This window comes from Rhizobium glycinendophyticum (genome assembly GCF_006443685.1).
Taxonomy (GTDB): domain Bacteria; phylum Pseudomonadota; class Alphaproteobacteria; order Rhizobiales; family Rhizobiaceae; genus Allorhizobium; species Allorhizobium glycinendophyticum.
Genome location: NZ_VFYP01000001.1, coordinates 2418179 through 2475849 on the forward strand (window position 1 = coordinate 2418179; position 57671 = coordinate 2475849).

52 protein-coding genes and 1 other RNA gene (1 of these 53 cut by a window edge) are annotated in these 57671 nt (G+C 61.4%); 11 read left to right on the forward strand and 42 right to left on the reverse strand.

The window, feature by feature from the left end; translation table 11 throughout:
• The 22 genes from ftsZ to FJQ55_RS11915 all read right to left on the reverse strand — a co-directional run.
• On the reverse strand, positions 1-1249 hold the 5' portion of the coding sequence (ftsZ, locus tag FJQ55_RS11810) for a cell division protein FtsZ (protein ID WP_140828138.1). The gene continues 503 nt to the left of window position 1, outside the view; only the first 1249 of its 1752 coding nucleotides appear in the window; the start codon lies at positions 1247-1249; its stop codon lies beyond the left edge, outside the window.
• A gap of 95 nt (positions 1250-1344) precedes the next feature.
• A complete protein-coding gene (gene ftsA, locus FJQ55_RS11815) occupies positions 1345-2676 on the reverse strand; it encodes a cell division protein FtsA (RefSeq protein ID WP_062278992.1) in 1332 nt (443 codons plus the stop codon).
• On the reverse strand, positions 2673-3605 hold the full coding sequence (locus tag FJQ55_RS11820) for a cell division protein FtsQ/DivIB (protein WP_281285485.1): 933 nt from the start codon (positions 3603-3605) through the stop codon (positions 2673-2675). The genes ftsA and FJQ55_RS11820 overlap by 4 nt, the downstream gene beginning before the upstream one ends.
• A complete protein-coding gene (locus tag FJQ55_RS11825; protein ID WP_140829261.1) occupies positions 3593-4519 on the reverse strand; it encodes a D-alanine--D-alanine ligase in 927 nt (308 codons plus the stop codon). Before FJQ55_RS11825 ends, FJQ55_RS11820 begins: the two co-directional genes overlap by 13 nt.
• A 206-nt stretch (positions 4520-4725) precedes the next feature.
• Complete coding sequence (locus tag FJQ55_RS11830) at positions 4726-5580, reverse strand: GGDEF domain-containing protein (protein ID WP_140828140.1); 855 nt, start codon at positions 5578-5580, stop codon at positions 4726-4728.
• Between the two features lie 79 nt (positions 5581-5659).
• Entirely contained in the window at positions 5660-6634 is a 975-nt protein-coding gene (gene murB, locus FJQ55_RS11835; protein ID WP_140828143.1) for a UDP-N-acetylmuramate dehydrogenase, read from the reverse strand.
• The gene (gene murC / locus FJQ55_RS11840; RefSeq protein WP_140828145.1) at positions 6635-8047 is read right to left on the reverse strand and encodes a UDP-N-acetylmuramate--L-alanine ligase; all 1413 of its coding nucleotides are present in this window, start codon (positions 8045-8047) and stop codon (positions 6635-6637) included. It abuts the gene before it with no gap.
• Complete coding sequence (gene murG / locus FJQ55_RS11845) at positions 8044-9165, reverse strand: undecaprenyldiphospho-muramoylpentapeptide beta-N-acetylglucosaminyltransferase (RefSeq protein ID WP_140828146.1); 1122 nt, start codon at positions 9163-9165, stop codon at positions 8044-8046. The genes murC and murG overlap by 4 nt, the downstream gene beginning before the upstream one ends.
• Before the next feature lie 3 nt (positions 9166-9168).
• Positions 9169-10323, reverse strand: coding sequence for a putative lipid II flippase FtsW (gene ftsW, locus FJQ55_RS11850; RefSeq protein WP_062279008.1), 1155 nt, complete (start codon positions 10321-10323; stop codon positions 9169-9171).
• A gap of 1 nt (position 10324) precedes the next feature.
• A complete protein-coding gene (gene murD / locus FJQ55_RS11855; protein ID WP_140828148.1) occupies positions 10325-11734 on the reverse strand; it encodes a UDP-N-acetylmuramoyl-L-alanine--D-glutamate ligase in 1410 nt (469 codons plus the stop codon).
• A 7-nt stretch (positions 11735-11741) separates the two neighbouring features.
• Positions 11742-12842: a phospho-N-acetylmuramoyl-pentapeptide-transferase gene (gene mraY / locus FJQ55_RS11860; protein ID WP_140828149.1), complete on the reverse strand. Its 1101-nt coding sequence runs from the start codon at positions 12840-12842 to the stop codon at positions 11742-11744.
• 24 nt (positions 12843-12866) lie between these two features.
• Positions 12867-14300: a UDP-N-acetylmuramoylalanyl-D-glutamyl-2,6-diaminopimelate--D-alanyl-D-alanine ligase gene (locus tag FJQ55_RS11865; protein WP_140828151.1), complete on the reverse strand. Its 1434-nt coding sequence runs from the start codon at positions 14298-14300 to the stop codon at positions 12867-12869.
• Positions 14297-15757, reverse strand: coding sequence for a UDP-N-acetylmuramoyl-L-alanyl-D-glutamate--2,6-diaminopimelate ligase (locus FJQ55_RS11870; protein WP_140828153.1), 1461 nt, complete (start codon positions 15755-15757; stop codon positions 14297-14299). Before FJQ55_RS11870 ends, FJQ55_RS11865 begins: the two co-directional genes overlap by 4 nt.
• Before the next feature lie 57 nt (positions 15758-15814).
• A complete protein-coding gene (locus FJQ55_RS11875) occupies positions 15815-17560 on the reverse strand; it encodes a peptidoglycan D,D-transpeptidase FtsI family protein (RefSeq protein ID WP_140828154.1) in 1746 nt (581 codons plus the stop codon).
• On the reverse strand, positions 17560-17955 hold the full coding sequence (gene ftsL, locus FJQ55_RS11880) for a cell division protein FtsL (protein ID WP_140828155.1): 396 nt from the start codon (positions 17953-17955) through the stop codon (positions 17560-17562). Before ftsL ends, FJQ55_RS11875 begins: the two co-directional genes overlap by 1 nt.
• 2 nt (positions 17956-17957) lie before the next feature.
• A complete protein-coding gene (gene rsmH, locus FJQ55_RS11885) occupies positions 17958-18983 on the reverse strand; it encodes a 16S rRNA (cytosine(1402)-N(4))-methyltransferase RsmH (protein ID WP_140828156.1) in 1026 nt (341 codons plus the stop codon).
• 17 nt (positions 18984-19000) lie between these two features.
• Entirely contained in the window at positions 19001-19438 is a 438-nt protein-coding gene (gene mraZ / locus FJQ55_RS11890) for a division/cell wall cluster transcriptional repressor MraZ (protein WP_140828158.1), read from the reverse strand.
• A gap of 423 nt (positions 19439-19861) precedes the next feature.
• Positions 19862-20260, reverse strand: an RNA gene (gene rnpB / locus FJQ55_RS11895) — RNase P RNA component class A.
• Between the two features lie 80 nt (positions 20261-20340).
• Positions 20341-21531, reverse strand: coding sequence for an NAD(P)/FAD-dependent oxidoreductase (locus FJQ55_RS11900; protein WP_140828159.1), 1191 nt, complete (start codon positions 21529-21531; stop codon positions 20341-20343).
• An 83-nt stretch (positions 21532-21614) separates the two neighbouring features.
• Positions 21615-22139, reverse strand: coding sequence for a lytic transglycosylase domain-containing protein (locus tag FJQ55_RS11905; protein WP_140828160.1), 525 nt, complete (start codon positions 22137-22139; stop codon positions 21615-21617).
• Positions 22140-22395: 256 nt separating this feature from the next.
• Positions 22396-23157, reverse strand: a complete 762-nt coding sequence (locus tag FJQ55_RS11910; protein WP_140828162.1) for an N-acetylmuramoyl-L-alanine amidase — start codon at positions 23155-23157, stop codon at positions 22396-22398.
• Entirely contained in the window at positions 23154-23891 is a 738-nt protein-coding gene (locus FJQ55_RS11915) for a J domain-containing protein (protein WP_140828164.1), read from the reverse strand. Before FJQ55_RS11915 ends, FJQ55_RS11910 begins: the two co-directional genes overlap by 4 nt.
• A 328-nt stretch (positions 23892-24219) precedes the next feature.
• Here FJQ55_RS11915 and FJQ55_RS11920 point away from each other — a divergent pair, with 328 nt between their 5' ends.
• The 3 genes from FJQ55_RS11920 to FJQ55_RS11930 all read left to right on the forward strand — a co-directional run bounded on the left by FJQ55_RS11920 (position 24220) and on the right by FJQ55_RS11930 (position 27216).
• Positions 24220-25434 (forward strand): pyrophosphate--fructose-6-phosphate 1-phosphotransferase, encoded by a 1215-nt coding sequence (locus tag FJQ55_RS11920; RefSeq protein WP_140828166.1) that lies wholly within the window; start codon positions 24220-24222, stop codon positions 25432-25434.
• Positions 25435-25480: 46 nt separating this feature from the next.
• Positions 25481-26116 (forward strand): LysE family translocator, encoded by a 636-nt coding sequence (locus FJQ55_RS11925; protein ID WP_140828169.1) that lies wholly within the window; start codon positions 25481-25483, stop codon positions 26114-26116.
• 122 nt (positions 26117-26238) lie between these two features.
• A complete protein-coding gene (locus FJQ55_RS11930) occupies positions 26239-27216 on the forward strand; it encodes a lytic transglycosylase domain-containing protein (protein ID WP_140828171.1) in 978 nt (325 codons plus the stop codon).
• Between the two features lie 16 nt (positions 27217-27232).
• Here FJQ55_RS11930 and FJQ55_RS11935 read toward each other — a convergent pair whose 3' ends face one another.
• Together FJQ55_RS11935 and FJQ55_RS11940 are read right to left on the reverse strand one after the other, a co-directional pair.
• Entirely contained in the window at positions 27233-28606 is a 1374-nt protein-coding gene (locus FJQ55_RS11935; protein WP_140828173.1) for a serine hydrolase domain-containing protein, read from the reverse strand.
• A gap of 101 nt (positions 28607-28707) precedes the next feature.
• On the reverse strand, positions 28708-30282 hold the full coding sequence (locus FJQ55_RS11940; RefSeq protein WP_140828174.1) for a putative bifunctional diguanylate cyclase/phosphodiesterase: 1575 nt from the start codon (positions 30280-30282) through the stop codon (positions 28708-28710).
• A gap of 139 nt (positions 30283-30421) precedes the next feature.
• On the opposite strand from FJQ55_RS11940, the gene FJQ55_RS11945 reads away from it, so the two are divergent.
• The 4 genes from FJQ55_RS11945 to FJQ55_RS11960 all read left to right on the forward strand — a co-directional run bounded on the left by FJQ55_RS11945 (position 30422) and on the right by FJQ55_RS11960 (position 34577).
• A complete protein-coding gene (locus FJQ55_RS11945) occupies positions 30422-31672 on the forward strand; it encodes a BtaA family protein (RefSeq protein WP_140828175.1) in 1251 nt (416 codons plus the stop codon).
• Positions 31669-32328 carry a class I SAM-dependent methyltransferase gene (locus tag FJQ55_RS11950; RefSeq protein WP_140828176.1) on the forward strand — a complete coding sequence of 220 codons (660 nt, stop codon included), beginning with the start codon at positions 31669-31671 and terminating at the stop codon, positions 32326-32328. Before FJQ55_RS11945 ends, FJQ55_RS11950 begins: the two co-directional genes overlap by 4 nt.
• 154 nt (positions 32329-32482) lie before the next feature.
• Positions 32483-33262 carry a glycoside hydrolase family 25 protein gene (locus FJQ55_RS11955; protein WP_140828178.1) on the forward strand — a complete coding sequence of 260 codons (780 nt, stop codon included), beginning with the start codon at positions 32483-32485 and terminating at the stop codon, positions 33260-33262.
• A 166-nt stretch (positions 33263-33428) separates the two neighbouring features.
• Positions 33429-34577 carry a lytic murein transglycosylase gene (locus tag FJQ55_RS11960; protein WP_246085141.1) on the forward strand — a complete coding sequence of 383 codons (1149 nt, stop codon included), beginning with the start codon at positions 33429-33431 and terminating at the stop codon, positions 34575-34577.
• Between the two features lie 177 nt (positions 34578-34754).
• On the opposite strand, the gene FJQ55_RS11965 is transcribed toward FJQ55_RS11960, so the two are convergent.
• The 5 genes from FJQ55_RS11965 to FJQ55_RS11985 form a co-directional block, all read right to left on the reverse strand.
• Positions 34755-35093: a hypothetical protein gene (locus FJQ55_RS11965; protein WP_140828180.1), complete on the reverse strand. Its 339-nt coding sequence runs from the start codon at positions 35091-35093 to the stop codon at positions 34755-34757.
• 29 nt (positions 35094-35122) lie between these two features.
• Complete coding sequence (gene metF, locus FJQ55_RS11970) at positions 35123-36028, reverse strand: methylenetetrahydrofolate reductase [NAD(P)H] (RefSeq protein ID WP_140828181.1); 906 nt, start codon at positions 36026-36028, stop codon at positions 35123-35125.
• Positions 36028-37035 (reverse strand): ArsR/SmtB family transcription factor, encoded by a 1008-nt coding sequence (locus FJQ55_RS11975; protein WP_140828182.1) that lies wholly within the window; start codon positions 37033-37035, stop codon positions 36028-36030. Before FJQ55_RS11975 ends, metF begins: the two co-directional genes overlap by 1 nt.
• Positions 37036-37214: 179 nt before the next feature.
• Complete coding sequence (gene ettA / locus FJQ55_RS11980; RefSeq protein ID WP_140828183.1) at positions 37215-38864, reverse strand: energy-dependent translational throttle protein EttA; 1650 nt, start codon at positions 38862-38864, stop codon at positions 37215-37217.
• 108 nt (positions 38865-38972) lie between these two features.
• A complete protein-coding gene (locus FJQ55_RS11985; protein ID WP_140828185.1) occupies positions 38973-40754 on the reverse strand; it encodes a hypothetical protein in 1782 nt (593 codons plus the stop codon).
• Positions 40755-40934: 180 nt separating this feature from the next.
• On the opposite strand from FJQ55_RS11985, the gene FJQ55_RS11990 reads away from it, so the two are divergent.
• The 3 genes from FJQ55_RS11990 to FJQ55_RS12000 all read left to right on the forward strand — a co-directional run bounded on the left by FJQ55_RS11990 (position 40935) and on the right by FJQ55_RS12000 (position 44861).
• Entirely contained in the window at positions 40935-41861 is a 927-nt protein-coding gene (locus tag FJQ55_RS11990; RefSeq protein ID WP_140828186.1) for an alpha/beta fold hydrolase, read from the forward strand.
• A gap of 151 nt (positions 41862-42012) precedes the next feature.
• Positions 42013-43212 carry a succinate--glutarate CoA-transferase gene (gene caiB / locus FJQ55_RS11995; RefSeq protein WP_140828187.1) on the forward strand — a complete coding sequence of 400 codons (1200 nt, stop codon included), beginning with the start codon at positions 42013-42015 and terminating at the stop codon, positions 43210-43212.
• Positions 43209-44861 carry a thiamine pyrophosphate-binding protein gene (locus tag FJQ55_RS12000; RefSeq protein ID WP_140828188.1) on the forward strand — a complete coding sequence of 551 codons (1653 nt, stop codon included), beginning with the start codon at positions 43209-43211 and terminating at the stop codon, positions 44859-44861. The genes caiB and FJQ55_RS12000 overlap by 4 nt, the downstream gene beginning before the upstream one ends.
• A 74-nt stretch (positions 44862-44935) precedes the next feature.
• Here FJQ55_RS12000 and FJQ55_RS12005 read toward each other — a convergent pair whose 3' ends face one another.
• From FJQ55_RS12005 to FJQ55_RS12020, 4 genes are all read right to left on the reverse strand, one after another.
• Positions 44936-45277, reverse strand: coding sequence for a RidA family protein (locus FJQ55_RS12005; RefSeq protein ID WP_140828189.1), 342 nt, complete (start codon positions 45275-45277; stop codon positions 44936-44938).
• Between the two features lie 79 nt (positions 45278-45356).
• A complete protein-coding gene (locus FJQ55_RS12010) occupies positions 45357-45695 on the reverse strand; it encodes a protein tyrosine phosphatase family protein (RefSeq protein ID WP_140828191.1) in 339 nt (112 codons plus the stop codon).
• A gap of 104 nt (positions 45696-45799) precedes the next feature.
• Positions 45800-46627, reverse strand: a complete 828-nt coding sequence (locus FJQ55_RS12015; RefSeq protein WP_140828193.1) for a DUF4432 family protein — start codon at positions 46625-46627, stop codon at positions 45800-45802.
• Positions 46624-47088, reverse strand: a complete 465-nt coding sequence (locus FJQ55_RS12020) for a MarR family winged helix-turn-helix transcriptional regulator (protein ID WP_140828195.1) — start codon at positions 47086-47088, stop codon at positions 46624-46626. The genes FJQ55_RS12015 and FJQ55_RS12020 overlap by 4 nt, the downstream gene beginning before the upstream one ends.
• 215 nt (positions 47089-47303) lie before the next feature.
• On the opposite strand from FJQ55_RS12020, the gene FJQ55_RS12025 reads away from it, so the two are divergent.
• On the forward strand, positions 47304-48644 hold the full coding sequence (locus FJQ55_RS12025; RefSeq protein WP_140829263.1) for a L,D-transpeptidase: 1341 nt from the start codon (positions 47304-47306) through the stop codon (positions 48642-48644).
• A gap of 130 nt (positions 48645-48774) precedes the next feature.
• Here the strand turns inward: FJQ55_RS12025 and FJQ55_RS12030 are convergent, their stop codons facing one another.
• The 9 genes from FJQ55_RS12030 to FJQ55_RS12070 form a co-directional block, all read right to left on the reverse strand.
• Positions 48775-49494 carry a ParA family protein gene (locus FJQ55_RS12030; protein ID WP_140828197.1) on the reverse strand — a complete coding sequence of 240 codons (720 nt, stop codon included), beginning with the start codon at positions 49492-49494 and terminating at the stop codon, positions 48775-48777.
• Positions 49495-49690: 196 nt separating this feature from the next.
• On the reverse strand, positions 49691-50083 hold the full coding sequence (locus tag FJQ55_RS12035; protein WP_246085086.1) for a hypothetical protein: 393 nt from the start codon (positions 50081-50083) through the stop codon (positions 49691-49693).
• Between the two features lie 97 nt (positions 50084-50180).
• The gene (locus tag FJQ55_RS12040; RefSeq protein ID WP_140828200.1) at positions 50181-51326 is read right to left on the reverse strand and encodes an iron-containing alcohol dehydrogenase; all 1146 of its coding nucleotides are present in this window, start codon (positions 51324-51326) and stop codon (positions 50181-50183) included.
• On the reverse strand, positions 51323-52708 hold the full coding sequence (locus FJQ55_RS12045; protein WP_140828202.1) for an aldehyde dehydrogenase family protein: 1386 nt from the start codon (positions 52706-52708) through the stop codon (positions 51323-51325). The genes FJQ55_RS12040 and FJQ55_RS12045 overlap by 4 nt, the downstream gene beginning before the upstream one ends.
• Positions 52709-52727: 19 nt before the next feature.
• Complete coding sequence (locus tag FJQ55_RS12050; protein ID WP_140828204.1) at positions 52728-53147, reverse strand: type II toxin-antitoxin system VapC family toxin; 420 nt, start codon at positions 53145-53147, stop codon at positions 52728-52730.
• Entirely contained in the window at positions 53137-53568 is a 432-nt protein-coding gene (locus FJQ55_RS12055; RefSeq protein ID WP_140828206.1) for a helix-turn-helix domain-containing protein, read from the reverse strand. The genes FJQ55_RS12050 and FJQ55_RS12055 overlap by 11 nt, the downstream gene beginning before the upstream one ends.
• A 56-nt stretch (positions 53569-53624) precedes the next feature.
• Positions 53625-54995: a glutamine synthetase family protein gene (locus tag FJQ55_RS12060; RefSeq protein WP_140828208.1), complete on the reverse strand. Its 1371-nt coding sequence runs from the start codon at positions 54993-54995 to the stop codon at positions 53625-53627.
• Positions 54996-55095: 100 nt separating this feature from the next.
• A complete protein-coding gene (locus tag FJQ55_RS12065) occupies positions 55096-56646 on the reverse strand; it encodes an amino acid permease (protein ID WP_140828210.1) in 1551 nt (516 codons plus the stop codon).
• Positions 56647-56756: 110 nt separating this feature from the next.
• Positions 56757-57536, reverse strand: coding sequence for an N-formylglutamate amidohydrolase (locus FJQ55_RS12070; protein WP_140828212.1), 780 nt, complete (start codon positions 57534-57536; stop codon positions 56757-56759).
• Positions 57537-57671: the final 135 nt, after the last annotated feature.

The following is a 57671-nucleotide window of genomic DNA, read 5'->3' on the forward strand; positions in this document are numbered from 1 at the left end:
CCGGAGCCGGGGCGGAGAAAAGCTTGCTGGCAGGGCGGAATTCCGGCTGGGCAACGGGCTGCTGCTGCTGGCTCAGAGTCGACTGGCGAGCGACGGCGATTTCGAGTTCGCGTTCCATTTCGGCTTCAGCGGAACGGATGGTGTCTGCGACCGGATCCATGGTCGGCTTGGGGGCCTGCGCCATTGCAGGCTGATATGCGGCCGGTGCCGGAGCAACGGCCGCGGAAGAACGCATAACGGGCTTCGTCAGAGGCGCGGCTTCAAACCCCTTGGAGGCGAGTGCAGCGCGGTCGATCCCGGTGGCAACCACCGAGACTCGGATGATGCCTTCGAGCGCTTCGTCGAAGGTGGCGCCGAGGATGATGTTGGCGTCCGGATCGACTTCTTCGCGAATACGGGTTGCGGCTTCATCGACTTCGAAAAGCGTGAGGTCACGACCACCGGTGATCGAGATCAGCAGGCCCTGGGCGCCCTTCATCGAGGTTTCGTCGAGCAGCGGATTGGCGATGGCAGCTTCGGCAGCCTGCATGGCGCGGCCTTCACCCGATGCTTCGCCGGTGCCCATCATCGCACGGCCCATTTCGCGCATGACGGAACGGACGTCGGCGAAATCGAGGTTGATCAGGCCTTCCTTGACCATCAGGTCGGTGATGCAGGCAACACCCGAGTAGAGAACCTGGTCTGCCATGGCGAAGGCGTCGGCGAAGGTCGTCCGGTCGTTGGCGATACGGAAGAGGTTCTGGTTCGGAATGACAATCAGAGTGTCGACCGATTTTTGCAGCTCCTCGATGCCGGATTCAGCAAGCCGCATGCGGCGCTGACCCTCGAAGTGGAACGGCTTGGTCACGACGCCGACGGTCAGGATGCCCTTATTGCGGGCCGCCTGGGCGACGACCGGAGCGGCACCGGTACCGGTACCACCACCCATGCCGGCGGTGACGAAGCACATATGGGTGCCGTTGAGATGATCGATGATTTCATCAATGCACTCTTCGGCGGCGGCACGACCGACTTCCGGCTGCGAACCGGCGCCGAGACCTTCGGTGACGTTGACGCCGAGCTGGATGATGCGCTCTGCCTTCGTCATGGTCAGCGCCTGGGCATCCGTGTTGGCGACGACGAAATCAACGCCCTGCAAGCCAGCGGTGATCATGTTGTTGACGGCATTGCCGCCACCGCCACCGACACCGAACACGGTGATGCGTGGCTTCAGCTCAGTGATATCTGGCTTCTGCAACTTGATGGTCATGGTACCCGTTCCTTCTTTTTCCGGCCGCATCGCCAAGCCGGCCATGTCATTTCAACAGATTTCCCTTGGCCGAACCTTGCGGTCGGTGGGTAAGCTCAAAAACTCTCTTTCAGCCACTGGCCCATGCGGGCAATCCGGCTGCTTCCGTTGCCGAAGGGCGAGAACAACCCGCCCTGCCCGGCATGTGTTTCCTGGTCCGCCATCTGCGGATAGATCGTCAGCCCGACCGCCGTCGAGAAGGCTGGCCCCTTGGCCGCTGCCGGCAGGCCGGACACGCCCATTGGACGACCGATACGCACGTTCCTGGCCAGAATACGGCGCGCCGCTTCCGGCATGCCGGTCAATTGGCACGCACCACCCGTCAGGACGACCCGTTTGCCGACCACCGGCGAGAAGCCCGACTTCTGGATCCGGTCGCGCAGCAGTTCGAGCGTTTCCTCGATGCGCGCGCTGATAATCCGGGTGAGCAGGGCCCGCGGAACCTGGGTCGGCTGATCGCGATCATCCTCACCAATCGGCGGGACGGACACGACCTCGCGATCGTCGGCGCCGTTGGCGACGGCCGAACCGTGAACGACCTTCAGGCGTTCTGCATCCTCGATACGGGTGGAAAGCCCGCGCGCCAGATCGGTCGTCACATGGTGACCGCCGATCCCGATGGCGTCCGTATGGATCAACTTGCCTTCTGCGAAGACAGAGATGGTGGTCATGCCGCCGCCCATGTCGATCGCAGCACAACCAAGTTCGACCTCGTCGTCGACCAGAGCGGCAAGGCCGCTGGCGTAAGGCGTGGCAACCACGCCTTCGACGGTCAGGTGAGCGCGGTTGATGCAAAGCTCCAGATTGCGAAGCGCTGCACGTTCGGCCGTGACCACATGCATGTCGACGCCGAGGACGTCGCCATACATTCCGAGTGGATCACGGATTCCTCGCTCGCCGTCAAGCGAAAAGCCCGTCGGAAGCGAATGCAGCACGGCGCGGTCATTGCCCTGGGACTTCTGCCCGGCAGCGATCAGCACCTTGCGCAGATCGCCCGATTCGACTTCCTGGCCACCGAGATCGATGGTGGCGGTATAGACGTCCGAACCGATCCGGCCGGCGGAAACATTGACGATCAGGCTCTCGACGGTAAGGCCAGCCATCCGTTCCGCCGCATCGACCGCCAGCCGAACCACGTTCTCGACCGCATCCAGATCGGCGATGACGCCAGACTTGATGCCGTAGGAGCGCTGATGTCCCAGGCCAATGACCTCGACATTGTGCGTACGACCCGGAAGAACCGAGGTTTCGCGCCGCGGTGTCAGCCGCGCGATCATGCAAACGACCTTGGTGGTGCCGATGTCGAGCACGGACACGACATGAGCGCGCTTGGAGGAAAGCGGCTTCGTGCGGGGCAGACCGAAGGAGGAGCCACCAAAGATGCTCATATCTTCTGCTCCAGCTTCTTGAGTTCCTTGGCCCGGGCTTCGACTGCCACCTGGCGGCGCTCCTGCGCCTCGGGCGTCAGACGAACCGCGATCCGGTCTGGCAGGCGCAGGTCGATTGCGACGATGTCGCGCGAAAGAACCTGCTGCTCCTGGTCGAAGCGGGTCAGAAGGGCGAGCGCATCACCGATATGGTCTTCCGGCAACTTGACGATCACGCCATTGTCCAGATGCACATCCCAGCGACGGCCAGCGACACGCACAAAGGCCTTCACGCGCGACGCGATAGCGGGCCACTTCGCAAACTCTTCCTCGACAGCAGCAGCGGCGGTTTCGGCATCGCGACCAACGAAGAGCGGCAGCGAGGCGAATTTGTTGTCCCGCAGCGGCGCAATCACACTACCTGAGCGCTCAATCAGCGACAGGTCGGAACCATGCTGCCAGATCGCATAAGCCTGACGTTCCTTCAGCATCACCTCGACAGTACCGGGATAGATCTTGCGAAGCTCGACCGACTCGACCCAGGGAAGCTCGGAAAGCGCCTTGCGGGCCGCAGCGATATCGAGCTCCAGCAGGCTCGAGGCACCATCAAGGCCGAGCAGCTGCAGGATGTCGATTTCAGACGTGTGCTGATTGCCGGAAACCCTGACGTCTTCGATGGCGAAACCGGCAGTCGAGGTTACGGACTCCATGACCTCAGGACCGTGGCCGCCAACGATCACGCCGTGCAGAGCAACCGCCGAGTAAAAGACAGCCAGAGAAGCCTTGCCAAGATGGCGCGGCAAGGGAACACGACCCGAACAGAAGCTGGCGACGAAGCGCACCGTCCGACGCAGCGGACGCGGCAGAACCACACCCTCGCCCGCGCCGGTCGGCATGGCGGAATATCCGCTCTCGCCCTCGACCACCCTCTTGCCACTCATCGAGAACACGATGCGTCCTCCACCATCCAGCTTACAAATTCACCAAAGCTATAGCCCGCATGGGCCGCCATTTCCGGCAACAGGGAGGTTGGGGTCATACCAGGCTGATTGTTGAGCTCCAGCCAGATCAGATCACCATCCTCGGACAGACGATCGTCGTAGCGGAAGTCTGAACGACTCACTCCGCGGCACCCGATCGCCCGATGCGCCTCAAGCGCCAATGATTGTATTTTTTGGTAAATTTTCGGTGAAATTTGCGCAGGAAGCACGTGCTGCGACCCACCGGCCGCATACTTCGAATCGTAGTCGTAGAAGCTGTGACCGAGCGGCACGATTTCGGTGACACCCAGCGGCTTGCCATCCATGATGCCACAGGTCAGCTCACGGCCCGCGACGTAGCGCTCAACCATGACAACGTCGCCATACCGCCATTCGCTGGACGTCAGGATCTGCGGCGGATGCGCCATATCCTCGCGAACGATGACAACACCGAAACTCGACCCTTCGCGTACCGGCTTGACCACATAAGGCGGCGCCATTGGATGCGTGTTGCCAATGTCGAAGCGATTCAGCACCATGGCATCCGCCACCGGAATTCCGGCCTGAGCAGCCACGATCTTCGCCTGCTTCTTGTCCATGGCAAGCGCCGAGGCGAGCACGCCGGAATGCGTATAGGGAATCTCGAGGTATTCCAGCACGCCCTGAATGGTGCCATCCTCACCGAACGGGCCGTGCAGCGCGTTGAACGCAACATCCGGACGGAGCCCCTCCAGGACGCGACCGATGTCACGACCGACGTCCACCTGCGTCACCCGGTATCCCTGCCCTTCGAGAGCAGCCGCACAGGCAGTTCCGGACGACAAGCTCACCGGGCGCTCGGATGAAATTCCACCCATCAAAACCGCGACATGCTTGCCACTCATAAAACGCCTCGCAAAAAAACCGTTAAACCGAGATGCAGCAACAGTGGCCGCTTCGATTCCTTCCATGTCAGTTGAACAACATTAAGGTTAATGAAGTGTTTACTTTCGTTAACTTCTCGCATGGCACCCGACAGCCGCTTCGGGATTCAAAATCTCGGCTTGCGTGGCTAAGGCGCTGAAAGATTTAGGAATTGAAGAAAACTCGATCAGGCCGACCGGCGTGTCTCGAATGTGACAAGCTCTGGCGAAACCACGGCTTCCTCGCCCGAAACGGCAACCTGCAGGGCATTGGCATGGACAAGTCGATTCCGGCCAGCAGCCTTGGCGAGATATAGGGCGCGATCCGCCATGGAAAAAATCTCGCTGAATCCGAGCTCAGCCACCCCGTCGGCGACACCTGCAGACACCGTGACCGGAAAAGCGCCGGCGGGGCCCACAAACTCCGCTGTCTCGACCGCGTGGAGCATTCCCTCTGCGACCGCCAGAGCCGCGGAAGAATCGAGGCCAGTCAATAGCACAGCGAATTCCTCCCCACCGATGCGCGAGACCTTGGCGCCGTCTGGCGCTCTGGACGTCAGCACTGCTGCAACCTGCGCGATGACATCGTCACCTGTTTTGTGACCCAGTCCGTCATTGATCGCCTTGAAGCGGTCGATGTCGAAAAGGATGAGGCTCGCCTGGCCGCGCACGCGCTCGAACTCATCAAGAAAGGCCCGCCGGTTCATCAGCCCCGAAAGCATGTCGGTCCGGCTCAGCATTTCAAAACGCTGATTCGACAGGCCAAGGTCGTAAATGGCGAGCCCGACGACACTATAGGCGAGCACGGCAACGACGAAGGAAACGGGCGGAGTGAGCACGGTCGCGATCACGAGTGCCGGCCCCAGGGCATAGGGCAAAAGACCGAATGCGACGAGCACGAGATGGGAGAGGATATTGAGGACATAGGCGAAGACGGCAATCTTCGCGGCCATGACGACGGCTTTACGCAGGACGGCCTGACGAGACGAAAACGCACCCAGCATCAGCTGCTGCATCACCCAGGCATGTACACTCGCGACCATCATAGCCCCCAAACTGAGGAGAGCTTAGTGATCGCGAGTTAAGAATTCATGCAGATACGAATACCCAAAAACAGAATTCTCAGGCCGGCACTGATCCCATGAAGGGCTTGACCTCACGGCCGGGCATGAAGATGCCCAAGCGTTTGATTTCCCATTCCAGTTTTACGCCCGAATGCTCAAGCACGCGCTGGCGAACAGTCTCGCCGAGATATTCCAGATCGTAGCCGGTCGCATGGCCGACATTGATCATGAAATTGCAATGCAGCGATGACATCTGCGCGCCGCCGATCATCAGGCCCCGGCAACCGGCCTCGTCGATCAGTTCCCAGGCGGAATGCCCCTCGGGGTTCTTGAAGGTGGAGCCGCCCGTTTTTTCCTTGACCGGCTGAACCGTCTCGCGGTGATGACGCACCGCATCCATGTCGGCGCGGATCTTCGCCCGGTCCTCCGGGTAACCCTCAAAGGTCGCATGCGTGAAAATCAGATCGGGGGAAGCGCCCGAGTGGCGATAGCTGTAACCCATGTCGGCATTCGACAGGACATGCACATTGCCCTTGCGATCCACCGCCTCGACCTCGACCAGCCGCCCCGCCGTGTCGCCGCCATTGGCACCGGCATTCATGCGAACCGCACCGCCGATCGAACCGGGAATGCCGTAGTAGAAGTGGAAGCCGCCGATGCTGTTGTCCATCGCCATGGCAGCGATGTGCTTGTCTGGGCAAATGGCGCCGGCCCGAATACGGTTCTCACCGGCCAACTCCACTTGGCCAAAGCCCTTGGCGGAGAGGCGCACCACCACCCCCGGAATGCCGCCGTCACGCACCAAAAGGTTCGAGCCGACGCCGATCACCGTCAACGGCACGTCATCCGGCAATAGCTTGAGAAAGGTGATGAGGTCTTCCGTGTCATGCGGCTGGAACATCAGTTCGGCGAGCCCGCCCGCCTGGAACCACGTGACGCGGTCCATCGGTGCATCCGGCGTCAGCCGCCCCTTCAGTTCATTGACGCCTGACCCGAGCGAGGCCAGCAGCTTTTCCCCATCCACCTGTTTCATTCAAGACTTTCCCGAAATTGCATCAAGTTCCGCCGGCAGGGCAGCCGCCCATTGGGTGATGTTGCCAGCCCCCAAGAGGACCACGAAATCACCCGGTTGTGCAATGCCCGCGACGAGAGAAGCGAGTTGATCGGGCGCGGCGAGATAACGCGCATCCCGATGCCCGCTTGATTTGATCCGAGACACCAGCGCTTCCGAATCAACCCCATCGATCGGATCTTCGCCCGCTGCATAGACTGGCGACAGGAAGATCGTGTCGGCATCGTTGAAGCAATTGGCAAAATCGTCGAACAGGCTGGCTAGCCGCGAATAGCGGTGCGGTTGATGAACGGCGATGATCCGGCCCTTGCAGGATTCCCGCGCCGCCTTCAGCACGGCCTTGATCTCGACCGGATGGTGTCCGTAGTCGTCGAACACCTGAACGCCGTTGGCTGTTCCTGTGAGGGTGAATCGACGCTTCACGCCGCCGAAACCGGCGAGGCCCTTGCGGATTGCGTCTTCTGGAATGTCGAGCCGGTTGGCGACGGCGATCGCCGCGCACGCATTGGAGATGTTGTGCCGGCCCGGCATCGGCAGCACCAGATCCTTGAAGCTGAACACGCGACCGGTGCGGCGGCGGCGAATCTCGACGTCGAAGATCGAACGCGTGCCATCGAGGCGCACGTTGGAGAAACGCACGTCCGCCTGCGGGTTCTCGCCATAGGTGATGACCTTGCGGTCCTCGATGCGGCCAACCAGTGCCTGCACTTCCGGATGGTCAAGGCACATCACCCCGAAGCCGTAGAAGGGCACGTTCTCGACGAACTGCCGGAAGGCGGCGCGCGCATTGTCAAAGGTGCCGTAATGGTCGAGATGCTCAGGGTCGATATTGGTGACGATTGCAACGTCCGCCGGCAGCTTCAGGAAGGTACCGTCCGATTCGTCGGCCTCGACCACCATCCACTCGCCCTCGCCCATGCGCGCATTGGTGCCATAGGCATTGATGATGCCACCATTGATGACTGTCGGGTCAAGCGCGCCGGCGTCGAGAAGTGCTGCCACCATCGAGGTCGTCGTCGTCTTGCCATGCGTACCACCGACGGCGATCGCATTGCGAAAGCGCATCAGCTCCGCCAGCATTTCCGCACGGCGAACGATCGGCAGCAGCTTTTCCCGCGCCGCGATCAGTTCCGGATTGCTCTTCTTGATCGCCGTCGACACGACGACCACCTCGGCCTCGCCGAGGTTCTCGGCCGTGTGCCCAACAAAGACTTCGATGCCCTTGGCCCTGAGACGCTGGACATTGGCGCTTTCCGACTGGTCCGACCCTTGAACCTTGTGACCGAGATTGTGCAGGACCTCTGCAATCCCGCTCATCCCGATCCCGCCGATCCCGATGAAGTGGACCAGACCAATGGTTTTCGGCATTTTCATAGTGTGGCTCCATTCCGCTGGGCAATGCCCTTGCCGGCGGCAATAGCCTCTACGAGGTCTGCGAGCAAGCCGGCCGCATCGGGCTTGCCCGTGCTTTTCGCTGCCGCGGCGGTGAGAGCGAGCGATTCGGGGTTCTCCATCGCCTGCTGCAACAGCCCGGCGATACGTTCCCGCGAAAGCTCCGCCTGGGCGATCACCTGCGCGCCGCCCTTCGCCGCAAGTGCTGCCGCATTGGCCGCCTGATCGTGATCCAGCGCATGGGGATAGGGCACGAGAATGCTGGGGCGACCGATCACCGCAAGTTCCGAAACGGTCGATGCGCCGGAGCGGCAGATGACCAGATGCGCTGCGGCAAGCCGTTCCGCCATGTCGGTGAAGAAGGGTGCCACATCGGCCGGAATGCCGAGTGCCGCATAAGCGTCCTTGACCTTTTGCCCATCCTCAGGCCGGGCCTGCTGCGTCACTACAAGTCGTGCCTTCAGTTCCGTTGGCAGCATGGCCACGGCCGGCGTGATTGCTTCTGAAAAGAACTGCGCGCCCTGGCTACCGCCAAAGACGACAAGCCGGAACGACTGCCCCTCGCCCGACGGCACGTAGGGAACGTTCGCCGCCGCGATGACGGCCGGGCGTACCGGATTGCCGGTAAGCCGCATCTTCGACTGGTAGGCGCCACCGGGCGCCAGAAACCCGCCGGCAATCGCATCGACGCGAGATGCGAGCAGGCGGTTCGCCCGGCCCATGACGGCGTTCTGTTCGTGAACAGCGGTCGGCACGCCGAGGCCAGCGGCTGCAAAGAGCGGCGGCACCGTCGGATAACCACCAAAGCCGATCACCGCCTTCGGCTGCAGGCGGCTGATCAGCGTCTTGGCTTCGCGATAACCGCGCCAGAGCGTCAGCACTGCGTTGGCCATGGCAAGGGGATTGCGCGAGCCGATCGTGGCGGAAGAGACCGTGTGGATTTCCTCAGCCGGAAACGTCCCCGCAAAACGTTCGGCACGCTTGTCCGTTACCAGATGAACGCCGTAGCCGCGCTGCTTCAGTTCGTGGGCCAGCGCTTCGGCAGGAAAGAGGTGACCACCGGTGCCACCGGCGGCGAGGAGAACAAGACCTTTGGACATCGCTTACTCCGCCGGAACGCCGGCCACAGACCGGAACAGGCTGCGCTCCTGAGCGCGCTTTTCCGGACGACGGCGCGTGAGGGCAAGAATGAAGCCTGCCGTCACGCAGATCGCGGTCATCGACGAACCACCATAGGAGATAAGCGGCAGCGTCATGCCCTTGGCCGGCAACAGCTGCAGATTGACGCCGATATTGATCATCGACTGGATGCCGAGCAGGAGAACGAGGCCGGCCACCGCCAGCCGATTAAAATCATTTCGCTCGCGATAGGCGTGGCTGAGGCCGCGGAGAACCAGGAAGCCGAAGATCGCAACCAGGACCATGCAGAAGACGATGCCGAACTCTTCCGCCGCAACCGAGAAGATGAAGTCGGTATGGCTGTCGGGGATGATCCGCTTGACGATGCCCTCGCCCGGCCCGAGCCCGAACCAGCCGCCATGGACGATGGCGTCATGCGCCGTGTCCACCTGAAAGGTATCGCCTTCACCGGTCAAGAACCGGTCTACGCGTCCCGCAACGTGCGGCAGTGTCACATAAGCGCCGAAAAAGCCGGTAGCACCGAGTACGCCGAGCACCACGATCCACAGCCATGGCATGCCGGCCATGAAGAACATGGCGCTCCAGACGCTGCCGATCAGAATGGTCTGGCCAAGGTCGGGCTGGGCGATCAGCAGGGCGGCGGTCATGCCGAACAGCAGGATGGCGAAAAGATTTCCCGGAATTTCTGGCTGGCGCGCATGTTCAGCAAACAGCCAGGCACAGATAACGACGAAGGCAGGCTTCATGAACTCCGACGGCTGAATGGACAGCCCAAGCAGCGACAGCCAGCGGCGCCCGCCCTTCACTTCGACGCCGACGAACAACACCAGCACCATCATGATCAGCGCCGTTGCGAGCATGACCATGGCGGTCCGCCGTACCTGGCGCGGCGACAGGAAGGACAGGCCGATCATCACGGTCAGCGCCGGCAGCATGAAGGCTGCATGCCGCTTGACGAAATGGAAGCTGTCTAGCCCCAGCCGCTCGGCAACCGCAGGAGACGCGGCGAAGGACAGCATCAGTCCGATGCCCATCAACAGGATGAACGTGAAGAGGAACAGGCGGTCGATCGTCCAGAACCAGTCCGCAACGGGACCTCTCTCTACGCGGCTCACCATGTCATTTGCCTCCTTCTGGCACGTCGATCAGCATGGCCATTCCGTCGAGCCCTGCGACCAGACGAACGAAGCTGTCGCCGCGAACCTCGAAATTCTTGAACTGGTCGAAGCTCGCGCAGGCGGGCGACAGCATGACGGCAGACGGTTCAGCGTCACGCGCCGCATCGGCCGCCGCATGGGCAACCGCACGATCGAGCGTGTCGGAGATCTCGAAAGCCACCTGTTCTCCCAGCGTTGCGGCAAAGGCCGAGGCGGCTTCGCCGATCAGATAAGCCTTGACGATACGCGGGAAGAGTGGAGCGAGGCTTGCGATCCCGCCCTCTTTCGGAAGTCCGCCCGCGATCCAGTAGATCCGGTCATAGCTGGACAGTGCAGGCGCGGCCGCCTCCGCATTGGTCGCCTTGCTGTCGTTGACGAACACGACCTGCTTGCGACGGCCAACCGGCTGCATGCGGTGCTTGAGACCGGGGAAGCTTTTCAGCCCCAACCGAACATCCTCGACTGAAACCCCGACCGCAAGGCAGGCAGCAATTGCAGCCGCCGCGTTCTGGGCATTGTGGCTGCCGCGCAAGGTCTGGATGCCGTCGAGATCTGCCAGCGGCGCAACAGCGCCCTGATCCGCCTGCAGGATGCGCGATCCCTCGGCATAGAGACCGTCGGCCAGTGGCTGGCGCTTCGAAATCCGGATGACCTTATGGCCGGACCGCTCGATGCGATCCCCGATCAGCTCACAATAGCTGTCGTCGACGCCGACTATCGCCGTCCCCGCCCCGGCCACCAGCCTTTCCTTGACGTCGGCATAATGCTGCGTCGTTCCGTGCCGGTCGAGGTGATCCGGCGTCAGGTTGAGCAGGATGCCGGCCGTCGGATTGAGGGTCGGAGCAAGATCGATCTGATAGGACGAGCACTCCACGACGAAATAGCGCTCGGCCTTCGGTGGCTCGAGCGTCAGTACCGCACGGCCGATATTGCCGCCGAGTTGCGTATCGCGTCCGCTCGCCTGCAGGATATGGGCGATCAATGCCGTGGTCGTCGATTTGCCGTTGGTGCCGGTAATCGCGATGAACGGGCAATCCGGTGCGTGCAGACGCCGCTCGCGCACGAAGATTTCGACGTCTCCGATGATCTCGACGCCTGCGGACTTAGCCAGAGCAACCGTCCAGTGCGGCTTGGGATGGGTGAGCGGCACACCAGGAGACAGGATAAAGGACGCAATCCCCGACCAGTCGATGCCGTGCAGATCGACCGTCGCGATCCCCTCGGCCGCGGCTCGGGCGACGCTGTCGGGATTGTCGTCCCAGGCGAAAACCTCGGCACCACCCGCCTGCAGGGACTTCGCCGTTGCGAGCCCGGAACCTCCGAGCCCGAAAAGCGCAACCCGCTTGCCCTTGAAACTGCTCGCCGCAATCATTCTCGCCTCACCGCAGCTTGAGGGTCGAGAGACCGAGCATGCCGAGGCCGACAGCGATGATCCAGAAGCGGATCACCACCTGGCTTTCCGTCCAACCAAGCTTTTCGAAATGATGATGGATCGGTGCCATCAGGAAAACGCGCTTGCCGGTGAGCTTGAAATAGCCGACCTGGATGATCACCGACAGGGTCTCCATGACAAAGAGACCGCCGATGATCGCCATGACGATCTCGTGCTTGGTTGCGACCGCCACGGAGCCGATCAGGCCGCCGAGCGCAAGCGATCCGGTGTCGCCCATGAAAATGGCCGCCGGCGGCGCATTGAACCAGAGGAAGCCAAGGCCAGCACCGATGACGGCACCGAGCAGCACGGCCAGTTCCCCGGTACCCGGGACGAAATGGATCTGCAGATAGTTTGCAAAGACGGCATTACCGGCCAGATAGGCGATCACGCCAAAGGATGCCGCCGCGATCATGACAGGCACGATGGCGAGCCCGTCCAGCCCGTCGGTGAGGTTGACCGCATTGCCGGCCGCGACGATGACAAAGCCGCCGAACAGCACGAAAAACAGGCCGAGATCGAGCAGGTAGTCCTTGACGAAGGGGAATGCAACCGAGGATGCGAAGGTCGAACCCTGAGGCGCCGAATGCAGCGCCGAACTCATCATGAAATAGACGGCGACGCCCGCGATGAGGAATTCGATGCCTAGACGGGCCTTGCCGGAAAACCCCTTGTCCGTCTGTTTTGTCACCTTGAGATAGTCATCGTAGAAGCCGATGGCGCCGAAGCCGAGCGTGACGAGCAGCGTTGCCACGACATAGATGTTCGACAAATCCGCCCACAGCAGCGAAGACACAACGATACCAGCGAGGATCATCAAGCCGCCCATGGTCGGCGTGCCAGCCTTCTTGAAATGCGTCTGCGGCCCGTCTGCACGGATCGGCTGGCCCTTACCCTGACGCACGCGAAGCGACGAGATCATCGCCGGTCCAAACAGGAAGACGACCGCCGCCGAGGTGAAGAGAGCGGCCCCCGTTCGGAACGTGATGTACCGGAACAGATTGAAAAACTGAAAGTGGTTCGCCAGTTCCACAAGCCAAATCAGCATGGGAGCCCTTTCCAAAAGCCCGAATTAAGAGTGGCGCTCCGTGTCGGGGAATGCCGGATACTTGTCAAGCAGAGCCGATACAATCTTGCCGAAGCCGATGCCGAGAGAAGATTTGACCATCACCACGTCGCCAGGGCGAACCTCCGTTGTGACGAAATTCGCGAGTTCCGCCGTCGTCTCAAGATAGACGACGGAAACCGTCTCCGGCAGGGCGTCCCGCAAGGCCACCATTTCCGCACCCGCGAGCCATACATGCTCTATCCCGGCGGCAAGCAACGGTCCGGCAAGCTCGGCATGCACCGACGGCGAAAACTCCCCCATTTCCAGCATGTCGCCAAGCACGGCAATCCGCCGTCCGTCATATTGCGGCTGCGACGAGGCGAGCACTGAGATGGCAGCCCGCATCGAGGCCGGATTGGCATTGTAGCTTTCGTCGATCAGCGTCAGTGAACCGCCGCCTATTGACAGCTTGTGTCGGGCGCCGCGCCCCTTGACCGCCGACAGATGCGCAAAGGCTTCGATCGCCGCCTGGAGGTCGGCACCGACGAGCGAAACAGCGGCCAGAACCGCCATCGCGTTCTCGGCCAGGTGTCGACCCGGCGCGCCGATGCTCACCTCGCGCGTTTCGCCATGGAACGAGACCCACAGCGTCGAGAGCTCCGCCGCACCGTCGAACTCGGCCAGCCGGAACTCGGCCTTGGCGTGCTGGCCGAAGCTGTGCACGTTTTCGATCCCCGCAGCCTGCGCCGCCTGCTCCAGCCGTTCGAAATAGGCGTTGTCGCGGTTGAGAATGACGTCACCGCCGTTGACCACGCCCTCGAAGATCTCCGCCTTGGCATCGGCAATTTCATCGACGCTCGAAAAATTGCCGAGATGGGCCGGTGCGATTGTGGTGATGATGGCAACATCAGGGCGGACCATCCGCGACAACGGACCTATTTCGCCGGCGTGGTTCATGCCCAATTCGAAGACGCCATACCGGGTATCCATCGGCATGCGGGCGAGGGTCAGCGGCACACCCCAGTGATTATTGAAGGAGGCGACAGAGGCATGCACCTTTCCAGACGGCTCAAGCGCCAGGCGCAGCATTTCCTTGGTCGTCGTCTTTCCCACCGAACCGGTAACGGCAATCACGGTCGCAGCCGTCCGGTCGCGCGCTGCAATGCCAAGCTTCTGCAGGCCGACCAGCACATCGTCCACGACGATCATCGGGACCGTCAGACGCCCCAGTGCCGGAAGCTTGGCCTCGCTGACGACGAGCAAAGAAGCTCCGTTTGCGATGGCAAGGCTTGCATAGTCATGGCCGTCGACCCGGTCACCCTTGATGGCGAAGAAAGCCTCGCCGGGTGCAATCGTGCGGCTGTCGATCGATATTCCAGTAACGCCGTCGGGCAGCTGGCCAAAGGGCCGGCCGCCCATGGCAACCACCATGTCGCGTGAGGTCCAGAGCAGGGTCAACGGTCGAACTCCTCCAAGGCATGTCGAACTTCGGCATGATCCGAGAAGGGCAGCGTGGTTCCTCCGACCGTCTGCCCTTCCTCATGTCCCTTGCCGGCCACAATCAGCGTATCGCCGGCCGACAGCATGGCCACCGCAGCGCGGATCGCCTGCGCACGGTCGCCGATCTCGATCCCCTTCGGCGTCGCCGCCATGATCTCGGAGCGAATCGTCGCCGGCACTTCCGAACGCGGATTGTCGTCCGTGACGATCGTAATGTCGGCGAGCCGGGAGGCGATCTCGCCCATGATCGGCCGCTTGCCCTTGTCCCGGTCGCCGCCGCAGCCGAAGACGACGATGACACGTCCGGTGGTGAACGGGCGAACCGAGTTCAAGACGTTTTCCAGCGCATCCGGCTTATGGGCATAATCGACATAGGCAAGTGCGCCACCCTTCGTCTGCCCGACCAGCTCGAGCCGCCCGGACGCACCGACCAGGGTTTCGAGCGCCTTCAACGCGACAGCGACCGGCACGCCAGTCGAAATGGCGAGCCCGGCCGACACCAGCGCATTGGCAATCTGGAAATCGCCGGCAAGCGGAATATGCACCTCGAAGATCTGGTCCCCGTGATGAACTTCGGCCACCTGCTTGTGGCGGAAATGCTCGACGCGCTTGAGGCTGAGGAATGTGCCCTTGCGGCCGACGGTACGCACGTCATGGCCGGCAGCCGTTGCTACCCTGACCGCCTCGTCCGACCAGGCATCGTCGGCATAGATGACGGCAGGTGAACCTTTCGGCAACAACGTATCAAAGAGCCGCATCTTGGCGGCCATGTAGTCCTCGACCGTCGGATGGTAATCCATGTGGTCGCGGCCGAGATTGGTAAAACCGGCTGCGGAGAGAACAACACCATCGAGACGGCTTTGGTCGAGACCGTGGCTGGAGGCTTCCATCGCCGCATGCGTCACGCCCTCGTCGGCCAGTTCACCGAGCAGCGTGTGCAGTGCCAACGGATCGGGCGTCGTCAGCGAACCGTAATCGTTGCGGCTGGGCGAAATGACCCCGGTTGTGCCGATCTGCGCCGCCGGATGGCCAGCAAAGGCCCAGATCTGGCGGGTGAAGGAGGCAACAGAGGTCTTGCCGGCTGTCCCGGTGACGGCCACCATGGTCTTCGGCTGGCGACCGACAAAACGGGCCGCAGCCAAGGCCAGGAAGCGGCGCGGGCTATCGACGACGATGACGGGAACGGCAACGGCGGTGTCGAGCGAATGCGCGGCGACAATCGCCACAGCACCCTTGGCGACAGCGTCAGCCACATAGGCGCCACCATCGGCCTTAGAGCCGGAAAGAGCAAAGAAGACGGTGCCCGGTTCGACTTTACGGCTGTCTGCGGAAAGCCCAGCCACCTCAACATCGGCGGCACCAGCCGCCGATACCTGATCCTTATAGTCCTCGCCGGCCAATGTGCCCAAAAGCATGTGCAGTCCATCCTTCCGGAGCAAAACCAGTCGAATCGCCCCGTTTGTTCATTCTGGTCAATAAGAGACGAGCAAAGCAGACCCGTCTTCCCCGAATTTGGGTTCTACACCAAGAATTGCGGCGCTTCTGCGAATGATCTCGCCAACCATCGGCGCTGCACTGTTGCCGGCGAGCGCCGCGCCATTGCCTTTGTCGGTCTTTGGCTCATCAATGAAGGTCAGGACAACGTAACGAGGATTGTCGATTGGGAACGCGGCGAGGAAGGCGTTGAAGTTCTTGTCGCCGACATATCGGCCATTCACGACCTTGTCGGCCGTCCCGGTCTTGCCGCCGACGTCGAAGCCTTCGACGCGGGCGTTCTTGCCGGAGCCCTTGATCCCGTTCCACTCAAACAGGAAGCGCATGTCGTCGCTCGTCGACGGCTTGATGACCTGCTTGGCAACGAGATCGGCTTGTTCGCGAGTGCGCGGCAGGAAGGTCGGTTCGATGAGTTTGCCACCATTGACCAGCGCCACGCCGGCAACGGCGGTCTGAAGCGGCGTGGTCGAAACGCCGTGACCGAAGGAGATCGTGATCGAATTGATCTTCTTCCATTCGCGCGGCTGCGACGGCATCGCCACTTCCGGCAACTCGGTCTGCATTTTCGTCAAGAGGCCGAGGCGGGTAAGGAACTCCTTATGAGCATCGGTTCCGACCAGATCCGCGACCTTGGCGGTGCCGATGTTCGACGAATACTGGAAGATCTCCGGCACCGTCAGGATGCGGTTCTTGCCGTGGAAGTCCTTGATGGTGAAACCGCCGATCCGGATGGGATAGCGGGCATCAAAACTGTCCTTCAGCGAAACCTTGCCGGAATCCAGACCCATTGCGATGGTGAAGGACTTGAAGGTGGATCCCATCTCGAAGGTGCCGTTCGCCATGCGGCTGAGCCAGCCCTCTTCCGAGCCGGCAGGATTGTTCGGATCGAAATCCGGCAGCGAGGCCATCGCGATGACTTCGCCGGTATGCGCATCCAGCACGACACCACCGGCGCCGATCGACTTGAACTTCGCCATCGCATCGACCAGCACGTCACGCACAATATTCTGCACGCGAATGTCGATCGACAGCTTCACCGGCTCGAGCGGCGTATCGCTGGTCATGCCGAGCGCCCGCAGGTCCGCCAGCCCCTGGTTGTCGATATACTTCTCCATGCCCGTCATGCCGCGGTTGTCGATATTGACGTAACCGACGATGTGCGAGGCGGTGGATCCACCGGGATAGAAGCGGCGCTTTTCCGGCCTAAAACCGATGCCGGGAATGCCGAGCGCCAGGATCTGGCTCTGCTGCTTCGGAGTGAGCTGGCGGCGCAGCCACTGGAAACGCGACTTCGACGAAAGCTTCTTGTAGGTGCCCTTGATGTCCAGATCAGTGAGTACCGTCGCCAGACGCTCGACTGCCTCATCAGGGTCAACGATCTTGTGCGGCTCGGCAAATAGGGAGACCGTGCGGATGTCGGTTGCCAATACCTCGCCATTGCGATCGAGAATATCGGGCCGCGACGCCATCAACCGGTCCGCCGGCAGAATGCTGGAGACGGTTTCCGGCTGAGCCTGGCCATATTGCACCAGACGTCCGCCGATAATCGCATAGACAACGCAGAAACCGGCGATCATCAGGCCGACACGATTCTTTGCCATCGCCGATTTGCGTTTTGCTGTGCCCTGGATCCGCGGACCGGCAACGACGGCCCCGCCGCGTTGCACATCAGTAGAAAAATGGGCCTGGCTCTTCAGGAGCATGATACGCGACAGAAAGCTCATCAGTCATTCACCGCTTCTGCTGGATTGACCGAACCGGTCGTAATCAGGTCCTTGACCGGATCGGACTCGGCTTTCTTGCCCTCGGCAACCTCCTTTTGCGGCACCTGATCCTTGGGCATTGGCAATTCGACCGGACGGGCAAGCTGCGTCGGCGCCGTCGGCTGCAACTGCAGCTCCGTCTCGTAGGTCTTGACCAGACGATCGAGCCGGTTCGGCTGGGTGAGCAGAGCGCGATCGGCACGCAGCAGGTCGATCGTGTCTTTCTCCAGCTTGATCTCCGCCTCAAGGCGACGCACCTCGGCCGCCTTGTTATCGGTGTCGTGCTTGATCTGGTAGGTCACGGCGGCCGCCGCCGCCATGGATCCGATCAGCAGGAAGTCGAAGGTTCGCAGCACAATCAGCCTCCGATCTTTTCGAGTGTTGCAAGGTCCGGCAGATCGAAGATCGTCATGTCGGCCCGTTCAGGTGGCGCCATGGTCCGGATACCGGCGCGAAGCTTGGCCGAGCGGGCACGCGGGTTGAGTTCGGCCTCTTCTTCGCTGGCAGCAATCATGCCCTTGCCGACCGGCTCGAACGTTGCCTGGCGCGCTTCGACCATGGGAAGGTGGCGCGAGCCTGACGCCTTGCCGGCGCGCTCGGAAAAGAACTTCTTGACGATACGATCTTCAAGAGAATGGAAGGTGACGACGACGAGCCGCCCACCCGGCTTCAAAGCCCGCTCGGCAGCAAACAGCGCCTGCGCCAACTCGCCCAGTTCGTCGTTGACGTAGATCCGAAGAGCCTGAAAGACGCGCGTGGCCGGGTGGATCTTGTCCTTGGCCTTACGCGGATTGACCGTCTCGATGAGGTTGGCGAGGTCCCGCGTCGTCTGGAAAGGCTCATTCAGACGGCGCTTTTCGATAGCGCGCGCAATGCGGCCGGAATGTTTTTCTTCGCCTAGAAAACCGAAGATGCGGATCAGGTCGGAGACCTTGGCGCGATTGACGACATCGGCAGCAGACACGCCGGACGACGACATACGCATGTCGAGCGGTCCGTTCCGCTGAAACGAGAAGCCCCGCTCGGCCTCGTCGATCTGCATGGAAGAGACGCCGATGTCGAGCACCACACCATCGAGACCGCCGTCCGGTGCAAAATCGGCCAGCGACGAAAACTCCGTGTGATGAAGGAAAAGCCGGCCACCATACTCGGCAACCATCGACTGCCCGCCAGCAATCGCATTCGGGTCACGATCGAGCGCAACCACATCCGCGCCGGCATCGAGAATGGCCCGCGTGTAACCGCCGGCCCCGAACGTGCCATCGAGAATCACCTTGCCATGACAGGGCTCGAGCGCCTTCAGCACCCCATCGAGAAGAACCGGAATGTGGCGAACCGATCCGCCATTGGCATCGGAATGTCCTTCGCCAAGATTCGCCGCCATTCCGTTTCCCCGTCTTGTTAGGTTCTCAGGCCCCGCAGCCTGACAACCTCCCTGGCCCTCGCCTGAGCATCCGAAAATGCCTGCGGTTGCCACACCTGAAAATGATCCGACCGGCCGACGAAACAGACCTCCGAGGAAATCCCCGTGAAATCCCGGATAAAATCCGTCACCGCCAGCCGCCCCTCGGCATCGAGTCGCATAAAGACGCCGCCACCGTGAATGAGCAGCGACATCTCGTTCGCCTCCAATGCGAAGGGATCCTCCGCGGCCATTCTTTGCTCGTATCGTTCGAGCAAATCGGGACCGCCGATATTGATCGCCGGATAGACGAAATCCTGGAGACAATAAAGCTCCTGAATCTCGCGCTGCAGCAAAACGGCACGAAACGCCGCCGGGACGGAAACCCGTCCCTTCGCATCGATCCTGTTTATCGCATTGGACAGGAAGCGGTTCATAACGGACGACCGACCTCCCCGAAATCGAGAAGCCGGTAATCGGCCCCCGCACATACATGACAACACCCGCCATCGCACCACTCGGAAAAGACCCGCCCGAAACACGGGAGAGACCATGCGATTTCCGAACCTTGGGGGCGAAAACGTCCCCCGCAACAGCATGTGAATGGGATAACATGGGACTATATGGGCGTCAATGGGAACGGTTCGGACTGCACCCTTCGCGGGCTCCAATTATTGATAGGCGGTTAAGCTTAACGAATGGTTAGAAACGCCTGATTCCAGGGCAGTTTTCGGCACAGCCGAGCATGACGCTCCTGATCCCGGCGCGAGCCGCTGGAACAGTTTTCTGGTCGCAGTTTCAGCCGCTTGGCAAAAACTGGGACTAATGCCCCGTCGGGCGCCTGCACAGAGGGAAGAGATTTTGCCAGTTGGCCTGTAAGCCGGGTTCTGTATGGCCCTGGTTTCCCAGGACGTGGCAGCCATTCATCTGGGACAGCGTTCGCACGCTGCCTCGCGCAACCCACCCGGATGACTGGCCCGGAAACAGGCTGTAGTGGCGCTTGCGCGTCACCCGCGTCATCCCTATTCGGTCTTGCTCCCGGTGGGGTTTACCGTGCCGTCCCTGTCACCAGCGACGCGGTGGGCTCTTACCCCACCCTTTCACCCTTACCTCGCATGCGAGGCGGTTTGCTTTCTGTGGCACTTTCCCTGAGGTCGCCCTCGCCGGACGTTATCCGGCACCGTGTTTCCGTGGAGCCCGGACTTTCCTCACCCTACCGCCTTTCGGCATTGGTAAAGCGCGGCTGCCCGGCCAACTGGCAAGGCGGTCCTTAAACGACGCGCCCGCCGAATGCCAATGAAAATGACGCGGTCAGCGGCACTTGGGCCGATTTGGTGAATCAGCCTGTGAAGACAGGCCGGAAGACGTCGCCATAGGCATCGTCGACAATCCGGCCGTTCAGGATCAGCTCCGCCCCGAGACGTCCGATTTCATCCGAGCTCTTGGCCGCGGCGCCGCAGCCCCCGGAGAGAACGCCAATACGCTCACTGGCAAAGCCGATCGCCGGATAATTGGCCGGTGTGAACGAAGTCACGCAGGCTGCCATCGAAATCGGCGTCTCAGCAAGGCTCGGCACGATCTGGCTGATGATCCGCTGCAGATGGTTGCGGGTGCTGATCCGACCACCCCGACGGAACCAGGCGCGGATCTCCGGCTCGGTTTCAAGCTGCAGATCGTCGGGATCGCCGCCGATTTTGAGATAGGTTTTGCCATCGGGATAGCGCACAGGCGGCAAGAGATAGATATGATCAACCGGATCATCCGGCTGATGGATCAGCGACGGCATGCCGGCATAGGCGGGCAGGTCTGCATCGGGTATCTCGAAGAAGGCCACGGTCCGACCATAAACCTTGAGATCAAGCGAACGCGGCAGCAGGTTCTCGTTGATGGTAAACCCACCGGCCGCAACCAGCACGCGTTCGACCACATAGACGGAGCCGTCGTCCGTGGTCACCACACAGCCGCCCGACTCTTCCCGGACAGAGACCACCGCACGCCGGATCACCCGCGCACCGGCCTTCTCTGCCAGTACCGTCTGCGCCTCCACCAGCCGACGAGGGTTCACGTAACCGGCATTGCGGGCCTCGTGCACGCCTTCGCAGGCATGGCCAAACTCAAAATAATCGAAACGCTGCTTCAACTCGACGGCTGACAGGAGAGCCGTCTCGCCCCCCAGGGCGTCGGCAGCGGCCGCCACCTGGGCGATGTAGGGATCACGCCCTCCCCGCTTTGGCCCGACGATCAGGCATCCGACTTCGTGGTAGAATTCTATACCGCTCGCGGCGGCAATTGCGCCGTAGCGGGCGATGGAGCGATTGGCCATCAACGCCCAGACAGGATCCGAATCGATGGTGCGCGTGATGCGGGCCTCATCGTAGTGACTGGCAAAGACGCCATCATGCCGGCTCCATTCCCTGGGCTCGTCCGGACCGATGACGGCAACGTCGTCGTCCGCAAGCGCCAGGTACCGGGCTGCCGCAGTCCCCATCATGCCACGACCGACGACTATCGTTTTGAAGCGCTCAACCATGTTTCACCACCAAAGTTATGCCTCCGGTGATAGCACGCGCCGCCACCCTGTCCATCGAGGTGAAAACGCGGGCCACAGCTTTGTCAGTTCCCGATCAGCGCGATCACCTTGCCGCAATAGCGCTTTGACACCGGGTTCATCCGCTTGGCGCCGTGACCGGCATTGTAGCGCAGGATCGTGCCGCAGGTTTCTCCCCCACCGAGTTCATGCGCCATCGACAGATACTTCATGCCGTAGCGGATGTTGGTTTCCGGGTCGTACAAGCCCTTGGTCGTACCGCGATACCCCATGGCCCGTGCCGTGGCCGGCTTGATCTGCATGAGACCGACCTCGCCGGCACTGCCTCTCGCCTTGGGGTTGAAGTTGCTCTCGATCCGCACGACCGCATGGGCGAGATCAACCGGCACGCCATAGGTCTTGGCATATTTCGAAATGATCTTGCCGTAGGGGCTTTTCGAAAATGACGGGACAACCGGGAAGCCGGCATCGCGGGTGATGGTCTTCAGCGACCATGTGGAACGCTTTTCCTTTTCACCTGCGGATGCGGTCTGGATCTGAGTCAAAAGGATAGCGAGGCATGCCGCAGCAGCAACCAGTCGTCTTGTCATAGGAAGGGTCAGTCTCCGTAGAAAGGTCAAACCGGCGCGCGTCAAAGCGGACGCAATCCTTGCGTCGCGAGCCCTGCAGGGGCTCCCCGTTCCAGACCTTCAGTGTTGATGTTTGCGACGGGCACCTGAGGGAGCCGCCGTCGCGTTCAGCCCGGTCTTTAGACCCCGGCAATAAGGAAATCGTGTGGCGCCGCAACAAAACCGCCGCCGAGACGTTCGTGTGAGGCCCGCCGGCGGACAGTTCGAGCAACCAATTTCAGGCGTATCGCGGCAACTGCGTCAGCAGGCGGTGCAGGGTCTCGATGGTCGAACTGTCGGCCACACCGTCAACCTTGGCGGGTCTGAAATGCCGCTGGAAAGCAGCAACCACACCCTCGGTGCGCAGGCAGTATTCGCCCGAAATCTCAATGCCATACCCGTAGAGTGAGAGCATCGACTGCAGCGCCTCGACCGGCTGGCCGGCGTCCCCCCTCTGGAAGAAGCGCCCGCCGCCGATCGGCGACGGCTCGACCCAGTGCCCGACGCCTGCTGCAGCCAGTTTTCCCCAAGGGAAGTTTTCACCCGGATCGACCTTGCGAATAGGCGCCACATCCGAATGCGCCAGCACCCGTTCGGCCGGGATTTGATGCCGTTCGACGCAATCGCGACACAATTCGATCAGGCCTTCGATCTGCCGGTCTGGAAAATCCGGCAGCCCACCGGGATGACCCGGATTGGCAATTTCGATGCCGATCGAGCGTGAATTGATGTCCGTCTCGTCGTGCCAGACGCTCTTTCCCGCATGCCAAGCGCGCCTGGCCTCGGGCACCATTTGCACCACACGGCCGTCCTCATGCACCAGATAGTGGCTGGAGACCTGGCTCTCGACATTACAGAGCCAGGCCTGAGCGCCTTCGGCAGATGGCATGCCGGTGTAGTGCAGCAGGAGAATGTCGGGCCGCTCGACGCCAATCCGTTCGCCGTGATTGGGCGACGGGCAGACCTCCGCCCTTAAGAAATCCGGCGTGAAGGACGTCATGCCGCCCGGCGCGCCTTTTCGATCGCCGAATAGGCCGCGTTGAACTTGGCCATGCGATGGTTGGCGACGCTGTGGAATTCCGTCGGAATACCGCGCGCATGCAGGCGATCGGGATGATGTTCGGCGGCCAGCGCCCGATATTTCTTGCGGATGGTCGCGAAATCGTCGGAAGGCTGCACGCCCAGCACCCCATACGGGTCGCCATCGACATGGATGTGCCGCTCCGTGATCATCGCAAAGCGCTCTTCGGAGATCGAGAAGATTTCAGCGATCCGAGACAGGAAGGCCAGTTCCTTCTCATGTACCAGACCATCGGCCTTGGCGATGTGAAAGAGTGCATCGATGATGTCTTCCAGCACCGGGCAAAACTGGTCGCAGGTCCGGCACATATTGGCGAGGTTCTTCGCGTAGGTCTCGAAACCGGCGACGTCCTGCCGCGCCAGATTGTAAAGCCGCGCCACATTGCGCGCCTCTTCTGGCGGAAACTCGAAGATCTTGCGGAAGGCCTCAACCTCCGCATTCGAGACGACGCCGTCGGCCTTCGCCATCTTGGCGGAGAGCGCAATGATCGCAACCGAGAAGGATACCCGGCGTCGAGTCTCGGGGTCACCTTCGAAGGTCGTGCGCACCGCTTCCACGATGCTGCCGATCACATTGCCGGCCGCTTCACCGATCGCACCCAGCAAACGGTCCCAGAATGACGAAATTTGTTCGCAGGCGAAATCGAATATCATGAATGAGATTGACCAAATATGGGGCTAAAAAGCAAGAACGTCGCCTCATTCAGTGGGATTAAAGTTTCTTCATGTTGAATTGCTTTTGCTGAACGCGGGCCAAACCGGAGACCGTTGGGACGCGCCGTGGCATTTTCCACAGCCACCCATTCCTCCGAGCTGGCAATTGAAACGATTGAAACTCCACTTCCGCCAAACTTTGCTGCACGAGCGAGCGAAATTGCGGAAATCGTTGCATTTTCTGCTTTACAGCTCGGCGCCGCTGTCGCATCCCTTTGCCACCGACCGTGAAGATGCAGGCGGATGATCGCCTGTCCCAGGAGGATTTATGGCCAAGCAGAAAGTCGCGATGTTGACCGCCGGGGGCCTCGCTCCCTGTCTTTCCTCCGCTGTCGGCGGCCTCATCGAGCGCTACACCGACATCGCCCCGGAGATCGAACTCGTGGCCTACAAGTCCGGCTTCCGCGGCCTGCTGATGGACTACAAGATCGAAATCACCCAGCAGATGCGTGAAAAGGCCCACGTGCTCCATCGCTATGGCGGCTCGCCGATCGGTAACAGCCGCGTCAAGCTGACCAACACGGCTGACTGCGTCAAGCGTGGCTTGGTCAAGGAAGGCGAGAACCCCCTGCGGGTCGCCGCCGAACGGCTCGCCGCCGACGGCATCACCATCCTCCACACCATCGGCGGCGACGATACCAACACCACGGCCGCCGACCTCGCCGCCTATCTCGGTGCCAACGGCTACAACTTGACGGTCGTCGGAATGCCGAAGACGGTCGACAACGACGTATACCCGATCAAGCAGACGCTCGGCGCCTGGACGGCGGCCGAAGTCGGCGCGCGCTTCTTCGACCATGTCTCGAACGAGCAGAGCGCATCGCCACGGACGCTGGTCATCCACGAAGTCATGGGCCGCCATTGCGGCTGGCTGACCGCCGCCACCGCACGCGCCTATATGCAGCTGACGAAGAACAACGAGTATGTCGACGGCTTCATGATGAACCAGGAGCTGAAGAACATCGACGGGCTTTATCTGCCCGAGACGCATTTCGACATGCATGCCGAGGCGGCCCGCCTCAAGGACATCATGGACCGCACCGGCTTCGTCACCCTCTTCGTCTCCGAAGGCGCCTGCATGGAAGAAATCGTGGCCGAACGCGAAGCCGCCGGCGAAGAGATCAAGCGCGATGCCTTCGGTCATGTGAAGCTCGACACGATCAATGTCGGCAACTGGTTCCAGAAACATTTCGCCAAACTGCTCGATGCCGACCGCTCCATGGTACAGAAGTCCGGCTACTATGCCCGCTCGGCCCCGGCCAACTACGACGACCTCCGCCTGATCCAGAGCATGGTTGATCTCGCGGTCGAAAGCGGTCTGAACAAGATCTCCGGCGTGACCGGCCACGACGAGGATCAGGGCGGACGCCTGCGCACCATTGAATTCCCGCGCATCCGCGGCGGCAAACCCTTCGACCTGTCGTCCCCCTGGTTCAAAGAAGTGATGGACTATCTCGGCCAGAAGTATCGTCCGATCAATTGACCTGGACTGAGAAAACTGGCTTCCTCTCTCTTGAGGAGTGAGTGCCATGTCCCATGTAAGCTGGATCGTTTTTGCCGTCGCCTCGGTTGCGTTGTTGGCCGTGCCCGGTCGCTCTGCGCTACTGGTCATGGCCTATGCCCTGGGCCATGGGAAGAAGACCGCCTTCGCGACGGTGATCGGTGTCACGCTCGGCAATCTGGTGGCGATCGGGGTCGCGCTTGCGACCCTCTGGCTCATGCTGCAGATTTCGCCGGTCGCCTATGACTACGCCATCTGGTTCGGCAGTGCCTATATCGTGTATGTCGCCGTGCGCACCTGGCGCACCCCGGTTGCAGGCGGCCTCATTGCCGACAACGACAATCTGCCCGAAGAAAAGCCGCTGCGTGTCATTGCCCATTGCTGCCGCGAAACGGTACGCAACACCCGCAATACGCTCTTCCTTGTCGCATTGCTGCCGCAATTCATGACCGCAGGAGAGGCTTTCCTGCCGCATGCCCGGGAGTTTGCAACGACCTTTGCACTCCTCTCGGTCGCGACCACCCTCACCTATGCGCTCGCGGCTGGCAAGATACGAGAATTCTTGAGGAAACACCCCAAACGCCGTGGCATCACGCGCGCCAGCGGCACGGTTCTGATCGCCGCCGGAACGGTCACGGCGGGCTATCGGAAGATCGCCGCATAGCCTGTTGAAAGACCTCAAGGCTCCGTAAGCTTGCCGCAATGCTGGGCATAGATTAAGAAACGGAAATCTGATCGGTGGTGATTTGCCTATCGATCACCTGCTTCTCGTAGACGGATAGTGGCATGATCGTCAGAAAAGACCGCGGCATCGTCCTTTGCTTGGCTGTTTCAGTGCTGTCAGGCCTGGCTGGATGCACCGCGATCGATGAGAGCGTAAAGGCCGATGTCACGGCAGCGCCGGTGGCCAATCCGAATTCGCCCGAAATGCTGGCTGCCAAGGCAGCCGAAGCCGCAACCAGTGGGCAGACGCCTGCACAGGTCGCGGGCCAATCAACCGCCCCTGGCGCCATGACCCAAGCCGAACTGGCAGCCGCCAATCCCGGCCCCGCCCCGATCATCCCGGGCACAGAGACCGCGGCCCCGATCCCCGCCCTCAAGGAATCCGCTCTTTCGGCCACGGCTCCTCAGACCGCCGCCACCCAGGCGCTGACCATGGTCACCACGCCACCCGGTGTGCCCGCACAGCAAGCCTTGACCACAGCAGCAGCCCCCATGGAGGCAACGCTTGCGGCCCCGGCATCGGCCACAGCCTTGCAGCAGCCGACCTCTACAGCGGCCTCGCCTGCCCCCGTCGTACTGGCCTATGCCGCACCGCTTCGTGCGACGGCACTCACCAGCTTCGGCGACCCCTTCGACATTTCGCCTCCCGGCGATCCGGATGCCTTCGAGGCAGCGCCGCAGCCCGAGATGGTTGGCCCGACGCGCCTTAATGCGCTGATCAAGAAATACGCAAAGATCTACGAGGTCCCGGAAGAACTGGTACACCGCGTCGTGCGTCGCGAGAGCCGCTACAATCCCTCGGCCTATAGCCGGGGCAACTACGGTCTGATGCAGATCCGCTACAACACGGCCAAGGCGATGGGCTACGACGGACCCGCCGAGGGCCTGTTCGACGCGGAAACCAACATCAAATACGCGGTCAAATACCTTAAAGGCGCTTGGCTCGTCGCCGACAACGATCACGATGATGCCGTCCGGCTCTATGCCCGCGGCTATTATTACGACGCCAAGCGCCGTGGCCTGCTGCATCTGACGCAGTAAAGTCTGCCTCTGCCCCTCATCGCTTCAGGGCGTCGCGGATCGCGGCAACCAGTCGTTGCGGCCGATAACCGCCACGGCTCGGTGTCAGCCCCATCCGCACCACGACCAGATTTTCCGACGGAATAACGGCCACGGACTGTCCGTCATGGCCGAGCAGCCAGAGGACATCCGCCGGGAGACCGTAATGCGCGTCGGCCTCGTCCCCCGGCCCCTTCCGCCAAGCCTGGGCGCCACCATAAACACCGCCGGAAGCCGCTGTTGGGGTCGTCATGCGGGTCACGAAATCCGCCGGGACGATGGGCTTTCCGTCCCAGACGCCGCCTTGTGCTAGCAGCAACCCGAACCGGGCCCAATCCCGCGCGGTTGCGTAGAGATACGAACTCCCGACCAAGGTCCCGTGCGCGTCCGCCTCGAGCACGGCGCTGCGCATGCCGATCGGGTCGAACAGCGCCTTGCGGGGATAGGCGAGCGCCTGCTTTGGATCGGAGAAGCGCGACATCCACCATTTCGAGATGAGGACGGCCTCACCGGAGGAATAATTGAACCGCGTCCCGCGCTCGACGATAGCCGGCACCGAACGCGCATAGGCTGCCATGTCGGACTGCAGATAGAGCATGCGCGTCACGTCGGTGACGGCGCCATAGTCTTCGTTGAAATCGAGCCCGCTTTGCATGGCCAAGAGATCGGATAGCCGGATCTTCGCTCTGCGGTCACCCGTCCACTCAGGAAAAAGCCCCTCCGTATCGAGATCCACACCCTGATCCGCAGCAACCTTGCCAGCAAGCACAGCATTGACGCTTTTGGCCATCGACCAGCCCAGCAGAGGCGTCTGGGCGTTAAACCCCGCGCCATAGCTCTCCCCGACGATGCGTCCATCCTTGACCACGACCACGGCGCGATAGGCGGACCCCAACAAGGCTGCATCCTGCAGCGTGGTCGACAGACGCGAATCCATCGCACCGACACGCTCGCCTTCCGGCCAGGAGACGGTGTCATCAGAAGGAACGGCTTCGGACACCGGGGCGGAAACGCCTTGAGCCGAGGCAATATCGCCATCTGGCACCGAGGCACAGCCGAGCCCGTCGCGATAGACGGCGACGGACGGCGCGATGAAGCCGGCGAGATCAGCCGTGACCAGCCGCCGGTCGAGGTCCACGTCGACCCCGACAAGTCTCAACAGCGGATGTCCTGGTGCCTGAACGTCATCCGTAAGCACATCATCGGCATCGCGCCCGGCAAGGAAGACGTTCGAGCAGACGATCTTGGCCGCATAGCCCGTCCCCACTCTCAACAGGTCAGGCGGCGCCAGCCACAACCAGACGCATCCACCCAGGACCAGGATGACGAGAGCGGCGCCAGCAGCGACCAATAGTTTTGACAGGAGACGCATGTTTTCCTCCGCAGTTGCGGCCATGCAATCAGGAATTCGTGACAGGCGAAAGAGGACCGGCGGCAATCCCCGCCTCTGTCCCCGCCTGAAAGAGAAAGAACTTAGTGGGCGGGCAGCGACGTCGTACCCGCGCCCAGACGCGACTGCAGATAGCCGAGCACCTCACCGGCGCCGAAAGGTCGGGAGAACAGGAAACCCTGCGCCTCACCGATCCCGAGGACCCTGACGAATTCCAGCTGCCGTGCCGTCTCGATGCCCTCGATCGTCGTCTTGACCTGGAATGTCTCGGACAGCTTGTGCATCAGATCAACCAAGGTCGCGCCCTGGCTCGTCTCGACCATCTGCTGGGCAAAGGACCGGTCGATCTTCAACTCGTCCAGCGGAAACTTCCTCAGATGATGGATAGAGGCGAAACCGGTGCCGAAATCATCGAGTGCAACGCGCACTCCGCCTGAGCGCAATTGCGCCAGGCTGCGGCAAACGAGTTCGAGCTCGACGGAAAAGACCGATTCCGTTACTTCCACCGTCAACCGCTCCGGCGCAAGCCCGGCCTCGGCGAGACTGTCGAACACGTGAGCAACGAAGCCCGGGTCCTTGAACTGATCGCCAGAAACATTGACACTGACGCCGGTTGGTGCCGGCCAGCGGGCAGCCTCCTGGCAGGCGTGCTGAACCACCCAGCGTCCGATATCGAGGATGATGCCGATCCGCTCGGCAATCGGAATAAAGACATCCGGAGCGATTAGGCCGCGCGTCGGATGCCGCCAGCGCAACAGCGCTTCCAATGAACGAACCTGGCCGTTCTTTACGCCCACGATGGGCTGGTATTCCAGGTAGAACTCGCCCTCGCTCAGAGCCTGGGCCAGATCACGCTCAAGCTCTAGCGTCTCGATCGCCTCTTGCGCCAAGGCCTGGTCGTAGAAGGCATGGCTCGCCCCAAAGCGCTGTTTGGCGCGGTCAAGCGCAAGATTGGCACGCTTGATCACAACCGAAAGGTCGTCATCGGACGCCAGCAAAAGCGTCGCCCCGATGCTGACGCCGGCAAAGACCCGCTTCTGTTGGAGTTGGAACGCTTGCGACAGGCTGCCTTCGATCTCCAGGCAGAAGAATTCGACAATGGCTTTGGACGAGGCCTTGGGCAGTAGGACGGCGAACTCGTCGCCACCGAGGCGGAAGATGAGCGCATCTTCGCCAACCGCCCGGCGGAGACGGCGTGACACCTCGACGAGCAGATGATCTCCCGCTTCCTGGCCCATCGTGTCGTTGACGAACTTGAACCGGTCGATATCGATCAGCAACAGCGCATGATCGCTGCGCTTCTGCGAACCGAGGATCGGTCGCAGATTGTCCTGCAGGGCAATGCGATTGCCAAGCCCCGTCAGGGGATCCCGACCAGCCAGTTGCAGGTCGTCGTTTCGGCCGTTTTCCAGCGCGCTGATCTGGCCCCGAAGTCTCTGTTCGAAATAGCCGAAATTTCCAGCCAGCAGGGCACCCGCCACCGGAAGCCCTGCGAGAATGAGATGGGGCCATGACGACAAAACGCGGAAGACTTCCCCATCGACTGGGTCCGACCAGAGGAGAGGAAGAGCGGAAATGGCAGGTGCAATGGAGCCGGCAAAAAACCCGGCAACGGAATATCGGACAACCCGGCCCGGAGGCGCCTTCATTAACATCATGTTAAAACACCCGAATGATATGGGGATAATTTGATTAAAAGCCTTTAGATTTCGTTAGCCGGCAGCGTCCGGACCGCGTCATCAAACTGTAGCACCGGCCAGCTACACGCCATCAACCCTCAAGTGATGGCGGATCGACATGACAGAGCTTGCACCGGATGCCGGGTTTCACCGGAACAAGAAGCTGAAGGATGCACTTCTGCAGCACGAGCCTATGTCGGCCGCCGGCCTCTCGGAACGCCTGTTCGGCCTTCTCTTCTCGGGTCTCGTCTATGCCCAGATATGGGAGGACCCCGAAGTCGACATGGAGGCGATGGAGCTTACCGAGGGCCATCGCATCGTCACCATCGGGTCCGGCGGCTGCAACATGCTGGCCTATCTGAGCCGCCGCCCGGCCTCCATCGACGTCGTGGATCTTAACCCCAACCATGTCGCGCTCAACCGGCTGAAACTCACCGCCTTCCGTCACCTTCCGGATCATGCCGCCGTCCTGCGTTTTCTCGGGACGGAAGGCGAGAAAGGCAACCTCGCTGTCTTCGACCGCCATATCGCGCCTCATCTCGACGAGACCTCCCGCCGCTACTGGCAGCGACGCAGCCTTAGCGGTCGGCGCCGCGCCAGCGTCTTTACCCGCAATATCTACCGCACCGGATTGCTCGGTCGCTTCATCGGGATCGGCCACGTGCTCGCGCGCCTGCACGGGGTCAGGCTCGAGGAGATGGTTAAGGCCAGATCGCTCCGCGAGCAGCGCCACATCTTTGACAGGCAGATCGCACCACTCTTCGACCGGCCCCTCATCCGCTGGCTGACGGCGCGCAAAAGTTCGCTCTTCGGCCTCGGCATCCCGCCGCAGCAATATGACGAGCTGGCGGGCCTGTCAGACAGTGGCACCATCGCGCCGATCCTGCGCCACCGGCTGGAGAAGCTCGCTTGCTATTTTCCGCTGAAAGACAATCCCTTTGCCTGGCAGGCCTTTGCGCGCCGCTACCCGCGCGCTGGCGAGGGCAAGATGCCGACCTATCTTCAGCCGCAGCATTTCCAAGCGATTCGCGACTGTGCGAACCGGGTCACCGTCCATCATGCCGGCTTCACCGAACTCCTCAGGGAAAAGCCGGCCGCCAGTCTTGATCGCTTCGTCCTGCTCGACGCCCAGGACTGGATGACGCCACAGCAGTTGAACGAACTCTGGACCGCGATCACCCGAACCGCAGCCCCCGGGGCCCGGGTCATCTTCCGCACCGCAGCTGAGGTGAGCGTGCTTGACGGAAAGCTCTCAGAGAGCCTGCTTGCACAGTGGTCCTACCTTGCCGATCAGTCAGCCCGTCTCGACAAGCGCGACCGCTCGGCGATCTACGGTGGCTTTCACCTTTACGAAAAGCGTTCCGCATGAGCGCCGAAACAGGCATTACGGACGGCATCAGCCACGCCAAGCGCATGGACGCCATGTACCGTTATCAGCGGCACATCTACGACCTCACCCGCAAATATTATCTTCTCGGCCGGGACCGGATGATTTCCGGGCTCGATCTTCGCGAGGGCGGCACGCTGCTCGAGATCGGTTGCGGCACCGGCCGCAATCTCCTGGTAGCCCGACGTCATTATCCGTCGGCCCGGCTGCATGGACTGGATATATCCGCCGAGATGCTGGCATCGGCCCGTCACACCTTCCGCAAGGAGACCGACCAGCCGGTTTTGCAGGTCGCTGATGCCACCCGATTTGCCCCAGAGGATTTTGGCATTGCGGGTTTTGATCGGGTGATGATCTCCTATGCCCTGTCGATGATCCCCGAATGGCAGACCGCGGTGGATAAAGCGCTCGCAGCCCTTTCGCCTCTCGGCTCCCTGCACATCGTCGATTTCGGCCAGCAGGAGCGACTGCCAAATCCGGTCAGGACCGGCTTGCAGGCATGGCTTGCCCGTTTTCATGTGACGCCCCGGAGAGACCTGAGGGACGTGCTGGAAGCACAGGCGATGAAAACCGGAACCCGTCTCACCTTCGAGCCCCTCTGGCGCGGCTATGCCTGGCATGCCGTGCTTGCGCGCTGATGAAGGCACGTCTGCGAAAAATCACTGCATCAGACGGATTGCATGTAACCCCGTTTTAACCATGATGGGGGGAAATGGGATCTCAACGCCTTCGGACCGCCCCAACCCGTCTGTCCGGCCGCGAGATTTTCAGTTCCGGACCCATGGATGACCGATGCGGTGGCTTTCGACGGCACTCTTGCCCATTTGCCTGCTTTTTGCTGGCTGCACGTCGGGCAGCTACGACCTTATGGAGACGGCCTCCGTCTCGCCCCGTTTCAAGGACACTGATCCCCAGGATTTCGGTGGCAAGACGCCCCACCGCCACCAGGTGCATGGCATCGACGTGTCCAAGTGGAATGGCGATATAGACTGGTATCAAGTCCGGCGCTCCGGCGTCTCCTTCGTCTTCATCAAGGCAACCGAAGGCGGTGACCGTGTCGACCCGCGCTTCACTGAATACTGGCAGGGCGCACGCGCCGCTGGCCTCGCCTATGCGCCCTATCACTTCTACTATTTTTGCTCGACCGCCGACCAACAGGCCGACTGGTTCATTGCCAACGTTCCGCGCGAAGCGATCCAGCTCCCGCCGGTACTCGACGCCGAATGGAACCCCTCGTCGAAGACGTGTCGCACTCGACCGGACGCGGCAACGGTCCGCAGCGAGATGAAGCGCTTCATGGACCGGCTCGAAGCCTATTACGGCAAGCGCCCGATCATCTACACCTCGGTCGATTTTCACCGCGACAATCTCACCGGTGCCTTCGAAGACTATCACTTCTGGGTCCGCGCCGTAGCCCAGCACCCCAGCGAGATCTATTCGGAGCGGCGCTGGGCGTTCTGGCAATACACATCAACCGGCGTCATCCCCGGCATCCGCGGCGGGACAGACATCAATGTCTTTGCCGGAACTGAGAAGAATTGGCATAACTGGGTTGCCGCCGTTTCCAAGTGATCGATACGCCTGCCGGCTTGCTGGTGAAGACGCGAGATTGGTCACGTTTGGTCCGGCTGCGCCACAGAACCGTCGACATGTCCGCCCAGTGTCGCGCCGACCTCCCAAGGCATACTCAAAGGACCGATTGATGAAGCTCGCCACCCGCCTCAGCCTCCCCCTCGCCATGCTGCTCGCCTCGACCAGTGTATCCTTCGCGCAGCAATGTGGTGGCGATCTCGGCGCCTTCCTCGATGGCATACGCCAGGAATCCCTTGCAGCCGGAACCCCGGCCGACGTGGTGGAGAAGGCGCTGGCTGACGCCCGCATCGACGAGAAGGTGCTGGCCCGTGACCGCTCCCAAGGCGTCTTCCGCCAGACCTTCCTCGAATTCTCCCAGCGCACCGTCTCCCAGGCTCGCCTCGACATCGGGCGCCAGAAGCTGACGGAATTCGCCGACACCTTCGCCCGCGCCGAGCAGGAATACGGCATACCGGCCGGTGTGATCACCGCGTTCTGGGCGATGGAAACCGATTTTGGCGCAGTGCAAGGCGACTTCAACACTCGCAACGCCCTCGTCACCCTCTCCCATGACTGCCGCCGGCCCGAGCTGTTCAGGCCGCAATTGCTGGCGCTGATCAAGATGGTCCAGCACGCCGATCTCGACCCCGCGACCAATACCGGCGCCTGGGCCGGTGAAATCGGCCAGGTGCAGATGCTGCCCAAGGACATCATCGAATTCGGCGTGGACGGAGACGGCGACGGGCATATCAACGTCAAGACGAGCAGCCCGGATGCCATCCTGACGGCCGCGAAGTTCATTCAGCATCTGGGCTTCAAGCAGGGCGAACCCTGGATCCAGGAAGTGTCCATCCCCGAGAACCTGCCCTTCGAAAAGTCGGGCCTCGGCGGCACGCTCACCGCCGGTGACTGGTTTAAGCTCGGCGTGACCCCGCGGGATGGCAATACGGGGTTCGCAGCCCTGCCTGCCTCGCTCGTCCTGCCCCAGGGGCGCAAGGGCCCCGCCTTCATCACCTATCCGAATTTCAACATCTATCTCGAATGGAACCAGTCCTTCATCTACACGACCTCGGCCGCCTATTTCGCCACCCGCCTCTCGGGCGCCCCGCCTTACCAGAAGGGTAGTCCGGAGCCGGGTCTCAGTGTCGATGAGATGAAAATGTTGCAGACCAAGCTGGAAGCGCTCGGTTACGACGTCGGCAAGATCGACGGCATCCTAGGTTCGGGCACGCGCGTGGCCGTCCAGAAGGAGCAGCAACGCCTTGGGCTGCCAGCCGATGGCTGGGCGACATCTGCCCTCCTCAACGCGCTCTGACACGAAACGTCAGATCGTGCCGAATTCGAAAACCGGGACCGCAAGTCCCGGTTTTTTTGTGTCGCAGCATTTGTTCCGAGCGCGGAACCTTGCAGACAACGGCAAGCGACTTTGCGACAATGCTATGGTCCATATGCGCCGTAAACCGTCCTTTACCCTCACCATAATTAACCTCCATTAATATTCGGGGAGGGCATCGGAACTAACTGAAATAGCGAACGTTTTAGAAACAAGCGGGACCTTTTCCACCGATTCATGCGGCAGCGCAGCACAGATTCTGCTTTCCGCTGACACAAATCGGACATAATATCTAACGGTCAACGCAAGGAGGCACACAATGGGACTGACCAATTCGCTTAATGTCCTGATCGTCGGTGCGGCGTTTGTTTTCATAGCCACGATGCTGTTCATCTGATCGTAGGTCAGACGGACCACCCGCCATGAGACGGCCGGCTGAGGCCTCTCCAGCAGCAATGCTTTTGACCAATTAGAAAGGCGCGTGACAACATCTGTCACGCGCCTTTATCATGAGCCGGTATCGTGGATCAGGCAGCAGCGCCCGAAACGTTCCGCCGCGACTTCGGCCCGAGGCCGACGCGTTCCAGCGTCGCGATGGTTAGCGGTGCACGGTTCATCGTGTAGAGATGAAATTCTTCGATCCCGCGCTTCGCCAGATCCACGATCTGCTCGGCGGCCACATCGGCGGCGACTTCGGCACGCGCCTGCGGATCGCCGTCCGTTCCCTCGAAGCGGTGGTCCAGCCTCTCGGGCACACTTGCGCCGCACATCGACGCGAAGCGCTTGAGCTGCGCAAGGTTCTGGATTGGCATGATCCCTGGCACGACCGGGATCGTAATGCCGGCAGAGCGGACCCGGTTGAGATATTGCTCAAACAGGTCGTTGTCGAAGAAGAATTGCGTCAGCGCCCGGGTGGCGCCCGCGTCCACCTTGCGCTTCAACATATCGATGTCGGCGGCGTCGTTGATGCTTTCCGGGTGTTTCTCGGGATAGGCCGAGACGGAGATTTCGAACTCCCCCATATCTTGAAGGCCGCGAACAAGATCTGCCGCGTTCTCGAAACCATCAGGATGCGGCGTGTAGCGCGTGCCGACACCGCCCTGCGGATCGCCCCTGAGGGCCACGAAGTGCTTCACGCCCCGCGCCTTGAATTCATCCACCACCTGGCGAACCTCCTGGCGGCTCGCGGCCACGCAGGTGAGATGCGCCGCTGTCGCAAGCGAGGTATCCCTGATCAGCCGTCCAACGGTGTCCAGCGTCGGCTCGCGTGTCGTGCCCCCTGCCCCATAGGTGACAGAGACAAAGTCCGGCTGGAACGGTTCGAGTGCCTTGACGGTCTGCCACAACTGATCGGCCATGTCAGGCGACTTGGGCGGGAAGAATTCGAAGGAGACCTTGAGGTCGGCAGAATTGGGTCGCGCTGTCTGGGCCATTATCGGCTCCCCGTCCGGGCAAGAGGTTCAACAAGCGGCTGGGCTGCGTCTGCACTTTCGCGGCGTGCCAGCCAGATGGTGACGGTAAGTCCGCGTCTGGCTGCACTTTGCGGCGGCAGGTCAACGACCTGTTCAACTGTCAGCCCATGCCGCGTCAGCCAGTCGGCCATGACCGCGTGGGAGAAGCCGAGGCGCAGATGCGCATGCTCATTGCGAAGATAGTCGAGGTCGTGCGGCGCAAGATCGATGATCACGAGACGTCCACCTGGCCGCAGCATGCGGGCAGCTTCGGCGAGTGCCAGTTCCGGCTCTTCAAGGAAGTGCAGCACCTGATGCACAGTCACGAGATCATAGTCGCTGGCATCCAGCGGCAGGTTGAGAATGTCGCCGTGCCGCACGGTAGCGGACAGGATGCCCGCCTTGTCGAGATTGGAGCGGGCGACCGAGAGCATGTCACGGCTCGCATCGACCCCGACGGCCCGGCGGTAGCGATCGGAGAGCAGTTGCAGAATCCGGCCGGTCCCGGTACCGAGATCGAGCAGACTGTCCACCGGCTCTTCGCCGATCAGCGCGAGCAAGGCGGCTTCCACATCGGCATCATTGACATGCAGGCGGCGCAGTTCGTCCCATTCAGACGCATTGCGACTGAAATACTCCTGCGCCTTCTCGGCCCGGGCACGCTTGACGGACGCCAGACGGTCGCGGTCGCGCAGCAGCACGGGATCGCCCTCGTCAGCCACGTCGAGCAGCATGCGGATCAAAGACGAGGCGGCGCCCTCTTGCTTCAGCCTAAAATAGGCCCAGGCCCCTTCCTGATAGCGGTCGATAAGTTCAGCTTCGGCAAGCAGCTTCAGATGGCGGGAGATCCGGGGCTGCGACTGGCCGAGGATTTCGGTAAGATCGGTCACGGTCAGATCGCCCGCAGCAAGCAAAGCCAGAAGGCGAAGACGGGTCGGCTCGCCGGTCGCCTTCAGCAGATCCACCAGATTGTCGACACCGAACTGCATCCCACACCCCCAACGAATGACATAAAGATATGTTTATGTCATTATCGCGAGCGGAGCAAGCCAAAAATGGCGCTCAGCAGGAGGAGAAGATTGGGGCGGGAGAGGTACAAGACAGAAAAGGGACCGGCGGTGGCGCCGGTCCCTTTCGTTACTTCAGACAATATCTGCCCTGCAGCCCATCAGCGCGTCAGGCGCTTGTAGGACTGGCTGCCGGGGTTCAGCGCATCCGGGCCCAGACGACGGACCTTGTCCTGCTCGTAGTCTTCAAAGTTGCCCTCGAACCATTCGACATGGCCGTCGCCTTCGAACGCGAGGATGTGGGTCGCCAGACGGTCGAGGAACATGCGATCGTGGCTGATGATGATGGCGCAGCCGGCGAAGGCTTCGAGCGCACTTTCGAGCGCGCCCAGCGTTTCCGTATCAAGGTCGTTGGTCGGTTCGTCAAGGAGCAGCACGTTGCCGCCGGCCTTCAGCATCTTGGCAAGGTGCACGCGGTTGCGCTGCCCACCCGAGAGATTGCCGACCTTCTGCTGCTGGTCGCCACCCTTGAAGTTGAAGGCGCCGCAATAGGCGCGAGAGTTCATGTCGAACTTGCCGAGCTTGATGACTTCGGCACCGCCGGAGATTTCTTCCCAAACGGTCTTGTTGCCATCGAGCGCGTCACGGCTCTGGTCGACGTAACCGAGATGCACGGTGTCACCGATCCGGATCGTGCCGGCATCCGGCTTTTCCTGACCGGTGATCATCTTGAACAGCGTGGACTTGCCGGCGCCGTTCGGGCCGATGATGCCGACGATACCGCCCGGCGGCAGCTTGATCGACAGGTCGTTGATCAGGGTACGGCCTTCGAAGCCCTTCTTGATGCCTTCGAGCTCGATGACCACCTGTCCGAGGCGCTCGGACACCGGAATGATGATCTGCGCATCGCCGGGGCGGATGTTTTCGGCCGCATCGACCAGCTGTTCGTAAGCCTTGATACGCGCCTTCGACTTTGCCTGACGGGCCTTCGGGCTGGAGGCAATCCATTCCTGTTCGCGCGACAACGCCTTCTGGCGACCGGCTTCGTCGCGGGCTTCCTGCTGCATACGCTTGGCTTTGGCCGTCAGGTAGGCCGAGTAGTTGCCTTCGTAGGGGATGCCGCGGCCACGGTCGAGCTCGAGGATCCAGCCCGTGACGTTGTCGAGGAAGTAGCGGTCGTGGGTGATCATCATCACGGCGCCGGGATAGTCGCGCAGATGCTTTTCGAGCCAGGCGATGGTCTCGGCGTCGAGATGGTTGGTCGGTTCGTCGAGCAAAAGCAGATCCGGTTGCGACAGCAGCAGGCGGCAGAGCGCGATACGGCGGCGTTCACCGCCGGAGAGAACCGTAACGTCGGAATCCTTCGGCGGGCAGCGCAGAGCTTCCATCGCCATCTCGACCTGCTGTTCGAGGTCCCAGAGGTTCTGGCTGTCGATGATATCCTGGAGCTTCGCGCCCTCTTCCGCCGTCTCGTCGGAATAGTTCATCATCAGTTCGTTGTAGCGGTCGAGCACGGCCTGCTTGTCGGCGACCCCTTCCATGACGTTCTCGAAGGCGGTCTTGGCAGGATCCAGATGCGGTTCCTGCTCCAGATAACCGACGGTCGCGCCCTCGGCGAGCCAGGCCTCACCCGTGTATTCCTTGTCCTTGCCCGCAATAATGCGCAGAACCGTCGACTTACCCGCACCGTTCGGGCCGAGAATACCGATCTTGGCATCCGGGTAGAAGGACAGGTTGACGTTCTCGAGGATCTTCTTGGCGCCGTAGGACTTGTTCAGTCCCGACATGTGATAGATGAACTGGCGTGCCATGGGGTCTTGCTCCGGCGGGAATGGGATTTGCCGCTATGTAGGCGAATTGCAGCGAGGGAGCAACGGCACATTGCCCCCTGGATCAAAAGCGGAGGGGTTTTTTTGCGGCTACTGGAAGCGGGTATGGTCGATTTTAAAGACCTGCAACTGCCTCTTCGGCTCGGTGAGGCGGATCAGCCCAGGCCAGTCCCCGCCCCTGCTGAGCGCGGCCAGTGGCAAGGCATCGGCAAATTCCTCCGGCGCCTCGAAACGGCAAAGCGCAACATAATCGAACGGAGCCGCAGCTTGGCGACGGTCATGCGGATCAACCTGCACGAAAGTCTCGAAAATGCGTCTCATGCCAGGCGAGGAACGGTGAAACGGGATCCCGGCGATCGTGACGCCCGGAGGCAGGTGCGTGACAAGATCCAATCCCACCGCCATGGGGGCCATCACCCGGCCCGGCGCCAGTTGCTTGATCGCGCTCATATCCGCATCTTTGCAGGCAGCGTAAGACAGGAAATCAGCCAGAGCGACCTTGCCTGGTTTGACCGGGATGGCAAGGTGCAGCGTCCAGCCTAGAGCAGCAAGAATTGCTACCGATCCGGCAAGCAATTGCACTGCAAACCTCGGCCTGTCGTTGATCGCAGCCAACGCCACCGGAATGAAGAGCGGTATGAGTGCCATCGGGAAGCGGATGTAGCGCGTCTGAAGACATGCGAGAATCAGAGAGCCAACAGCAACGGCAAAGACGATCGGCGTTCCGGATTTGCCGCTTTGCCATGTGGATCGGATAACCGGCGAAGCGAGCACCAGCACCGCCATCAAGACCGCCAGTGTCAGAAGATGGGGAAAATATCCCTTCTGGAAATAGATCAAGATCGAATGCTCCTGCGCGAGCCGCTCCAGCCAGAGCGCACGGGAGAGTGGGTCGACCATATGATAGGGACCGCTGAGGCAAAGAGGAAAGCTGAAAGCAAGCAAGACCAAGAAAGCGAAGGCAGCGAAAAGCAGGGCGAAACTGCGAACCCGAGGCCCCGATTGCGCCAAGAGAGCCGCCGTCAGGATGGTGAGCACGCCATACGCCATAAGCCCAGCGATATAGGGCGCCGAAAAGGCGTCGCATTCGGTGGCTGTGAGCCCCCTGAACCCGATCAGCAACAAGCCCGCGAGCGGCGCACAGATGAGGATCGCAAAACCGAATCCAGCATAGAATTTCTCAATGCCGGAGCGTCTGAGAATCCAGCTGCCAGAAATCGTCGCCAAAACCACCGCGACCAGTGGCAAGAGCTCAAGCCCCACCGCCATCGACACGACGACGGCAACAGCCGCAACGACGGCGCTCCGATACGTCCACCTGATCAGACCCCAGAAGATGAAGAGAATGGCCAGCAGTTGAACATTATGGTGATCGATACGCCCGGGTGAGAACTCCCAGATGGACAACGCCATGGCCAGCACCGTGACAACCAGTACCGGCGTCCCCAGCACCTTACCCTCGGGCAGCATCTCCTTTATGATCGAGACGACGAGCAGGCAGTAGCCGGCCAGCATGACCGGCGGCCAGATGAGAAATGCCGCCTTGAGGCCGGCCTCGTCACCGACAACCAGAGCAAGTCCCTTCGCGACGACGAGATAAGGCAGATCAACCAGCCGCGACCACGGCGACACATAGGGCTCTGGCATAGAGATGAAAGGCAGTGTCCGGTCGAACCAATTGCCGCTGCGTAGCAATTCTCGAATCTGCAAGGCCCGCAGCACATCGTCGGTATCGCCGAGGTAAAGCGTTCCGTCAGCGAGATCGAACAACAGGATCGCAAAGGACACAACCCATGCCACCACGACCAGCCGCCACACTCCGTTGACGGCGACGGGCCTTGGCGTCGACGGAATGGTGTTACGTTGCAGCATCTGGCATGTCCATCCAACGGGGCGCCGACAAGAGGGCAGGCAATATGCCGGGGGGATAGCAGAGAAACGCTAAAAGTTTATAAGCCCCAGGATTGCGCATCATCCCGGCATCAAAGGCGCGGTGGCAGACGTCGCGGAGGAAGGCACAACCGCAGACGACATTCCCGCTATGGAGGAAGAATGTTTACAGACCTCAGCTTTCTGGACGCCCCCAGCGGCGCCCGTCTTGCCTATCATCACCTTGCCGCGACCGGCACCCCGCGCGGCATCGTGCTCGTCTGCCACGGCCTTGCCGAACATTCCCGCCGCTACGAGGGTTTCGCGACGGCGCTCTCCGCCCGTGGCTACCACGTCTATGCGCACGACCATCGCGGCCATGGCGAAACCACGGCCCCCGATACCGAGATCGGCCGGTTTGCCGCCCGTAACGGAGTAGCCAAGGTAATAGCCGACGTTCGGGCCATGCGCGATCTCGCCGTCGTCCGACATCCCGGACTGCCTGTCACCCTCTTCGGCCATTCCATGGGCGGACTGATCGCGCTCAACTCTGCAGGCGCCCATCCGCAGGCTTTCCAATCGCTCTCCGTGTGGAACTCCAATTTCAATCCGAGGTCAGCCGGCCGCTTCGCCCAAGGCGTACTATCGCTCGAGAAGATGCTTAAAGGCTCGGACGTACCCTCGGCTATCCTGCCGAAAGCCACGTTTGGCGCCTGGGGCAGATCCATTCCAGGCCACCGCACCGCCTTCGACTGGCTCTCGCATGATCCGGCGGAGGTTGATGCCTATATCGCCGATCCGCTCTGCGGCTTCGATGCCAGCGTCTCACTCTGGCAGGATTTGTTCCGCCTTACCTTCGCCGGCGCATCACCTGAAAACCTCGCTCGCCTGCCCTCCGGCCTGCCCGTCTACCTTGTCGGCGGTGGTCAGGACCCGGCCACCAACAAGGGACGCGAGATCCGCTGGCTCGGACGGCGCATGATGGATGCTGGCATGACACACGTCACCACGACCATCTACGACGCGATGCGTCACGAGACCCTGAACGAGATTGGTCGTGAACAGGCGATCTCAGACTTCGTGTCCTGGCTGGACCGGAGCACAACATAGAGTGCCTGCCTGGCTTGCCGAAACGGAATGACCCCATGAGAGAAAATCAAGTGCTAAGGCCGTGAACGGACGCTAAGACTGGCGCGATTGCAGGAAAACTCATGACAGCCGACACGAAGCGTCGCCTGTTCACCTGCAGCAAGGGAGCCGTATGACTGACAGCCCGTCCGCAAAGTCACCACTATCCGGCATCCGGGTGATCGAACTTGCCCGTGTTCTTGCAGGCCCCTGGGCCGGTCAGATGCTGGCCGATCTCGGCGCCGACGTGATCAAGGTGGAAAACCCCGAAGGCGGCGACGACACCCGCGCCTGGGGGCCTCCCTTCGTCGAGGGCGCCGACGGCGAAAACCTCTCGGCCGCCTATTACCATTCGACCAACCGCAACAAGCGCTCGATCGCGGTCGACCTGAAGACCCCGGAAGGCCAGGAGACGGTCCGTCGCCTCTGCGCCTCTGCCGATGTCGTCATCGAGAATTTCAAACGCGGCGGCCTTCAGAAATACGGCCTCGACTACGAGAGCCTGAAGGCGAGCAACCCGAAGCTCGTCTACTGCTCGATCACCGGCTTCGGCCAGAACGGCCCCTATGCCGATTTCGCCGGCTATGACTATATCGTCCAGGGCATGTCCGGCTTCATGTCGATCACCGGTGAGAAGGACGGCGAGCCGATGAAGGCAGGCGTCGCCATCGCCGACATCTTCACCGGCATCTATGCAGTGACCGCGATCCAGGCGGCCCTCATCCACGCGATGAAGACAGGCCAGGGCCAGTTCGTCGACATGGCCCTGCTCGACGTGATGTCGGCCGTGCTCGCCAACCAGAACATGAACTACCTGATCTCGGGCAAGCCGCCGACCCGGCTCGGCAATGCCCATCCGAACATCAGCCCCTATGAAGTCGTGCCGACAGCGGACGGCCACCTGATCCTCGCCGTCGGCAATGACGGCCAGTTCAAGCGCCTCTGCACCATCCTCGGCATCCCCGCTGTCGCCGAGGATGAACGCTTCGCCACCAACAAGGCCCGCGTCGCCCACAAGGTCGAGGTTCGTGTCATCGTCACCGCTGAAACCGTGAAGTGGCAGAAGCGCGATCTGCTCTCCGCCTGTGAAGCCAATGCAGTGCCGGCTGGACCGATCAACTCGATCGAGGAAATGTTCGCCGACCCGCAGGTCCAGGCACGCGGTTTGAAGATCGAGCTGACCGACGACAAGGGCACCGTGATCCCTTCCGTGCGCACGCCGATCGTGCTCTCCGAGACACCCCTGCGCTACGAGCGACCGAGCCCGCGCATCGGCGAGCACGGCGAAGACATTCTGGCCGAACTGGCCGAGCTGGAAAGGAAGACGCAATGAAGAGAACCGGCGGCGAACTGATCGTCGAAGCCTTGAAGGCCAACGGCGTCGAGCGCGTGTCCTGCGTTCCCGGCGAAAGTTATCTCGCCGTGCTCGACGCGCTGAAGGACAGCGGCATCGAAACGCTGGTCTGCCGCCAGGAAGGCGGCGCCGCCATGATGGCCGATGCCTGGGGTCGCCTCACCGGCAAACCCGGCATCTGCATGGTGACCCGTGGTCCGGGCGCCACGAACGCCTCTGCCGGCCTGCATGTCGCAAAGCAGGATTCGATCCCGATGATCCTCTTCATCGGCCAGATCGGCCGTGACATGAAGGAGCGCGAAGCCTTCCAGGAAGTCGAATACCGCCGCGCCTTCACCGAATTTGCCAAATGGGTCGGCGAAATCGATGACGCCCGCCGCATCCCGGAATTCGTCACCCGCGCCTTTGCCGTCGCCACATCAGGACGCCCAGGCCCCGTCGTGCTGACGCTGCCCGAAGACATGCTGCTCGACGAAGTCGAAGCTCCGGAAGCCAAGCCCTACACCCCTGTCGAGGCTCATCCCGGTCCAAGCCAGATCGCAGCCCTCGGCGAACTGCTAAAGACCGCCAAGCGCCCGATGGTCGTTCTCGGCGGCACCCGCTGGAGCGAGAAATCCGTCGCCGGCATCCAGGCCTTCGCCGAAAAGTTCAAGCTGCCGGTCGGCTGCTCCTTCCGCCGCCAGATGCTCTTCGACCACCTGCATCCCTCCTATGCCGGCGATGTCGGCATCGGCATCAACCCGGCGCTCGCCAAGGAAGTGAAGGAAGCCGATCTGCTGATCCTGCTCGGCGGCCGTTTCTCCGAAATGCCGTCCTCCTCCTACACGCTGATGGACATCCCCTACCCGGCGCAAAAGCTCGTGCATGTGCATCCGGACCCGTCAGAACTCGGCCGCGTCTACCGCGCCGATCTCGCGATCTGTGCCGCCCCTGAGGAATTCGTCGCAGCACTCGCGACCCTGGATTCACCCGCCGCCCCTGTATGGGCCGAGCGCACCGAGACCATGCATGCCGCCTATCTCGCCTGGTCGACGCCGCCCAAGGCCGGCCCCGGTGCCGTCCAGATGGGGCCGATCATGGAATGGATCGAAGCCAATACGCCGAAGGATGCGATCTTTACCAACGGTGCCGGCAACTATGCCACCTGGCTGCATCGCTTCCACCGCTTCCAGGCCTTCAACACTCAGGCCGCCCCGACTTCGGGCTCCATGGGCTATGGCCTGCCGGCAGCCGTCGCTGCCAAGCAGTTGTTCCCCGAGCGTGAGGTCATCTGCTTTGCCGGCGACGGCTGCTTCATGATGCATGGCCAAGAATTCGCGACCGCCATCCGCTACAACCTGCCGATTATCACGCTCGTCATCAACAACGGCATGTACGGCACGATCCGCATGCACCAGGAGCGTGAATATCCGGGCCGTGTCAGCGCCACCGACCTGACAAACCCCGATTTCGCAGCCCTTGCCAAGGCCTATGGCGGCCACGGCGAAACCGTCGAGAAGACCGAAGACTTCGCCCCGGCCTTCCTGCGCGCCCGCGCTTCAGGCAAGCCCGCAATCATCGAGATCAAACTCGATCCGGAAGCGATCACGCCGACGCGAACCTTGACGCAAATTCGCAACAAGGCCTGACAGGCCATTGACCTGAAACAAGAAAAGGCCGGGATCGCTCCCGGCCTTTTCGTATTCTAGACGTCTCTCAGAGATCAGAGAGCGGCCGTGACGATGAACTCGACCTTGTAGTCCGGGGTCGCGAGAGCAGCTTCCGACGTCGCACGGGCCGGCGGGTTGGCCGGATCGATCCAGGCTTCCCAGACGGCGTTCATTTCGCCGAAGGTCGACATGTCCGAGAGGTAGATGATCGTCTGCAGGATCTTCGACTTGCCCGAGCCGGCAGCGGCCAGCAGGCGGTCGACTTCGGCCAGAGCCGACTTCGACTGCTCGGTCACGGATGCGCCTTCGCCAACCTGGCCGGCGAGATAGACGGTGTTGCCGTGGACGACGGCGCCGCTCATGCGCTTGCCGGGCTCGATACGCTTGATGGACATGATGTACTCCTGTCTGGTGTGGTAGAAAAAAACGAAGGCCGGGCTCAACCGCCCGGCCTGTGGATGAGAATGGTGAAGTTCAGCCGCGCTGGCGAAGCGCGTGTTCGTAGGTCGCAGTGGAGCGCGCACCGGAACGGCAATAGCCAAGCATCGGCTTGTCGAAATCCTCGAGCGCATCGACCATGTCGGCCACGGCATCGGGCGTAACGCCCATCGGCCCGACGGGTACGTGTTTGGTCTTCAGGCCGAGCTCTCCTGCCCGTGCCGCAATCGCCGCAAAACTCGGCTGGCCCATCTCCTCGCCATCAGGACGATGGCAGACGATCGACTTGAAACCGAGCTGCTTGATCGTATCGAGATCGTCGGCCGTGATCTGGCCGGTGACCGAATATTCCTCGTTGATCTGCCTGATATTCATCCGCTCAACCTCATCGAAATCTTGGGCGCAACATCTACGACGGGCGTCCTCATGCGTCAATGACGGCGAGCGCCGGCGCAGTTTTTCGCGGCGGGCGGCAAAGTTCAAGAAAAGGAGAATGCCAACCCGTAATGCCGGCTCTGGCCGGGCTCCAGCGTGACGAATTCGCCTGCCTGCTGCAACTCGTCGCGACTCACCCAACGGTGAGAAACCGGCTCGATGCCGAGCACATGCGCCGGTGCCTTCTGATTGCGCCAGACCTGCAGATAAGGCAGCGTGTCGGTACGGAAACGCACCTTGAGCCGCTTATCGCCGATGGCCTTCATCGGCCCCAACCGGACTTCCGCCCAGCCACCATGGCCGGCCGGCACGCAGAAGACACCGCCATCGCCCTCACCGAAGGTCCAGGGAAAGCCTCCGCGCTCCAGCATCGCGCCTTCAAGTCCAGTTCCCTCGTCGAAATGTTTCGCCCCCAGATTGATGTGGTACATCAAGAACGCGGGAAACGCCGTATGACCGGTGTTGACAACCTCGTCGGCCAGTTGCACCTCGCCACTGTCGCCTTTGATCCGCCACTGGCGCCGCAACTCGGCCTGCCCCCCCTCGGCCAGCCTCACCGGCACGCGCGCCTCGGCCACCAGGTCTGCCCCGTCCATGGAGACGTGCAGCGCCTCAGCCGGATGCGCCGACAACGAACCATGCAGGGGATACATTCCTTTTCCATCCGGCAGCGGGTGCGGATGACGAATGTGGTCGGGTCCGCAGGTGAAGAGAAAGCCTTCGAGCGAATGGTCGATGCGCGGATCGCCATCGTCAGGAATAGCACGGCCGGGCGAAAGATCGAGGCCATCGACCACGCATGCTCCGATGTCGAAGACGGAGCTTTCATCCAGTGTCAGAGATGGGCCACGAGAACCGCGAAAAGAAATCATGAAAAGCTTTCCTCGACCACCGGAACGGCAGTCTGCAAAAGTCCGGCGGTTGCCAGTTGTTCGAGCCCGGCAAGGCCGCTGTCGAGCGACGACAGATAGGCGATGTTGACCGACTGCTCAAGCCAGCGCTGAAACGCGTGCGCACAGCGCTCAAGCCGATCGAAGCGCGTCAACCCCTCCTCGGTCAAGGAGAGAAGCTCGAAGCGGCGATCGACCCGGTCACGCTTGCGCAGCAGGTAACCGCGGTCTTCAAGCACTTTCACCGCCCGGCTGATCTTCGTTTTGGATAGCCCCGAATGCATGGAAATTGCCTTGGCCGTGATCGGCGACTGTTCACCGAGAGACCACAGCACCTGCCATTCAGCCCAGGACAACTCGTCCTCAGGGCCGCAATAGTGCGAGAAAGCCATATCGAATCGGTCCGCAACCCGGATAAGCCGGTAAGGCAGAAAGGCTTCCATTCTTAATCGATCCTGCATCGTCCCCCCTCCGGCGACCGCGTCGACGCCCGGAACATGGCATCCCTTGAGCGGTTTCCTTCCTGCCCCCACAGCAAGTTAATCCTATATTCATTATGAATTCACCTTTTCCATATTAGTGTCAAATTTGTCGCGTTTGTCGCCCGCAGAGACGAGGAAACCGAACCGTGCACGACATCAGGAAATCAGGCTTGCTCATGATGGCTCTCGCAGCCACGTCGCTGGCGACCGCAGGCGCCTCCTGGGCGCAATCCGTCTACGACTATCGCAGGTCACAGACCCTTCTGGTGTCTCCGGAAGGCGACATTCTCGACTACATCCCGGAGCAGGGAGACGTGGTGATCAGCCGTGACCGGATGGGGCGCACCGTGCTGTTCGATCGCTTCGGCAACCTGGTGGCAACCGAAATCCCGGCCGAAAGCTATTATCCGCCCGCAAGGGAGGATCAGGCGCGCGCGCTGCCGGGCGTCGTGGATCCCTATAGCGACCCCTATCGCGGCGGACCTGCGCAGCAGCCGCGCGGCTGGGATGACGACGTTACGACGGCATCCATTCCCGACGCGCTGCCCGGCGATGGGCAGCCGCTCGACGGCTCTCCCTCCGACATGCCCTATGGCGGGCCGGATGTGGCACCACCCTCTGATGCGGCACCTCAGCGGATCGTGACACCGGAAATCCCGGTGAAGAGCAACCTGTCACGTCTTGAGATCACGGCACTGCAGGTGTTTCTCGATCGCGAAGGCGTCTCTCCAGGCGTTATCGACGGCAAGATGGGACAGAACGTCAACAAGGCCATCGTCGCCTGGGAAAAGATGACCGGCGAGACGCTGGATCCGAACAATGCCGAAGACATCCTGGAGAGGTTGCGTCTGTCGGGCGGCCTCGCCATCACCAGCTATACCATCACCGCTGGCGACGCGGCCGGCCCTTACGTCGCTGCGATCCCCGAGGATTACAGCCACAAGGCCCAGCTTCCCGCCATGGCCTATACCTCGACGGTCGAAATGCTGGCCGAGAAATTCCACATGGACGAGGGATATCTGCGCGAACTCAATCCAGGTGTCGACTTCACCATCCCAGGCACAATGATCAAGGTCATCGATCCCGGCCCGGCCAAAACCGGCAGTGTGGCCCGCATCGTCGCCGACAAGGCGCTGAAGCAGGTCTTCGCCTATGGCGCCGATGGCAACCTTGTCGCCGCTTACCCGGCCAGCATCGGCTCGACCGACACCCCCTCTCCTTCGGGCACGGTCACGATCGAGCGCATCGCGCTCAATCCGGGCTATACCTACAATCCGAAGGTCAATTTCCAGCAAGGCGCCAACGACAAGATCCTGCAGATCCCACCAGGCCCCAATGGCCCCGTCGGGACGGTCTGGCTGGCCCTGTCGAAGCCGACCTATGGCATCCACGGCACACCCGAACCGTCGAAAATTGGACGCACCCAGAGCCACGGCTGTATCCGCCTGACCAACTGGGATGCGACCGAACTGGCCAAAATGGTGAAAGCAGGCGTGACGGTTGAATTTGTCGACTGACGCTTGAACATCGCGAGACGAAATACAAAGCCGCGAGCAGCCCGCTCGCGGCTTTCTTTCTTGCAGACGAGCGGACAAAAAAACCGCCGGCGGGACCGGCGGTTTGGAGGTGGTGCTTGGGGAGACAGAATCAGGCGGCGCTGCGCACCAGCCGGAACAGCCGGCGCGGCTGGGCGGAGCGGATGATCTTGACCGGCAGCAGGCGCAGGACCTCGCTGGCGAAGGCCTTCGCGTTTTCCTGGGCCCTGTCGAGATTGCTGATCTTCGCTGCATCCATGGAATACAGCGTGCCGCCACAGTCGAAGATTTCGCGGAAAGCACTGCGTTCTGCGATGGGGGTGTTGACGACATTGACGCCGCGGGCAGCCAGCAGTCCCTTGATCGTCAGAAGTGCCCTTGTCGTAACCATGGAGGTGACGCGAGTCAGCACCACCGAGTGAGGAATGACGAGGTTGCCCGTGTCTTCCATCATCTTGATCAGGTCGAGGATCTGCGCGCCGCCCTTGGCATCCATGGCACAGCCCTGAACCGGGATCAGCACATGGTCCGACAGACCGACTGCGGTCGTCACCATGGCATCACGCGCACCGGCGAGGTCAATGATGATATAGTCGTTTGTCCGCGACAGGTCCCGGATATGCCCCTGAACGGAGGCGACGGAGACCTCTGACACCACTTCGATATTGTGCTGCGGGCCGGACATCTCGGACCACTGGGTAATCCAGCGCTGCGGATCGGCGTCAAGGATCGCAACGCGGTAGCCCTGATGCGCCAGTTCCGTGGCGAGCAGGAGAGCTGCAGTGGTCTTGCCGGCGCCGCCCTTGGCATTGGCGAATGAGATGACTGGCATGCTTGTTCCTCAAGGGGTCTGTTCCGAGCGCTTCATCGCTCTGGGGCAACCCTCGTCATTGGCGCCGCGTACACACATCATTGCCAATTATGGTTAACAAACCGGAAACGCGCGCTCACCTCCCCTCCCCGAAATTGGGGAGAAGCGACGGAAATAGCTTGTATATTCGAAACTAGAAACACACCTGCGCTGCGTATCAGCCTCCGAGCGGCGTGCAGCTGCCGACATGCTGTGCCGCGACTCGCCCAGCCTTCAGGTCGGAAAGCCGCGGCAATGACGGATCGGCTCCACCCAGGCTCGCCTCGAAGGTCGCGCGATCGAGCTTCACCATCCGCCCGCTGCCGAGAATGCTGACCAACGTCTTCTTGTCGACCACAGCGACACTGACCTTCGACTTGCAGAACTGCTTGCCATCCTTGCCGGTGAGGACCCAGCCGAGGGCACCGGATTTTCCCTGGCTCATCTTCCCGACCTTATAGCCCTTCTTCACGAGCCCCTGGAAGCTTTCAGCGGCTGCAGGCGCTGCTTGAAGCAGAAAGGCGGCCCCGATCAGACCGAGGGCGCACGCAAGCGATGAGGGACGGGACATCAAGAACTCCTCAAGACAGGATCTTTACAGGATAGCGTTCACAAAAAAGGGACCCGACCATAAGTGGCAGGGCCCCTCGCTTTGTCAACGCGGAGGATCAGAAGCAGTCGGCGAAGAGCTGCTTGGTGTTTTCGAGCGTCATCTTGACCGGATTGCCGCCCGCGCTCGGATCCTCGATCGCCATGGCCGAGAGCTCGTCGATCCGGTCATTGGCAATACCCATGGCCGTCAGGTTGGCCGGGACGTGCAGTTCGGCGCGCAGGGCCAGCACGTAGTCGTAGAAGCCATCGAAACCACCGGAAATCCCGAGATAGGCAGCCGCCCGCTCGATCTTCTCCTCGATCACATGACGGTTGAACTTCAGCACCGGCGGCATCACGACAGCATTCGTCATGCCGTGATGGGTGTTGTAAACGGCGCCGATCGGATGCGACAGCGCATGGATGGCGCCAAGCCCCTTCTGGAACGCGACGGCGCCCATGGCAGCCGCCGACATCATGTTGGTGCGTGCCTCAATATCAGTGCCGTCCTTATAGGCGCGCGGTAAGAATTCCTTGACCAGCCGCATGCCTTCGAGCGCGATGCCCTGGCTCATTGGATGATAGAAGGGCGAAGAATAGGCTTCCAGGCAATGGGCAAAGGCATCCATGCCCGTACCAGCCGTAATCATCTTCGGCATGCCGACGGTCAGTTCTGGATCGCAAATCACGACGCCGGGGAGGAACTTCGGATGGAAGATGATCTTCTTCACATGGGTGACGGAATTGGTGATGACCGAGGCGCGGCCGACTTCCGAGCCGGTGCCCGCTGTGGTCGGGACGGCAACGATCGGCGCGATACCGTCGGAATTGGCGCGCGTCCACCAGTCACCGATATCTTCGAAATCCCAGACAGGCCGGGTCTGTCCCGCCATGAAGGCAACGCACTTGCCAAGATCGAGGCCCGAACCGCCACCGAAGGCCACGACACCGTCATGACCGCCATCCTTGTAAGCCTTGATCCCAGCTTCGAGGTTCTTCTCGTTCGGGTTCGGATCGACATCGGCGAAGATCGAGCGGCCGAGACCGGCTTCTTCCAGCACATCGAGCGCCGTCTGCGTGATCGCCATCGGCGCCAGGCCCCGGTCGGTGATCAACAGTGGCTTCTTCATGCCGAGCGACTTGCAGGCGTCCGCCAGTTCCTTGATGCGGCCACGTCCCATCTTGACGGCGGTGGGGTAGCTCCAATTGGCGACGATGTTCATTTCGTGACTTTCTTCAGGTGGTAGGATTTCGGACGGGTAAGGTTTTGGAAGCCGAGCACGGAGAGCGAGCCGCCCTTGCCGGTTTCCTTGACGCCGGTCCAGCAGAGTGCCGGGTCGAGATAATCGGCTCGGTTCATGAAGACGGTACCGGTCTCGATGTCGCGTCCGATGCGGGCGGCGCGTTCCGGATCCTGCGTCCAGAGCGACGCGGTGAGGCCATAGGGGCTGTCATTCATGAGTTCGAGCGCTTCTTCATCGCTCTTCACCTTCATGATGCCGACGGCCGGGCCGAAGGTCTCTTCCTTCATGAAGGTCATGGAGTGATCCACGTTCACCAGAATCTGCGGCATGATATAGGCACCGCCGTCATCGGCCGGGAAGAGCTTGGGATCGACCAGCGCCTTGGCGCCCTTCGAAACAGCATCGGCGATCTGCTCGCGCACGACCTTGGCGAAACGCTTGTTGGCCATCGGCCCAAGCGTCGTTTCCGGATCGAGCGGATTGCCGAGCTTGTAGTTCGACACCCAGGCGACCGACTTCTCGACGAAGGCGTCGTACAGGCTCTCATGCACATAGACACGCTCGATACCGCAGCAGCACTGGCCGGAATTGTAGGTCGCGCCATCCATCAGCGTATCGACGGCAGCGTCGAGGTCGGCGTCTTCCATGACGTAGCCCGGGTCCTTGCCGCCAAGCTCAAGGCCAAGACCGGCAAAGGTGCCAGCCGCAGCGCGCTCGATCGAACGCCCGCCTTCGACCGAACCGGTGAAATTGATGAAGTTGAAATTGCCGGCGGCAATCAGGGCAGACGTCGTCTGGTGGTCAAGGAAGAGGTTGATGAAGACATCGTCGGGAACGCCAGCCTCGACAAAGGCGCGCACCATGCGCTCACCAACCAGCAGCGTCTGGGTCGCATGCTTGATGACGACGGTATTGCCCGCCATCAGGGCCGGCGCGATCGTATTGATCGCGGTCATGTAAGGATAGTTCCACGGCGCGATCACGAAGACCACGCCATGCGGCTCGCGCTCGATGCGGCGCTCGAACTTGTCGCTGGCTTCCACGACCAGCGGAGCAAGCGAGTCTGCGGCGATCGCCGCGACATAGTTGGAGCGCTCGTTGAAGCCCTTATACTCGCCGCCATAACGCACCGGACGGCCCATCATGTGCGCCAGTTCCGGCACCACTTCGTCAGACATCTCGTTGAGACGGGCCACGCCCTTCAGCACGAGCTGGATGCGGTCTTCGAGCGGTCGGCGCGCCCAGGCCTTCTGCGCCTTGCGCGCACGACCGACGGCTTCCGTTGCCGCTTCCAGCGACATCGCCGGACGCTCGGCGTAAACCGATCCGTCGATCGGCGAAATGCATTGAATCATCGTCATTTTCACTTGCTCCTTCGGCCTAGCAGGCCAGTACTTTCACGTGACCTGCCGCGCCATAGGTCAAAATGGCGCGGTCGCGGGTCACGATCGTCAAATCATAGGACCGCGCCGCAGCGATCAAGATCCGGTCGGCCGGATCGCCATGCAGCGGCTCGGGCGGGAAGGAGGCCGAAACCAGAACCTCTGCCGTCAGAGGAATGGTTCCGATATCGAACCGCACACAGACAATCCGAAACCACTCCGCTGGCGGCCGCTCCAGCACGATCCGCCCCTTAGATACCAGCATTCCGAGTTCCCAAGCCGAAAATGGCGACGCAAAAACATTGTCCACTCTTGAGGGCATGAAATCCAAGACGCTCAGTACGCCTTTCGAAACCGGCATATCATGGGCCAGATAAATGATCGCACAGGTATCCAGAAGATACCGATCAGTCGTCATCGTAAACCTTGGCCCATTCGGGATCAGTCGGGGCAGTGAGATCAGTCCCCGGCATGATCGTAATGGTTCCTTTCATGCACCCGCGAACACGCTCATAAAAGCTGAGCCCCGCCTCATTGTCTTTCTCGGTCACCAAACCATCAGACCTCTCCGCGACGGGTTCGCGGGGAGTTCCGATTACATATCCCTCCTGCCCCTCTTCGGCGAAGCCTGCCGCCTCCCCGCGCCGCCTTGCGGCGACCACCGCAAGCGGCACACCGAGATAAGCGGCGATCCCGTCCTGCTCCTCGGCGCTCATCTTCCGTTCGCCCCGCAGCATGCGTGAGACCGCACTCGGGTCGAGACCAAGCTCCCGCGCCATCGCGCGAAGCGAACGGCCTTCCTGTTCGAGCTGTTGGTAGAACCAGGCACTGTCGATCATGATGCACCTCCGGACTGTTGTGATTTTACCAGCCCGTGGACCCCACAGCAACAGGATCAAGCCCGTTCGAAGCCGCGCGCCACCTCCCAGTCGGTAATCCGACGGTCATACTCTTCCTGCTCCCATTCGGCAGCACGCACATAGTGGTCGATCACGTCGTCGCCGAAGGCTGCGCGCAGCATAGCAGATCCATTGAGCGTTTCAGCAGCGGCACGCAGCGTCCGAGGAATTTCACGGGCGCCCTGCGCGCCATAGGCATCGCCCGAGAATTCCGGCTCCAGCGCCATCTTCTTATCGATGCCATCAATACCGGCAGCCAAGAGTGCGGCCATGGCGAGATACGGATTGAGGTCGGAACCGCCCACGCGGCATTCGACGCGAATGCCCTTGGTCGCATCGCCGCACAGACGGTACCCAGCCGTGCGGTTGTCCTTCGACCAGATCGCCTTTGTCGGCGCAAAGGTACCAGCCACGAACCGCTTGTAGGAATTGATGTAGGGCGCGAGGAAATAGGTGAACTCGCCGGCATGGGCCAGTAGCCCTGCCATGTAATGGCGCATCAGCTCGGACATGCCGTATTCGCCGTCCTTATCGTAGAAGAGCGGCGTCTTGCCATCCGCCGACCACAGCGACTGGTGGATATGCGAGGACGAACCAGCGGCATTATAGTGCCACTTGGCGAGGAAGGTGATTGCCTTGCCCTTCGACCAGGCGATCTCTTTGCAGCCGTTCTTGATGATCACATGCCGGTCGGCCATGGAAAGCGCATCGGCGTAGCGGACGTTGATTTCCTCCTGCCCGGCCGAGGCCTCGCCCTTGGAGTTTTCGACCGGGATGCCCGCCCCCTGCAGGCCCTTGCGGATCGCCCGCATCACATCTTCTTCCTTGGTCGTCTGGAAGATGTGGTAGTCCTCGTTATAGCCCGAGACCAGCTTGAGGTCGCGGTAACCGGCAAGCCGCGCGGCGTCATAGCTCTGGTCGAACAGGAAGAATTCGAGTTCGGTTGCCATGAAGGCTTTCATACCCATGGCCTCGAGGCGGGCGACCTGCTTCTTGAGGATCGCGCGCGGCGAATGCGCAACTTCGGCATGGGTTGCATGGTCATACATGTCGCAAAGCACCAGCGCCGTGCCTTCGAGCCAGGGGATCCGACGCAGCGTCGAAAGATCCGGCTTCATCGTGTAGTCGCCATAGCCCTTTTCCCAGCTGGTCGCCTTGTAGCCGGAGACGGTTTCCATCTCCATGTCGGTTGCGAGCAGGTAGTTGCAGCTATGCGTTTCTTTATAGGCGCTTTCGACGAAATACTCCGCCTGGAAACGCTTGCCCATCAAACGGCCCTGCATGTCCACCTGACACGCGAGCACCGTGTCGATGCGCCCCTCGGCGACGTCCTTCTTCAGGTCTTCGAATGTGTAAGTGGTGGTCATGACAATGGTCCGCACAAGGATGAGATGAGACGGGATACCGGCTAGCCGGTATCGGAGGAGGAACGCGGGCCGGAAACCTCCCCGGCCCGCGTCACTGGCATCAGGCCTGGCCGACCGCCTTTTCGGCAGCGGCGATCTCTGCAGAACGCTTGGCCACTTCGTCGCCAATCGGCGGGCCCTTGAAGCGCTTGTTCTCGAACACGACCCAGACAATACCGGTCAGAACCAGGAAGCCGATCGTGATCGGCAGCGCCCAGTCGTTCGGTGCCTGAATACCGATGAAGAAGATCAACGCCATGGCAAGGATGCTGAGTACGGCGACGAGCTTGTAGGTGCCGATCCCCATGTTCCACTCACCCATCTTGGGCCACTTCGATGTTCCGATAGCGCCGATGCCGAGCGCGATCGGCAGGGCAAAGGAGAGAAACAGGAAGATGACTGTGCAGGAGACGACGATCGAATAGGCAGGCGTGCCGGCGATCGTGATGGCAGACGTGAACCAGACGAACAGAACCGACAGGATAGCGCCGACCCAGATCGCGGCAACCGGAGTCCGGTGCTTGGGGCTGACCTTGGCGAGTGCCGATGAACCCGGCAGGCCCTTGTCGCGCGAGAAGGCATACATCATGCGCGACAGCGAGGTGACGGTGGCCAGACCGCAGAGGAACTGCGACACGAAAATGAGGAAGTAGAGGATTTCCTCGACGACCGGGTTCATCTGGGTGTCCATGGCCCAGAAGAAGACGTTCCAGCCCTGCTTTGCCGCATCGTCCATGTTCGGGATCATCAGGACGAACGAGCACAGCATGATGTAGCCGAAGAGAGACGACCACAGGACAGCCGAGATCATGCCGCGTGGCACGGATGTCGAAGCCTTAATGGTTTCTTCCGACGTATGGGCCGACGCATCATAGCCGGTAATGGTGTAGATCGGCAGCAGCAGCCCCAGGCCAAAGGCCATCAGAGTCGAGACCTGGTTCGGCCAGACGCCGCTTGCACCTTCCGTGCCGGTATAGTTGGCGAAAGTGAAGAGACGGCTGATTTCGAAGCTCGGCGCAGCCACCAGGCAGGCGATCGTCAGAAGCAGCGCCGTCGCGAAGATCAGGTAACCCGAGAAGTCGGTGAGTTTCGCGGTAAGCCCGATGCCGAAGTGGTTGATCACCGCCTGGAGAGCCGTAATCACGGCAACGAAGGCGACACGGACGACCAGCGTGTCTTCAAGGCCGAAATAGGCACCGAAGGCACCGAAGAAGAAGTAGTAGGTGCCGACGTTGATGGCACCCAGAACAGTGACGAGACCGAGCAGGTTGAGCCAGGCGGCGAGCCAGCCGGTGAAACGGTTGCCGAGGATCGACGCCCAGTGATAGAGGCCGCCGGCCGTCGGATAGGACGAAGCGATCTGGGCGAGACCGAGCGCGAAGACGCCGGAAATCGCGCAGCCGACGAGCCAGCCGATGCCGATGGCCGCACCGCCGACGCCGGACGTGGCCTGGCCGAGCGAGTTGATCCCGCCAGACAGGATGCAGATGATCGAGAAGGAAATTGCGAAGTTCGAGAACGAGCTCATGCGCCGTTCCAGTTCCTGCGCATAGCCCATGGAGTGCAGGATATGAAGATCCTGTTTCTTGTCGGTATCAGAATAGTCTGACATGGCATCCCCCAAAGTGAAGATCGACCGCGGGATTGCGGTGATCGCGTATTTGGCCCGCCGGTTTTTTGTGGCGGTTATTCGCAGCTATGCTGCTCCCCGTGAGGTCGTTTTTATCGTCCCCCGATCGCACTGACCGCATCTGCGATCAGCCCGGCGAGGTAGTCGGCCATGACCTCCTGGTCGACGGAATTGGTTATCAGATCGTTGCGCACCTCGATCATGACGTTGGCATAACCGGCAGGCAAGGCGTGCAGGCGCAGCGTATGGGTAACCCCATCATCCGGCCCATAAGGTGAATTGCGCTCGACGCGGAATCGTCCGGCCTTGGCCGCGCCATCCAGCATTGCATCGGCAAGACGGCTGTCGCTGTCGTGCAGGATGCCGATCTCGACCGCCCGCGGCGTGCCAAAGTAGACCGGCGTGAAACTGTGGACGGTGACGACCACATTCGGTCGCCCCTCTCCGCTACGGCGCGCAAGTTCTGCGCTGATCCGGTCGTGAAACGGAACATAGATTGCAGCCGTCCGGGCATACCGCTCGGCAACCGACAGATCGCGGTTGCCGGGTATCTCGTAGATCTCGCTCTTTTCCGGCATCGCGGCGGGCGATTCCGGCGGACGGTTGCAGTCATAGATCAGGCGGGAAAACCGCTGATAGACCAAAAGCGCATCAAGCTTGGAAGAGAGAAGCCGAGAAAGCTCAAGTGCGCCAGGATCCCAGGCGATGTGGCTGGACAGGGCGTCGCTCGAAAGGCCGAGCGTACCGACGGATTGAGGCAGCAGACGTGATGCGTGTTCGCAGACAAGCACGACCGCGCCGCCGGCACTCACGTTCTCCACGGCTACGGTTTCCCCGTCTGCCGATGTCAGGATCCCTGACCTCACGAGCATGCTGCTGTCCCCCGCGCCTTGAAGGCTGCTTTTGTTGAAGAAGAGAATTCTTCACAGTTGCGCCACTGTCAATCCGGTTCTGAAAAAATCTCTTCAAAGGCCGGTTGACTCAATTGTGACAGCGAGGCTTAATCT

Excerpts from the sequence above, each read along its gene's own strand:
- ftsA (WP_062278992.1), bottom strand. The coding sequence starts at position 2,676 with ATGAGCATCTTTGGTGGCTCCTCCTTCGGTCTGCCCCGCACGAAGCCG.
- FJQ55_RS11825 (WP_140829261.1), bottom strand. The coding sequence starts at position 4,519 with ATGAGTGGCAAGCATGTCGCGGTTTTGATGGGTGGAATTTCATCCGAG.
- FJQ55_RS11830 (WP_140828140.1), bottom strand. The coding sequence starts at position 5,580 with ATGGTCGCGAGTGTACATGCCTGGGTGATGCAGCAGCTGATGCTGGGT.
- murB (WP_140828143.1), bottom strand. The coding sequence starts at position 6,634 with ATGAAACAGGTGGATGGGGAAAAGCTGCTGGCCTCGCTCGGGTCAGGC.
- murC (WP_140828145.1), bottom strand. The coding sequence starts at position 8,047 with ATGAAAATGCCGAAAACCATTGGTCTGGTCCACTTCATCGGGATCGGC.
- murG (WP_140828146.1), bottom strand. The coding sequence starts at position 9,165 with ATGTCCAAAGGTCTTGTTCTCCTCGCCGCCGGTGGCACCGGTGGTCAC.
- ftsW (WP_062279008.1), bottom strand. The coding sequence starts at position 10,323 with ATGGTGAGCCGCGTAGAGAGAGGTCCCGTTGCGGACTGGTTCTGGACG.
- murD (WP_140828148.1), bottom strand. The coding sequence starts at position 11,734 with ATGATTGCGGCGAGCAGTTTCAAGGGCAAGCGGGTTGCGCTTTTCGGG.
- mraY (WP_140828149.1), bottom strand. The coding sequence starts at position 12,842 with ATGCTGATTTGGCTTGTGGAACTGGCGAACCACTTTCAGTTTTTCAAT.
- FJQ55_RS11870 (WP_140828153.1), bottom strand. The coding sequence starts at position 15,757 with ATGCTTTTGGGCACATTGGCCGGCGAGGACTATAAGGATCAGGTATCG.
- FJQ55_RS11875 (WP_140828154.1), bottom strand. The coding sequence starts at position 17,560 with ATGAGCTTTCTGTCGCGTATCATGCTCCTGAAGAGCCAGGCCCATTTT.
- rsmH (WP_140828156.1), bottom strand. The coding sequence starts at position 18,983 with ATGGCGGCGAATCTTGGCGAAGGACATTCCGATGCCAATGGCGGATCG.
- mraZ (WP_140828158.1), bottom strand. The coding sequence starts at position 19,438 with ATGAACCGCTTCCTGTCCAATGCGATAAACAGGATCGATGCGAAGGGA.
- FJQ55_RS11900 (WP_140828159.1), bottom strand. The coding sequence starts at position 21,531 with ATGGTTGAGCGCTTCAAAACGATAGTCGTCGGTCGTGGCATGATGGGG.
- FJQ55_RS11905 (WP_140828160.1), bottom strand. The coding sequence starts at position 22,139 with ATGACAAGACGACTGGTTGCTGCTGCGGCATGCCTCGCTATCCTTTTG.
- FJQ55_RS11910 (WP_140828162.1), bottom strand. The coding sequence starts at position 23,157 with ATGACGTCCTTCACGCCGGATTTCTTAAGGGCGGAGGTCTGCCCGTCG.
- FJQ55_RS11915 (WP_140828164.1), bottom strand. The coding sequence starts at position 23,891 with ATGATATTCGATTTCGCCTGCGAACAAATTTCGTCATTCTGGGACCGT.
- FJQ55_RS11920 (WP_140828166.1), top strand. The coding sequence starts at position 24,220 with ATGGCCAAGCAGAAAGTCGCGATGTTGACCGCCGGGGGCCTCGCTCCC.
- FJQ55_RS11925 (WP_140828169.1), top strand. The coding sequence starts at position 25,481 with ATGTCCCATGTAAGCTGGATCGTTTTTGCCGTCGCCTCGGTTGCGTTG.
- FJQ55_RS11930 (WP_140828171.1), top strand. The coding sequence starts at position 26,239 with ATGATCGTCAGAAAAGACCGCGGCATCGTCCTTTGCTTGGCTGTTTCA.
- FJQ55_RS11935 (WP_140828173.1), bottom strand. The coding sequence starts at position 28,606 with ATGCGTCTCCTGTCAAAACTATTGGTCGCTGCTGGCGCCGCTCTCGTC.
- FJQ55_RS11940 (WP_140828174.1), bottom strand. The coding sequence starts at position 30,282 with ATGATGTTAATGAAGGCGCCTCCGGGCCGGGTTGTCCGATATTCCGTT.
- FJQ55_RS11945 (WP_140828175.1), top strand. The coding sequence starts at position 30,422 with ATGACAGAGCTTGCACCGGATGCCGGGTTTCACCGGAACAAGAAGCTG.
- FJQ55_RS11950 (WP_140828176.1), top strand. The coding sequence starts at position 31,669 with ATGAGCGCCGAAACAGGCATTACGGACGGCATCAGCCACGCCAAGCGC.
- FJQ55_RS11955 (WP_140828178.1), top strand. The coding sequence starts at position 32,483 with ATGCGGTGGCTTTCGACGGCACTCTTGCCCATTTGCCTGCTTTTTGCT.
- FJQ55_RS11960 (WP_246085141.1), top strand. The coding sequence starts at position 33,429 with ATGCTGCTCGCCTCGACCAGTGTATCCTTCGCGCAGCAATGTGGTGGC.
- metF (WP_140828181.1), bottom strand. The coding sequence starts at position 36,028 with ATGGCCCAGACAGCGCGACCCAATTCTGCCGACCTCAAGGTCTCCTTC.
- FJQ55_RS11975 (WP_140828182.1), bottom strand. The coding sequence starts at position 37,035 with ATGCAGTTCGGTGTCGACAATCTGGTGGATCTGCTGAAGGCGACCGGC.
- ettA (WP_140828183.1), bottom strand. The coding sequence starts at position 38,864 with ATGGCACGCCAGTTCATCTATCACATGTCGGGACTGAACAAGTCCTAC.
- FJQ55_RS11985 (WP_140828185.1), bottom strand. The coding sequence starts at position 40,754 with ATGCTGCAACGTAACACCATTCCGTCGACGCCAAGGCCCGTCGCCGTC.
- FJQ55_RS11990 (WP_140828186.1), top strand. The coding sequence starts at position 40,935 with ATGTTTACAGACCTCAGCTTTCTGGACGCCCCCAGCGGCGCCCGTCTT.
- caiB (WP_140828187.1), top strand. The coding sequence starts at position 42,013 with ATGACTGACAGCCCGTCCGCAAAGTCACCACTATCCGGCATCCGGGTG.
- FJQ55_RS12000 (WP_140828188.1), top strand. The coding sequence starts at position 43,209 with ATGAAGAGAACCGGCGGCGAACTGATCGTCGAAGCCTTGAAGGCCAAC.
- FJQ55_RS12005 (WP_140828189.1), bottom strand. The coding sequence starts at position 45,277 with ATGTCCATCAAGCGTATCGAGCCCGGCAAGCGCATGAGCGGCGCCGTC.
- FJQ55_RS12010 (WP_140828191.1), bottom strand. The coding sequence starts at position 45,695 with ATGAATATCAGGCAGATCAACGAGGAATATTCGGTCACCGGCCAGATC.
- FJQ55_RS12015 (WP_140828193.1), bottom strand. The coding sequence starts at position 46,627 with ATGATTTCTTTTCGCGGTTCTCGTGGCCCATCTCTGACACTGGATGAA.
- FJQ55_RS12020 (WP_140828195.1), bottom strand. The coding sequence starts at position 47,088 with ATGGAAGCCTTTCTGCCTTACCGGCTTATCCGGGTTGCGGACCGATTC.
- FJQ55_RS12025 (WP_140829263.1), top strand. The coding sequence starts at position 47,304 with ATGATGGCTCTCGCAGCCACGTCGCTGGCGACCGCAGGCGCCTCCTGG.
- FJQ55_RS12030 (WP_140828197.1), bottom strand. The coding sequence starts at position 49,494 with ATGCCAGTCATCTCATTCGCCAATGCCAAGGGCGGCGCCGGCAAGACC.
- FJQ55_RS12035 (WP_246085086.1), bottom strand. The coding sequence starts at position 50,083 with ATGTCCCGTCCCTCATCGCTTGCGTGCGCCCTCGGTCTGATCGGGGCC.
- FJQ55_RS12040 (WP_140828200.1), bottom strand. The coding sequence starts at position 51,326 with ATGAACATCGTCGCCAATTGGAGCTACCCCACCGCCGTCAAGATGGGA.
- FJQ55_RS12045 (WP_140828202.1), bottom strand. The coding sequence starts at position 52,708 with ATGACGATGATTCAATGCATTTCGCCGATCGACGGATCGGTTTACGCC.
- FJQ55_RS12050 (WP_140828204.1), bottom strand. The coding sequence starts at position 53,147 with ATGACGACTGATCGGTATCTTCTGGATACCTGTGCGATCATTTATCTG.
- FJQ55_RS12055 (WP_140828206.1), bottom strand. The coding sequence starts at position 53,568 with ATGATCGACAGTGCCTGGTTCTACCAACAGCTCGAACAGGAAGGCCGT.
- FJQ55_RS12060 (WP_140828208.1), bottom strand. The coding sequence starts at position 54,995 with ATGACCACCACTTACACATTCGAAGACCTGAAGAAGGACGTCGCCGAG.
- FJQ55_RS12065 (WP_140828210.1), bottom strand. The coding sequence starts at position 56,646 with ATGTCAGACTATTCTGATACCGACAAGAAACAGGATCTTCATATCCTG.
- FJQ55_RS12070 (WP_140828212.1), bottom strand. The coding sequence starts at position 57,536 with ATGCTCGTGAGGTCAGGGATCCTGACATCGGCAGACGGGGAAACCGTA.